The organism is Sphingobium sp. YR768 (genome assembly GCF_900111125.1).
Taxonomy (GTDB): Bacteria; Pseudomonadota; Alphaproteobacteria; order Sphingomonadales; family Sphingomonadaceae; genus Sphingobium.
This window is the reverse complement of sequence record NZ_FOGE01000028.1, coordinates 1-53812: the sequence shown is the minus strand read 5'-3', so window position 1 is coordinate 53812 and position 53812 is coordinate 1. Positions and strand designations below refer to the sequence as shown.

Genomic DNA, 53812 nt, shown 5'->3' with positions numbered 1-53812 from the left:
CCACGCTCGCTTCGCGGCACTCGCCAAGAAATGGGCGCCGCGCCCGCGGAAACCCAAATAACCCTACGTCAACGCCGCCTTCCGTCGGCGCTTACCTTGTTTCAGCATCCATATCGCCATTCGCACCGAAGCCTTCGAAGGCGCGATGGATATCCTATCGCACCACCGCCACGTCCGCGACTGCGGCCCGATGGATGCTGAAACAAGTTCAGCATGACGGATATGCCTATGCGAGCGTCCTCCCCAGAAAAGGAGGATTACTATTCCGGCTTCGCGCTGATCGTCAGGCCGGTGAAGCGGGCGAGGAAGGCGTAGCTGTCGGCATATTCGTCGATCAGCTTGTCGACTGGCTTGCCCGATCCGTGGCCAGCGCGGCTTTCGACCCGCAGCAGGCGGGGCCGGGCGCCCAGATCGGCGGCTTGCAGGGCAGCGGCATATTTGAAGCTGTGGGCGGGAACCACCCGGTCGTCGGTATCGGCGGTGGTGACCAGGATCGCGGGATAATCCTTGCCCGACAAGATGTTGTGATAGGGCGAATAGCCGTAGAGCAGCGGAAAATCCGCCGCCTTTTCCGGCGATCCATAATCGTCGACCCAGTAACGGCCGGCGGTGAAACGGTCGAAGCGGAGCATGTCCATCACCCCCACGGCCGGCAGCGCGGCGGCGAACAGGTCGGGCCGCTGGTTCACCACCGCGCCGACCAGCAGTCCGCCATTGGACCGCCCCTCGATCGCCAGCCCGTCCTTTGGCGTATAGCCATTGGCCTTGAGCCATTCGCCCGCCGCGATGAAATCGTCGAACACATTCTGCTTGTTGGCGCCGCGCCCGGCATCATGCCACGCTTTGCCATATTCGCCGCCGCCCCGCAGATTGGCGATGGCATAGACGCCGCCTTGCTCAAGCCAGGCCATGCGCACCGCCGAATAGCCCGGCGTCAGGCTGATGTTGAAGCCGCCATAGCCATAGAGGATGGTCGGCGCGGCGATCGCCTGATCGGCCAGCCGCTTCTTGCGCAATATGGTGATCGGGATCATCGTCCCGTCCTTCGACGGATAGAGCCGCTGCTCCACGCCGAAATCATCCGGATCGAACGGCAGGTCGGGCTGGACAAAGATCTGGCTTTGCAGGGTCGTCGTGTCGAAGCGATAGATGCTGGACGGGGTGACGAAGCCCGAGAAGCTGAAGAAGGTTTCCGGGTCGCCCGCCCGCCCGCCAAAGCCCGCCGCCGTGCCAAATCCGGGCAGGGGCACATCGCTGACCTTGCGCCCGTCCAGCTCGACTAGTTCGGCCACCGTCTGCGCGTCGCTCATATAGGCCAGAATCATGCGATTGCCGACCAGCGATCCGCCCGCCAGCGTCTCGGATCGTTCCGCGACGATCTCCTGCGCGCGGCGACCAGGGCGGGCGGCGTCGAGCGTCACTACGCGCATATGGGCGGCGCGAGCGTCGGTCAGGAAGAACAGGGTCGATCCCCGGCTGCCGATCAGCCGCCAGTCATGGGCCGGCCCCTTGACCAGCAGACGCGGCCTGACCGGGCTGCCGTCCAGCATGGCGACATGAATCTCGCGGCGCGGGTCGATGCCCTGAAAGCTGTTGATGACCAGCCAGCGCCCGTCCCCCGTCACCTGGGCCTGATGGCTGAGCGTAGGGCGATCGGGCGTGGCATAGATCAACTGGTCCTGCGCCTGATCGGTGCCGACCCGGTGATAGAAGAGCTGCTGATCTTCGTTGGAGGACTGAAAGACCTGCCCCGCCTGTGGCGCGGCGAAGCGGGAATAGAAAAAGCCCTCGCCCCGACCATCCCAGGCAATTTGCGAGAATTTGACCCAGCGGACGGCATCGTCCAGCGCCTTGCCGCTGTCGACATCGATCAGACGGAGCGTGCGCCAGTCGCTGCCGGCATCCTGCACCGCATAGGCCAAATATTTGCCGTCGGGCGATGGCGCCCATTCGGCGAGCGCGCTGGCGCCATCCTTCGCCCAGTCGTTGGGATCGAGCAGCAGCCGTTGCTTCCCCGCCAGCCCTTCACGGACATAGAGCGGCGTCTGGTTTTCCAGCCCCTTGTTATAGCCATAGAAATACCGGCCACCGGCCTTGCGCGGGATGGTGTAGCGGCCATGCGAGAAAAGCGCCTGCATCCGCTTCTTGAGCGCGTCGCGCCCCGGCAGATCGTCGATATAGCGGCGCGTAAGACTGTTTTCCTGCGCCACCCAGTCGCTGACCGCCGGATCGGCGCGCAGGTCATTTTCCAGCCAGCGATAGGGATCGGCGACCTTCACGCCGAAATGATCCTCCACCAGATCCAGCCGCCTGGCGAGGGGATAGTGCAAGGCGTCCGGGTTGCCCGCCTCGATCGCCGCGCCATCGGGTGTGGCGGGCGCGGGCGCCGCCGCCAGCAATAGCAGCGGCAGGATCAGGGCAACGAGGCGCATCCTCTCTTTTTTCACTCTTTTCCAAACAGAACAGGCCGCGTTTCCCTAAGGAAGCGCGGCCTGTCCGTAAAGCATCCAGTCCGGAAGTCGACTTTACGCCTTTTCCAAGTCGGCAGGTGTTTCAACCGGCCTAGAAAAGGCTTGGGTCAGACCGGTCAGATCAAGCTTCTTCCAGCTCGTCCGCGTCGGCGCCCTGGACCGGACCGGAGTCCTGACCCTTGGCAGAAACGTCGCGGTCAACCAGTTCGATGATCGCCATCGGCGCGGCGTCCGAAGCACGGAAGCCAGCCTTGATCACGCGGGTATAGCCGCCGTCGCGATCCTTGTAACGCTCGGCCAGAATGTCGAACAGCTTGATGAGTTGCGCGTCGTCCTGAAGGCGGGCGTGGGCCAGACGACGGTTGGACAGGCCACCCTTCTTGGCGAGGGTGATCAGCTTTTCGACGTAAGGACGCAGTTCCTTGGCCTTGGCAGTGCCGGTCAGGATCTGCTCATGCTTGATGAGCGACGCTGCGAGGTTACGCAGCAGCGAGTTGCGGTGACCGGCGCTGCGCTGCAGCTTACGATGACCAACCTTATGACGCATGATATCTTCCTTCGTTCGTTAAGGGGCCGTTTCAGGTACCCCAGACCAGGCAGTGTTAAGGGCCACCGCCTTTCGCCCATTTCCTCCCCGGTACGGGGAGGGGAACTGCCGCCGCAGGCGGTGGTGGAGGGGGACCGCCTCGTGACGCAACCTGGCGTCATGCGGCTCACCCCCTCCGTCAGCCCTTCGGGCTGCCACCTCCCCGCAGGCGGGGAGGATTAACCAAGCAGCTCCTGTTCGAGCTTCTTGGCCATTTCCTCGATATTTTCCGGCGGCCAGCCGGGAATGTCCATGCCCAGACGCAGGCCCATGGACGACAGCACTTCCTTGATTTCGTTCAGCGACTTGCGGCCGAAATTGGGGGTGCGCAGCATCTCGGCTTCGGTCTTCTGGACCAGATCGCCGATATAGATGATGTTGTCGTTCTTGAGGCAGTTGGCCGAGCGGACCGACAGTTCCAGTTCGTCCACCTTCTTGAGAAGATAGCGGTTGATCTGGTTGGTGTCGCTCTCGCCTTCCGAAGTGGCGGCAGCAGCATGACCGGCGGCGGGCGCCGCGGCAGGCAGTGCGTCTTCGAAGTGGACGAACAGCTGCAACTGATCCTGAAGGATGCGGGCGGCATAGGCCACTGCATCTTCCGGCGTCACGGTGCCGTCGGTTTCCAGCGTCAGCGACAGCTTGTCATAGTCCAGTTCCTGGCCGACGCGGGTGTTATCCACCTTGTAGGCGACCTGGCGAACCGGCGAGTAGAGCGCATCGACCGGAATCAGACCGATCGGAGCGTCTGCGGGACGGTTGGCGACGGCCGGAACATAGCCCTTGCCGATGTCGGCAGTCAGTTCCATGTTCAGCGTTGCGCCCTGGTCCAGGTGACAGATCACCAGATCGGGGTTCATCACTTCGATGTCGCCGACGACGCTGATGTCGCCAGCCTTCACCACGGCCGGGCCGGTGGCGGACAGCTGAAGCCGCTTGGGGCCTTCGCCTTCCATGCGCAGTGCGACCTGCTTGATGTTCAGGACGATGTCGGTGACGTCTTCACGCACGCCGGCCAGCGACGAGAATTCGTGCAGGACGTTCTCGATCTTGATCGAGGTGACCGCCGCGCCCTGAAGCGAGGACAGAAGAACCCGACGCAGCGCGTTGCCGAGCGTCAGGCCGAAACCGCGCTCCAGCGGCTCGGCGACGAACGTCGCCTTGCGCTTGCCGTCACCCGAAACCTTGATTTCAAGGCTGTTGGGCTTCTTCAATTCCTGCCAGTTCTTCATGTTGACAGTCATGTATTTCCCCTGGGGATGGGCCGGAACGCTTATGAAATCCTGAACCCGACAGGACGTTCCGGCGATGCAAACGGGAAAACGGGCGACGCGTCCGCCGCCCGCATGTCATGCAGCGCTGCGTTTAGACGCGGCGACGCTTGGACGGACGCACGCCATTGTGCGGGATCGGCGTGACGTCACGGATCGAGGTGATGTGGAAGCCGACGGCCTGCAGGGCGCGCAGAGCCGATTCACGGCCCGAACCGGGGCCCTTCACTTCGACTTCGAGGGTGCGGACGCCATGTTCGGCGGCCTTGCGGCCGGCGTCTTCGGCGCACACCTGAGCGGCGTACGGGGTCGACTTGCGGCTGCCCTTGAAGCCCATCATGCCGGCCGAGGACCACGAAATCGCGTTGCCCTGGGCGTCGGTGATGGTCACCATGGTGTTGTTGAAGCTGGCGTTGACGTGCGCGACGCCGGCCGAGATGTTCTTGCGTTCGCGGCGCTTAATGCGCTGGGGTTCGCGTGCCATTTTGCTCTAATCCTACAAAAATCATTCAAAAGCAGAAGTTGTCGGAGGGTCTGTCCAGAGGACCAACCCTCAACGATTACTTCTTCTTACCGGCGATCGCCTTAGCCTTGCCCTTGCGGGTGCGGGCATTGGTGTGCGTGCGCTGACCGCGGACCGGCAGGCCCTTGCGATGACGCAGGCCGCGATAGCAGGCCAGATCCATCAGGCGCTTGATGTTCATCGCGGTTTCGCGACGCAGATCGCCTTCGACGGTCAGGTCGGCGTCGATCGCTTCACGGATCTGGAGGACTTCAGCGTCCGACAGGTCCTGAACGCGACGGGCATGGTCGATGCCCAGCTTGTCGGCGATGTCGACGGCGGTCTTGCGACCGATGCCGTGGATGTAGGTGAGCGCGATGATTACGCGCTTGTTGGTCGGGATGTTAACACCCGCAATACGTGCCATGGTATTAGTTTCTCCTGCTCCACAGGGTCAGCTTGCGCCGTCCCTATCTCAAAGCGTCAAGCCGGATTTCCCTGGCGAGGAAAAGCGGCCAATTACAAGGCCCCAGGACGCACAAAAGACGGCCAGTGCCAAAAGCACCGCCGCTCGCCGCGTTTAGGGGAAGGGGGCCTGTAGCGATTCGCCCCGAAATAGTCAATTGCCCTGCGGCCGGACGCATCGGGTCGGCGGCTCGACCCTTTTCGGGTTGAGCGGCGCGGGCCGCTCCGGCATGGAGGGGCATGCGCCTCATCCCGTCCTTCGCCGCCTTTGCGCCCTCGCTGGTCCTGCTGGCTTCCTGCGTCGGACCTGCGCCGCAACGGCCCGCACCCACGCCGCCGCCTGCAACGCGCCCCGTCGCACAGCCCCGCCCGGCGGCCGTTGCCCCGGCTCAGCCCGCACCTGTAGCGACGGAATGGCAGTATCGACCGGCCAGTCCGGGCAACTGGAGCTACCGCCCCGAAGCGGCGGGCAGTGTCGCTGTCTTCGGCCTGTCCGCCAGCGACGCGCGGCTGACCCTGCGCTGCGACCGGGCGAGTCGGCGCATCAGTCTGGCTCGCGCCGGTGTCGGCCAAGGCGCGATGATCGTGCGCACCAGCTATGGCGCGACCAGCTGGCCAGCCACGTCATCTGGCGGCGCGACGCCCCAACTCGTCGCCTTTCGTGCGGCCTCCGACACGGTGCTGGATCAGCTCGCCTATAGTCGGGGCAAGTTCGCGATCGAGGTGGCGGGGCAGGACACGCTGATCGTCCCGGCCTGGGCCGAAATGTCGCGGGTGATCGAGGATTGCCGGGGGTAGAGTCTTTTTTGGAAATGCGCCTCTGGCGCATCCGCCCCGCACCCCCCCACCCGACCAGACATGGCACCGTGATGGCTCGTCTGGGGAGGGTGCGGGGCGACGGCGCATCGAAAATGCCCCTTCTCGCGCATTTTCCGAAAAACCTTAGCGGAACGACGCGGTTCGGGCTGGCCCCGAGGACGCGGAATTATGATTCCAAAAAAGAAAATTACAAGTCTTGATCATAGCCTGCGTCTGATTCACATTTCCTCTCGTGGACCGGCCAAGGGTAGATCGAAGTCGGCCACTACGGGCTTCAACATAGCGAAAGGAGGTGATCCGATGTCTCATGGTTCAGCAATGGGGTCGGTTCAGTCCATTCGGGAAACGCGCCGCTGAGCGACGCCTTTAGCGTCGATCCGTCATCCGTCAGATATATCTGAGCGCCGACACACAGGCCGTGTCTGCGGGTGATCGATAGCGCGACCAACCGTTTCCTTCTGGCGGTGCTTCCGGCCGCTGACCATGTCAATGATGGGCCGTCGGGCACTGACCCGGCGGCCCCTCTCATTTTCGTGACTCGCCCCGTTGCAGTCGATTCGATCTGCCGTCGGTGGCGATCCACAGCATGCCTTGATGGACGCCCCGCCCCAACGCGCTATACCGGCCTGTATGACAGCCGCCACGTCCCTTGGCCATCCCGTCTACCGGGACATGCCCACCACCATTTTCGAACATATGTCCGCCCGCGCGCGGGAAAGCGGCGCGATCAATCTGGGGCAGGGCTTTCCCGAAGGACCGGGACCGCAAGAGGTGTTGCAGGCCGCCGCCGACGCGCTGCTGACGAAATCCAGCCAATATCCGCCGATGCCCGGCCTGCTGGAATTGCGGACAGCAATCGCGGCCCATTATGCCCGCAGCCAGCAGATCGACCTGATGCCGCAGGAGATCATCGTCACCTCCGGCGCGACCGAGGCGATCGCCGCCAGTCTGCTGGCGCTGGTGCAGCCGGGCGACGAGGTGCTGATGCTCGCCCCCCTTTATGACGCCTATCTGCCGCTGGTGGAGCGGGTCGGCGGCGTGGCGAAGCTGGTGAAGCTGACCCCGCCCGACTGGCGCGTCAGCCGCGAGGCGCTTGAGGCGGCGATCGGCCCACGCACCCGCATCCTGCTGATGAACAATCCGGTGAACCCGACCGGCATCGTGCTGCGTGACGAGGAACTGGCGCTGCTGGCCGACCTGTGCGTCGCCCATGACCTGATCGCCATCTGCGACGAGGTATGGGAGGAAACCGTCTATGACGGCCTGCCCCACCGACCGCTGATCGGCTTTCCCGGCATGCGCGACCGTACGGTCAAGATCGGGTCGGCGGGCAAGATCTTCTCCGTCACCGGCTGGAAGGTCGGCTGGATGTGCGCCGCCCCGCCGATCGCCAACCTGCTCGCCCGCGCGCATCAGTTCCTGACCTTCACCACCCCGCCCAATCTGCAATGGGCGGTGGCGGAGGGGCTGGGCTGGCCCGACGCCTGGCTGAACGACCAGCGCGCCGCCTATCAGGCGTCGCGCGACCGGCTGGCGGCGGGGCTGGAGAAAGCCGGCTATGTCGTGCAGCCCAGCGGCGCGACCTGGTTCCTGTCGATCGACCTGCCCGCCTCGGGCATCGCGATGGACGACGTGACCTTCTGCAACCGCATCATCGAGGAAGCCGGCGTGGCGGCTATCCCGATCAGCGCCTTCTATCCGCAAGACCCGGTGACGCATCTCGTCCGCCTGTGCTTTTCCAAGACGGACGAGACGCTGGATCAGGCGATCGGGAGGCTGGCCGCCTTCCGCGCAGCGCTGGGCTGACGAAGAAAGAAGGATCATTGTCGAACGACAAGTATCCATGATGGCCCGCTTATGATCGCTTCCATGCGGGCCGCACTTGCAATCTGATGGAATGGCGGACCTGCATATGTGCTCGCAGGCCCGCCGGGCATGATGCGGGATGGGCTGGCGGAGGGGCCACCAGCCCTGTCTCCTACCCCCGCATCGTGCCTGTCTCCATGTAGCGCTGGTGCCAGGCGAGCGCTTCGCCCGGCAGCATCGGCGATTGCAGGCCGAAACTGCCCTTTTGCGCGCGCGCATAATAGTCCGCCAGCATCGGCCGGTAATCGGGATGGGCGCATCGGGCGATGATCAGTTCCGCGCGCTGGCGCGGGGCGAGGCCGCGCAGGTCGGCCAGACCCTGCTCGGTCACGATCACCTGCACGTCCTGATTGATATGGTCGACATGGCTGCAATGCGGCACGATCGCGGAAATCGCGCCGCCCTTGGCCGTGGAGGGCGTCATGAACACCGACAGATAGGCATTGCGCGCAAAATCGCCCGACCCGCCAATGCCATTCTGGATGCGCGATCCCATCAGATGGGTCGAATTGACATTGCCGTAAATGTCCGCCTCAATCAGGCCGTTCATCGCGATGCAGCCCAGCCGCCGGATCAGTTCGGGATGGTTGCTGATCTCCTGCGGGCGCAGCAGCATCTTGTCGCGGAAACGGTGCATGTCGTTGTTGAGCCGCGCGGCGGCTTCCGGCGAGAGCGAGAAGGCGGTGGCGCTCGCCATGCGGAGCTTGCCCGATTCCAGCAGGTCCAGCATCCCGTCCTGAATCACCTCGGTATAGGCGACCATATTGTCGAACGGCGCGTCGATCAGGCCGCTGAGCACGGCGTTGGCGATATTGCCCACGCCCGATTGCAGCGGCAGCAGCGAGGCGGGCAGGCGGCCCTGCCGCACTTCATGGCTCAGGAAATCGAGCAGATGGCCTGCAATCGCATGGGCGGCGGCGTCCGGCGGGGAGAAGGGGGCGTTACGGTCTGGCGCTTCGGTTTCGACTACCGCGATCACCTTGTCGGGATCGCAGCGGAAGGTCGGCTGGCCGATGCGCTGGTCGGCGCGGACCAGCGGGATGGGGATGCGGTGCGGCGGCAGGGCGGTGCCATAATAAATGTCGTGCATCCCCTCCAGCGCGGGGTTCTGCCAGCGATTGACCTCCAGGATGACGCCCTTGGCGCGATCGATCCAGGTCTTGTTATTGCCGACCGAGGCGGACGGGATCAGGTCGCCATCGGCGGTGATGCCGGTCACTTCGACCACGGCGACGTCCAGGTCGCCCAGGAAGCCCTGCCAGGCCATCGGCGCGACCTGGCTCAGATGCATGTCGAAATAATGCATCTCGCCGCGATTGATGCGTTCGCGGGCGATGGGGTCGCTATTATAGGGCAGGCGGAATTCGACGCCGTCGGCCTTGGCCAGTGCGCCGTCCAGTTCCGGGCCGGTCGATGCGCCGGTCCAGATTTTCACGCGGAAGCGCTCGCCCGCCTGATGCGCAGTAGTCATCCGCTCGGCCAGCGCCAGCGGCACCGCCTTGGGATAGCCCGATCCGGTGAAGCCGCTCATGCCCACGGTCATGCCGTCATGGATCAGCGCGGCAGCCTCCTGCGCGGAACGGCTTTTCGACGCCAGTCCCGCATGGGCGATACGATTGGTCATCATCCTCTACCTCCTGCGGTCAATCGGGCCGCTTTCAGATGTTCCGTTCTGGCTTTTCCGGCGGGAAGACAATAAGGATTCGCCGCACAAACATTGTGCGGATTACGTTCATATGTCTGATCTGTTGGTCGCTTTGCGGACATTCGTCCGGCTGCATGAACTGCCCAGCTTCTCCCGCGTCGCGCAGGAGATGCACGCCAGCCATACCACGGTCGCCCGGCGACTGGATCAGGTGGAGGCGCATTTCGGCGTGCCGCTGTTCCACCGCACGACACGGCGGCTGGTGCCCACGGCGGAGGCCGACCGGCTGCTGGTCCATGCGCGCATGATGCTGGACGCGCTGGACAATGCGGAGGCGGATTTCGGCCCGGCGCGCGATCAACCGCGCGGGCTGGTGCGGATCGGGCTGACGACGGCGCTGGGGCTGCATTATGTCGAGCGGCTGGGCGAACTGACGGCGCGGCATCCCGGCTTGCAGATCGATTGCGCCATGACCGACTGGCAGCGCGACGTGGTGGAGGACAGGCTGGACCTGGCGCTGCGGGTAGGGCCGATCGGCGACGAAAGTCTGGTGGTGCATCATCTGGGGGTGCTGGCCCGGCGGCTGGTGGCGCATCCCGACTATCTGGCGCGCCATGGCGTGCCGGCGCGGGTCGACGATCTGGCCGATCACCAGTGCATCGCCTATGCCTATGGCGACCGGCGCGCGCGCTGGACGATCGACGGGCGCGAACGGGTGGTGACCGGCGTCTTCCGGTCGGACAATAGCGAAGCCGTGCATCGCGCGGCGCGCAGCGGCCTGGGCATCGCGCTGTTGCCCGCGATTCGCGTGGCGGGGGACATGGCGGCGGGGCGACTGGCGCCGGTGCTGCCCGACAGCGCCATCGCCCCGCTCGACATTTTCGCGGTCCATCCCTCCCACCGCCGCCTGCCCCCGCGCGTGCGGCTGGTGCTGGACTTCATGAAGGCGCATTTTCCGGCGGAGGCATGAGTCCGCATTGGCGATTGCCGTCATGCGCCGGTCGCGCTTTGATGCCATAATTGTTGAACCATGCCCTCTTGTCCCGGAGTCGGATATGCGTTTGTCGGTCGGAGTCTCTCTCGCCTTACCCCTGTTTTTTGCCGGAGCCGCCATGGCGCAGGCGCCATCGGATGTCGCCGATCTGGTCGGCGCAAAGGGCGCGGGCGGCGAAACCCAGTTGCAGGCGCGCGGCTATCGCTTCGTGCGGGTGGAAACGGGTGACGATCGCAAATGGAGCTATTGGTGGCATCCGCAGCGGCGCCAATGTCTGAGCGTCGCCACTTATGATGGCCGCTATCAGGCGATCACCGCTACCCCCGCGCCCGATTGTGGTGAGCGGGCGCATCAGGCCGATGGCCGTGACGATGCGGGGCATGATGCGCGCGGATCGGGCCATCATCCCGATATCGGCTATGCCCGGCCACAGCCGACGCGCGAAACGCCCAGCTATGCCGCGCCGGATGGCGGGGCGGTGATGGTGGACGGCCAGCCGGTGGATCTGGGTCTGGTCTGCTTTGGCGACGGGCAGCGGCCCGGCGTCGCCAACAGCTATGGCTGGGCCTGGGATCATGATCGCAAACGCTATGTCTATGGCAACCGCATCGACATGACGGCGCAGCAGTTCGATGCGTCGGTCATGCTGCAATTCTGGGCAGGCGGCGGCCGGATCAAGCTGCCCAGGAAGCTCGTCCCGCCGATCCATTCGCGCGGCACAGACGATGGCTGGTGGGACGTCTATAATGTCTCGATGCAGCCCGACCGGATCAGTGGCGAATATCGGCTGAACGGCCTCAACAAGCCGCGCATCCTGGTCAACCGGGTCAGCGGGCAGATCAGCATCATCGGAACGGCAGACTATGCGTTTCGCGGGACATGCGACACGGTGGAGGCGGCGGCGCATCGGCGGTTCTGACAGGCAAATCCGGGCGGGACGACCGGCGCCCCGCCCGCAGGATCAGCGCTCCACCCCCTTCGCTTTTCCCCATGCGCGGGCGGCGGTGTAGCCCAGATAGCCGGTGCCAAAGAGCGCATAGAGCGGTTCGGGCAGCGCGTTGAGATAGGCGCGCATGCCGGTGATGATCGCCGCCGCGACCTGTGGCTGGACGCCCGCGATCAGGCCCATCGGCACGGACCAGAGCAGCAGGGCATACATGACATAGAGGAAGGCGGGCCGGGCGCGCGCGATCCACGGATCGACGCTGTCGTCCGAGGAGGTGGGCGCGCCGCTGTTGGGGATAGGCTCCATCCTAGCCGATCCGGTTCGCGAGCCAGCCATAGAGGAAGGCTTCGTTGGCGGGGCGGCTTTCGGCCAGTTCGATATAGCGTTCGCCCTGCAACGCCTGAAGCGCCTGCAACAGCACGAATCCGCCGGGCGAACCGCGCAGCGCCTGATAGGCGCGCAGCGCGGCGATCGTGCGCGCGCCGATGACGCGATCGACCTTCAGGTCCGGATAATCCTTCTGGTTGCGGTTGAGCGCATTGAGCGCGCGCTGGAGAAAGCCGGTCGCGGTGCCGACGCCCATATTGACCGCCGTGTCGAACAATTCCGCGGCGATGATCCAGTTGATTGTCGCGACGAAATTATAGCCCGGCTGTTCCCAGTAGAGCCGGCGATAGATCGTCTCCGCCAGACTGCGCGGCAGCGCGCGCATATCGCCGAAATAGCCATTGGCGCGCGCCACGGCCGCGGTGATGCCCATATTGGTCTGGCCGCCGCGATCGGACGGATGATCGCTGAAGCCGCCTTCGCGGGCGATGACGCCCTCGATCAGGTCGTCAATATCCATGATTCGCCTCCTGTGGTTAAAGGAAGCGGATCATTTATCCCATATGGTTATCTGTAGGACAGCGCGAATGGTGCGCTGTCAGGCGATCGCGCGAGCGGCCACAAGGCGGTTCGCCAGATAATCGCGCGGTAGAGCGCCTAGTTACGCTGCCGCCGCCTGCGCCGCCGGACTGTCACAAAGCCGATCAGGATCGCCGCCATCGCCGCCAGATGCATGAAAAAGTCGAACAGAATCTGAGTCATATCCGGTCCCCACCGTGATCCGTCCGCTATGCGGTCCAATGATTGACAATTGGTAAGGGGAGCGGAGAGATGCCTCCGTCCATGTCTCTGCGGCATCATGTTAAGCGGATTGAGGAAGCGGAGAAGCCGAAGCCATCCCCATTCACGACCTTGTTCGGCTCGTTCGACGCTTGGGTCGAGAGCGAGGTGCTGCCTAGCATTGAGGGCGGGGCGCTGGACCGGCGGGACATGGAGCGGGGCATATGCAAGCTGACGGTGATCCCGCATGACTGGCAGCGTGGCGGGAGCGCGACCGTCAGTGCGGCACACAGGGTTCGCGCAGCTTTGGTCGATTGCTTATTAGTGCTGCGGTGTTCAAGGTGAATCCATTTCCCTGATCCGGCCTCAGCACCACAAGAAAATCTCTGTCACCCCTTATCTGCGCGTGTGCAATGCTAATGGCTGGAACGATAGACCGGCGCTCAATGCCTCGGACGACACGCTTGATGTGAACTTGAAGGCTAAACTCGCTTAGCCAGCCGGGAAGTCGGTCTTGAGGGTCTGCGCTGGCGTGTTCAGCAATACTCGTCGTGGCTATTCGACCGACGATGACCAAATCATTGCAAGAATATTTTAATTCGTGATCCTCCTCCCGGCCTCGCGTGGTTACGCATCCGGCTAGAAGGAATAGGAGAAGGGGTACCAAACGACAGAGCATTCCACACCGTAGTTCGAACTGGAACTGCTTGCCAGCGTCCTGCTCGCCTGACGCTAACAGCGCCCTGCACCTAGGCGACATGGGGCACTGCTTGAGCGGTGGCGATTCAGTGGGGCGTTACGGTCTGCTTATCACTGTCGCATATACGAAAACGGGCAGCTTTCGCTGCCCGATAGATCGCCAATCTGGCTGATATTATTTTGGTCGGGACGAGAGGATTCGAACCTCCGACCCCCACACCCCCAGTGTGATGCGCTACCAGGCTGCGCTACGTCCCGACCGGAGGGCGCCCTTTAGAAGGGCAAACCGGAAAGCGCAAGCGTTCAATCGTCACTCTTTTGACGACCGGCCCGAATTCCTAATCATATTGCCTCTGCGCCCTTATCTGTGTTAGCCGCGCGCCCTTGATGCGTGGGTGCCTTCGGGTGTCCCGCGACCGACAGAAAATAAGGCAGTCCCACCCATGTTCATTACTCCAGCCCTTGCCCAGACCGCTGGCGGGCAAGCGTCCGGCGCCGGCATCGTGATGCAGATGGCGCCGCTGGTCCTGATCTTCGTCGTTTTCTATTTCCTGCTGATCCGTCCGCAGCAAAAGAAGATGAAGGAGCATAAGGCCAAGATCGACGCCGTGAAGAAGGGCGATCAGGTCGTCACCGGTGGCGGTCTGGTCGGCAAGGTCGTGCGTGTCGACGAAATTTATGCCGATATCGAACTGGCCCCGAACATGAAGGTCAAGGCGGTCAAGTCCACCCTGACCGAGGTGATCGACCCCACCACCGCCAAGCCTGCGAACGACTGAGCGCACCGATGCTGAACTTTTCGCGCTGGGCGGTCGCCGCGATCCTCCTGCCGCTGGTCCTTGGCGCCCTGTGCGCCGTGCCGACCTTCCTGCCCGAAGCGACCGTGGCAAAGCTGCCCCGCGTCATGCAGACGCGCGTCAATCTGGGCCTCGACCTTGCGGGCGGCAGCCATCTGCTGCTCGAAGCGTCGACCCAGGATGTCGCCAAGCAGCGGCTCGCCAATATGGAGGAGCAGGTCCGCACGGAACTGCGCCGGGGTGAGCCCAAGATCGCGATCGGCGACATTAGCAGCCGCGACGGCAAGCTCAGCTTCATGGTCCGCGAACCCAGTCAGGTCGATGCCGCCGTCGAGCGCATCCGCCCGCTGACGCAGGGTGCGGGCCTGACCGGCCAGCGCGATTTCAATGTGGAGGTGGTGAACAGCTCCACCATCACGATCACGCCGACCGATGCGGGCATCAAGAATGCGATCAAGAGCGCGATGGAGGTTTCGACCGAAGTCATCCGCCGCCGCATCGACGAAATGGGCACGCGCGAACCCACGATCCAGCAGCAGGGCGACAATCGTATCGTCGTGCAGGTGCCGGGCCTTCAGGATCCCAAGGCGCTGAAGGCGCTGCTGGGCCAGACCGCAAAGCTTGAATTCAAGCTGGTCGACGTCAACGCCAACCCGTCCGAAGTGGCGCAGGGCCGCGCCCCGGTGGGCAGCGAAGTCCTGCCCTATCCGACCAATCCGGCCGGCGTCCCCTATATTGCGGTGAAGCGGCAGGTGATGGTGTCGGGTGAAGACCTGAGCGACGCCACGCAGGGCTATGACCAGAGCAATCAGGCGATCGTCAACATCCGCTTCAACGGGTCGGGCGGGCGCAAGTTCGGCCAGGTGACGTCGCAGAATGTCAACCGCCCCTTCGCCATCATCCTGGATGGCAAGGTGCTGTCGGCGCCGAACATCAACGAACCGATTCTGGGCGGCAGCGCACAGGTCAGCGGCAGCTTCACCGTCGAAAGCGCCAACCAGCTCGCCATCGCCCTGCGGTCGGGCAAGCTGCCCGTGAACTTTGCGGTGGTGGAAGAACGCACGGTCGGGCCGGGCCTTGGCGCCGACTCGATCCGCGCGGGCCTGATCGCGTCGATCGTCGCGGTGGTCGCTGTCGCCGCCTTCATGTTCTTCAGCTATGGCCGTTTCGGCCTCTATGCGAACATCGCCGTCGCCATCAACGTGCTGGTAATCCTGGGCGTGATGGGCATCCTTGGCGCCACGCTGACCCTGCCGGGGATCGCCGGTTTCGTGCTGACCATCGGTACGGCGGTCGACGCCAACGTGCTGATCTATGAGCGTATCCGCGAAGAGCGGCGGCGCGGGCGCGGCGTGGTGCAGGCGATCGAATTCGGCTATAAGGAAGCCAGCCGCACCATCTTCGAAGCGAATGTGACGCACGCCATCGCCGGCGGCATCATGCTGGCGCTGGGCTCCGGCCCGGTGAAGGGCTTCGCGATCGTGCTGCTCATTGGTATCGCGACCAGCGTGTTTACCGCCGTCACCTTCACGCGCGTTCTGGCGGCCCATTGGGTCCGCACCAAGCGCCCGACCGATATCAACATCTGATGCGGGCGCTTTCTTTCTCGCCGTTCGCCCTGAGCTTGTCGAAGGGCCAGGCTGAGCCGCAGGCGAAGCCACTTCGCTTCGCTCAGTGCTGGGCTTCGACTTCGCTCAGCCCGAACGGGTAAGGGTAATGCTATGAAATTGCTTAAGCTTGTCCCCGACAATACCAACATCGCCTTCGTCGCGGTGCGCAAATGGGCCTTTGCCCTGACCGCGCTGCTGACGGTGCTGGCGGTCGGTGCGACCCTCCACAAGGGCCTCAATCTGGGTGTCGATTTTGTCGGCGGCCTGATGATCGAGGCGAAATTCCCGCAGGCGGTGGAAACCGACAAGGTGCGCGCCACCATCGGCAGGCTGGGCGTGGGCGAAAGCTCGCTCCAGCAGTTCGGTGATCCCAAGACGGTGCAGATCCGCCTGCCGCTGCCCGAACAGGGTGGCGCCGGCGCGGCCAATGCCGTGGTGGAAAAGACGAGAGTGGCGATGACGGCGGAATTCCCCGGCGTCACCTTCTCCCGTTACGACACCGTGTCGGGCAAGGTGTCGGGCGAACTGATCCAGAATGGCGTGCTGGCGGTGGTGCTGGCGATCGTGGGCATCGCGGTGTTCAGCTGGTTCCGCTATGAATGGCAGTTCGGCGTGTCGACCTTCGTCGCGATCGTGCACGACGTGCTGATGACGCTGGGCTTCTTCGCGATCACCCAGCTGGAATTCGACCTCAACATCATCGCCGCCGTGCTGACGATTGTGGGCTATTCCATCAACGACAAGATGGTGATCGACGATCGTATCCGCGAAAATATGCGCAAATATCGCAAGATGGACATGAAGTCGCTGATCGACCTGTCCGTCAACGAAACCCTGCCGCGCACGGTGATGACATCCGTCACCATCCTGCTGGCGCTGGGCGCGTTGCTGCTGCTGGGCGGCCATGTGCTGCGCGGCTTCACCGCCGCCATGATGCTGGGCATTATCGTCGGCACCTATTCGTCGGTCTATGTGTCCTCTTCGCTGCTGATCTCGCTGGGCCTCAGCCCGCAGACGGCGGAGAAGAAGAGCACCAAGAAGAGCGGCTATACCGGTACGGCCGAACGCGTCGGCCCCAGAGAGTCAAACCGTGACGACGGGGCGCGGCCCTGACCGACGCCGGGATCAAGCTGCGCCGCGATGACAGCGGCCAGGGGCCGGTCGTCACCGGCTTCCAGGGGCGCGGCTTTCGCGTGCGCGACGATGTGTTCCCCGATGGCCTGCTGCTCAGCCCGGTGCGGGCGCTGGCTTGGGCCAATGCGCCGGCGGCGGTGGAGGCGCTGACGCTGGATGCGCTGGGCGACCTGTTCGACTTCGATCCACGTCCCGAATTCCTGCTGCTGGGCACCGGCGCCGGCCTGCGCCAGCCGCCACGCCCCTTCGTCCGCGCGGTCGAGGCGCTGGGGATCGGCGTGGAGGCGATGGACAGCCGCGCCGCGGCCCGCGCCTGGGGCGTGCTGCGCGCCGAGGAACGGCAGATCGTGGCGGCGCTGCTGCCGCTGTAAGGTTGCGGTGCTCCTGCGAAAGCAGGAGCCCAGTTGAGACGGCAAAACTAGGCTCCTGCTTTCGCAGGAGCACGCCGCACCATAAGTCTTGCCCTCATCCTACCGCTTCGCCAATGTCGCCCCCTCATTGAATCGAGGGGGCTTTTTCATGTCATTCCGCCGTCCCGCCGCTGCCTTTCTGGCGGCGCTGCTCGTCTCCACCAGCGCCCATGCCGCGACCCCCGATGCGCAGGCGCGGGGCGATGAGCCTGCCTTCCGCGCCCTCTACAAGGAACTGGTCGAAACCGATTCAAGCTGGCCGGACGGCAGTTGCACGGTCGCGGCCGAACGGATGGGCGCGCGTCTCAAGGCGGCGGGCTATGCCGACAGCGATGTGTCGGTCATCGTCGATCCGGCGCATCCCAAGGAAGGCAATCTGTCGGCCATCCTGCGTGGCAGCGACGCGAAGCTGCCCGCGATCCTGCTGCTCGCCCATATCGACGTGGTCGCGGCCAGGCGCGCCGACTGGGAGCGCGATCCCTTCACCCTGATCGAGGAAGGCGGCTATTTCTACGGCCGCGGCACCTCCGATGACAAGGCGATGGCGGCGGCCTTCACCGACCAGATGGTCCGCTACAAGGCGGAGGGCTATAGGCCCAAGCGCACGATCAAGCTGGCGCTGACCTGCGGCGAGGAAACGGAAAAGGCGCTGAACGGCGTCGAATATCTGCTGAAGAACCATCCCGATGCGCTGAAGGCGGGCTGGGCGCTCAATGAAGGCGGCGGCGGGTCGCTGGACGAAGCGGGCAAGCCGGTCAGCCAGGGCGTGCAGGCGGGCGAGAAAGTCTATCAGGACTTCACCTTCACCGCGACCGCGCCGGGCGGACACAGTTCGCGCCAGACGCCGCGCTTCAATGCGATCGGCTGGATGGCGGCGGCGCTGGCACGGGTGAATGATTATGATTTCCCGGTCGATCTGACCCCGGCGGCCAAGGCCTATTTCGGCGCGTCGGCCCCACTCTATCCGGGCAAGGTGTCGGCCGCGATGGCGGCGATCGGCGCGGGCAAGGCGAGTGATGCGGACTATGCCGCCGTGTCGGCCGAAAGCGGAAGCTGGAACGCGACGCTGCGCACCACCTGCATCCCGACGCTGATCTCCGGCGGCCATGCTCCCAATGCGCAGCCGCAATCGGTGACCGCCAACGTCAATTGCCGGATCATTCCGGGCGAAAGCGTCGAATCGATCCTGGCCCGGCTTCAGGAGGTGGCGGGCGATAGCAAGGTGAAGGTAACGCTGGCCGATCCGCCCCAGCCCAAATCCTCCGCGCCGGACCTGACGCCGCAGATCATGGGGCCGATCACCGCGCTGACGAAGGAGATGTGGCCGGGCGTACCGGTGATCCCGCGTCTGGCGACCGGCGCGACCGACGGGCGCTTCACCAATGCGGCTGGCATCCCGACCTATGGCGTGTCCGGCATGTTCGCCGATCCGGACGGGCAGGGCGTCCATGGCCTGAATGAGCGCATCCGCGTCAAATCACTGATGGATGGCCGGGCCTTCCTCTATCGTCTGGTGAAGCTCTACACGCAGTAAGTGTTTGTCCTGAAATGCGCGAAAGGGCGCATTTCAGGAACCGCACCGGCCCACACCCCCACCCGGCCACCCATATGATACTGCCGTTGGGCGGCCGGGTGGGGTTCGGTCGAGTCCCGCGCCTCGGCCGAAGGCCGGTGCGGCCATGCGGCGTAGCCGCACCCAAAAACGGCAGGCAGGGAGGCATGCGCGGTGCATGCCTCCCGCCGCCTTGCGCATCGGCCAATATCTGCCTAAGCATGAGGGCAAGTTCCGGCCCCGTATTTGGGACTGGCGATAAGCAGAAGTGAGTTACGGCATGGTGCAGCAAAGCCGCCCATCGCCGCAGAGTTCCGGCCCGACCGGCCGTTATGCGGGCAAGCGCGCCCGTTCCGGTTCGGGCGATGGGAGCCAGGCTGCGGCCATTCCTCCGCCCTCCACACAGCGGGGCTTCGCCCCTTATGGCGCGCGGGATCGCCGATCCTATGCCGCGATCGACCTGGGCACTAATAATTGCCGGCTGCTGATCGCCAAGCCGTCCGCCGATGGCTTCATCGTCGTGGACGCTTTTTCGCGAATCGTGCGGCTGGGCGAAGGTCTGGCCGCGACCGGCCGGATCAGCGACGCCGCGATCGACCGCGCCATTGCCGCCCTGTCCGTTTGCGCCGACAAGCTGCGCCGCCGCCATGTGACGCTGGCGCGATCGGTCGCGACCGAAGCCTGCCGCCGTGCGTCCAATGGCGAGGAATTCATTCGCCGCGTCTATAAGGAAACCGGCATCGCCCTCGACATCATCAGCGCGCAGGAAGAGGCGCGGCTGGCGGTGCTGGGCTGTCATGCACTGCTGGAGCCGGGCGATGGCCCGGCGTTGATCTTCGACATTGGCGGGGGATCGACCGAACTGGTTCTGGTCGACGCCCATGGCGACGGCACGCCGCATATCGTCGACTGGGTGAGCGCGCCCTGGGGCGTGGTGTCGCTGACGGAGAGCGAAGCCTTCGACCATGGCGATCCGGCCGAGCGGGCCGCCGCCTATGGCCGGATGCGCGCGCGCGTGTCCGAAGCCTTCTCGCCGCTTGCCCGCCGTTTGCCCAAGGATGCGCAGGATATTCGCCTGCTCGGCACGTCCGGCACGGTGACGACGCTGGCCAGCCTGCATCTGGGCCTGCCGCGTTACGACCGGCAGGCGATCGACGGGCTGATCGTGCCCTGCGAATCGATGCGCGCCATTTCCGACCGATTGTCCGGCATGGCGCTGGCGGAGCGGCAGAAGCTGCCCTGCATCGGCACGGAGCGGGCCGATCTGGTGGTGGCGGGTTGCGCTATTTTGGAATCGATCCTCGACATCTGGCCTGCGGAGCGACTGGGCGTCGCCGACCGCGGCATCAGGGAGGGGATATTGCGCGGGCTGATGGACCGCGGCGGGAGAGTGATGTGAGAGGCTCTGGTGTTGGCAAGGTGCGGGTCAAAACCGCCAAAGGGCGCACGGCGCAGTCGGTGCGCTGGCTGGAGCGCCATCTGAACGACCCCTATGTCCGCAAGGCGAAGGCGGAAGGCTGGCGTAGCCGCGCCGCCTTCAAGCTCATCGAACTGGACGAGAAATTCCATTTCGTGAAGGGATCGAAGGCGGTCGTCGACCTGGGCGTCGCGCCGGGCGGCTGGGCGCAGGTGGTGCGCAAGATGGCGCCTAAGGCCGCCGTTGTCGGCATCGACCTGCTGCCGGTCGATCCGATTCAGGGCGTCACCCTGTTCGAGATGGATTTCATGGATGACAAGGCGCCGGGCCTGCTGCGCGAGGCGCTGGGGCAGGAGCCGGACCTCATCATTTCCGATATGGCGGCCAATACGGTCGGCCATGCCGCGACCGATCACCTGCGCACCATGGGGCTGGTCGAAGCGGCGGCCTGGTTCGCGGTGGAAAATCTGCGCAAGGGCGGCACCTTCGTCGCCAAGGTGTTCGCGGGCGGCACGGACGGCGAATTGCTGGTGCTGCTGAAGAAGAATTTCACGACGATCAAGCACGCCAAGCCACCGGCCAGCCGGAAGGGCAGCGTCGAATGGTATGTCGTGGCGCAGGGGTTCAAGGGGCGGCCGGACGAAGGGACCGAACCGACCGAGTAGGATAGATTTGGGGGGCATTTGGTCGCAACGGTTTCGACGGTCGCCTATCTGGGGCTGGAGGCGCGCGCCGTGGAGGTGCAGTGCCAGCTGGTCCCCGGCCTTCCCAACTTCATCCTGGTCGGCCTGCCGGACAAGGCCGTGGCGGAAAGCCGCGAGCGGGTGCGCAACGCCATCGCCGCGATCGGCCTGTCGTTGCCACCCAAGCGGATCACGGTGAACCTGTCACCGGCCGACCTGCCCAAGGAAGGATCGCATTTCGACCTGCCCATCGCCATTGCCCTGCTGGGCGCGATGGGCGTGATCGATGCCGAGACGCTGGCGGGCTATGTCGTGGTCGGCGAACTGGGGCTGGACGGGCGCACCGCGCCGTCGCCCGGCGTGCTGCTGGCGGCGCTCCATGCGGGTAGCCAGGACAAGGGGCTGGTCTGCCCGGCGGCGCAGGGCGCGGAAGCCGCCTGGGCGGGCGAGGTGGAAGTGATCGCCGCGCCGGATCTGCTCAGTCTGCTCAACCATTTCAAGGGCACCGCCGCCCTCTCGCCGCCGCAACCGGGCATTGTCGATGCGCCGGTGCGCGGCGCGGACCTCAAACAGGTGAAGGGGCAGGAAGTCGCCAAGCGCGCGCTGGAGATTGCGGCAGCGGGCGGCCATAATCTGCTGATGGTCGGGCCGCCGGGCGCGGGCAAATCGCTGATGGCCAGTTGCCTGCCCGGCATCCTGCCCGACATGACCCCGTCCGAAGCGCTGGAAAGCTCCATGGTGGCCAGCGTCGCCGGCACGCTGGAGGGCGGGCGGATCAGCCGGGCGCGCCCCTTCCGCAATCCGCATCACAGCGCGTCGATGGCGGCGCTGGTCGGCGGGGGCCTGAAGGCGCGACCGGGCGAGGTCAGCATGGCCCATCTGGGCGTGCTGTTCCTGGACGAATTGCCGGAATTTCAGCGCACGGTGCTGGATTCGCTGCGCCAGCCGCTGGAGACGGGCGAGGTGACGGTGGCGCGGGCCAATGCGCATGTGACCTTTCCCGCGCGGGTGCAATTGATCGCGGCGATGAATCCCTGCCGCTGCGGGCACCTCAGCGATCCGGCGCTCGCCTGTTCGCGCGCGCCCCGCTGCGCGGCGGATTATCAGGCGAAGGTGTCGGGGCCGCTGCTCGATCGCATCGACCTGCATGTGGAGGTGCAGGCGGTGACGGCCGCCGATCTCGTCCTGCCCCCGCCCGCCGAAGGATCGGCCGAGGTCGCGGCACGGGTCGCGGCGGCTCGGGCGGTGCAGACCGCGCGCTATAACGGCAGCGGCGTGCGCACCAATGCGGAGGTGGATGGCGAGCGGCTGGAAGCTGTCGCCGGACCGGACGAAGCGGGCCGGCAATTGCTGGCCCAGGCCGCCGCCGCGATGAAACTGTCCGCGCGCGGCTATACCCGCGTGCTGCGCGTAGCCCGCACCATCGCCGACCTGGCCGGCGCCAATCGTGTCGGCCGGGTGCATGTGGCGGAAGCGCTGAGTTATCGGCGAAGGGCGCCGGTGAATTGAGGGGGCATTTTGTCATAGCACCGTATGAGGTAAGATGACGATCGCGGTCAGGCTGAATGTTGGTGAAACGCTGAGCGACCGGGTGATGAAGGTCGATCATGCCGGCGAACATGGGGCCATCTGCATCTATACGGCACAGAAATGGTTCGCGCGCTGGCGTGCCCCAACGTTGCTGGAGGATCTCGATCATTTCTTGGCCCATGAACGTGGGCATCGCGACCTGTTCGGTCGGGAGCTGGCCCGGCGGGGAAGGCGGCGCTGCCGCAGCTATTTATTCTGTGGTCTGGGCGGTCTGGTGCTGGGTGCCATCACCGGACTGGCGGGGCGAAACGCCATTATCGCGACCACGGTCGCGGTGGAGCGCGTCGTGCTGAAGCATATGTATGCGCAGATCGAGGCGCTGGTGGGCAAGGATGAAGCGGCGGTTGCCCTGTTGCGCCACATCATCGTGGAAGAGCAGGAGCATCATGATGTGTCGGCCGCCAGTCTGGAAATGTCCGGCTTCTGGCAGAAGATCATCGATCCGACCGTCGCATTATCCACGCGGGTCGTGATCTGGCTGGGAATGCACCTTTAGGGCATGGAGCCTTAAGTAAGGCCCGTTCGGGCTGAGCCTGTCGAAGCCCCGCTGTCGAAGCCCCGCTCTGTTCTTCAAGAAGTGCGGCCCTTCGACAGGCTCAGGGCGAACGGATACAAAATTGATCCAGACTTTGCGCAAGATGCCTTTAGCCGGCGCGCCCTCAAGGCACCGGTCGAACGCTGATCAGCGTGTAGATGCCGATGGCAATGCCGCTGCCGGTGAAGCCGAGCAGAAACCGGCGAATGTCGGGCCAGAAGTCGGGACGTTCCATGGCGCACCTCTTCCCCTTGGGATGATGGCGCGGGGATTAGGAGCGCGGCGGCCGCCTTTCCAGTGACAAATATGGTTAGGCGCGGGCGCGCCGTGCTCCTGCGAAAGCAGGAGCCCAGCCCGGCCCTATCCTGTGACCGTGACGGTGGAACTGGGTTCCTGCCTTCGCAGGAACACGCGCGGTCATGGGAATAAGCGGCCGTTCAACCCGCGCTGTCGTTGGTGATCAGCTTGAGTTCGGCGGCCGGGGTGGCGCCGTCCTTGTGGGTGAAGCGGCCGGCGATCCGGCTGCCCGGCTCGATCGTGATGGTGGCATAGGTCACGTCGCCGGTGATCCGGGCGCTGCTTTCCACCACCAGTTCGTCGGCGCTGATCGATCCGTCGACCAGCCCCGCCAGACGGGCGCTCTGCGCGGTGACATGGCCGGTGATGCGGCTGTCCGGCCCCTGCACCAGCGACGCGCAGCTGATATCGCCCTCGATCGCGCCGTCGATATGCAGGTCGACCGATGCGGCGACATTGCCGGTGATGGTGACGTCGCCACCGATCAGCGAGAAGGGAATGGATTTACCCCCGGTTGCGGACATCGGCGAAACGGGCCGTGGCGACTTGCTGGACTTGGAGAACATCTTTGCGGGCCTCCAGGAAGGGGCGGGGGTTGACGGCCTGGCCGTTCAGCCGGACCTCGAAATGCAGATGCGTGCCGGTCGATCGGCCGGTCGAGCCCATGCGGCCGATCGTGTCGCCGCGCGCGACCTTCTGCCCCACGCGGGCGGCAAAGCCGGACAGATGGGCGTAGCGGGTCATGATGCCATTGCCATGTTCGACCTCGACCACATTGCCATAGCCCTGCCGCTGGCCGACATAGCTGACCTTGCCATTGGCGGCGGCGTTGATCGACTGGCCGTAGCGGCCGGGGAAATCGAGCCCGGCATGGAAGGCGGCATGGCCGTTGAAGGGATCGCGGCGATATCCGTAGCTGCTGGTCAGCATCGGCGCGGCGGTCGGCTGGCCGGACGGGATGGCGAGCAGGCTGCGTTCCAGAAATTCCATCCGCGACATCGCGTCGGCCAGATGTTCCAGCTCGTCGGTCATCGCGCCCTTCTCGCCCTTCCATGGCACGAAGGGACCACCTTGTGCACGGGCGGCGTTGCGGGCGAGGGCGTCGGGATTGAGGCCGAAGCTGCGGATCGCGCTGGCGGCCTTGTCGGCGCGGCGTTCGATCGCGTGGGTCAGAAGCAAAGCGAAGCGGCGCTGGCGCTGTTCCAGACGGACCAGCGGGGCGGCCTCGGGCGCGCTGCTGATCTTGGTGGACAGGCTGTCCTTCTTGTCGCCCTTCTCCGGCCCGACCAGATCGGCGCCGGCGGCATTGCCGTCCTCGGCTCCGAAATGCGTCTTGTAGAGATCGTCCATGAAGTCCTGCCGGGCTTCCAGATCCTGGGCGAGATCCTCGACGGACTTGCGATAATTGGCGACCTTGCTCGCGGCGCTGGCGACGGAGCGGCCCTGCTGGTCGAGGGCGGCCTGTTGCTGGGCGACGGCGGCGCTGCCGGCCATCATCGACACGGTAATGCCGGCCCAGCCGATGAGTGCAGCGGACAGCAGGCCAGCCGCGCCGATCTGAAGACGGCGGGAGATGCGGATGAATTTCACCTGGCCGCCGGATCGCAGGAAAATCTCCCGCTCAGGGCACAGGGCGTTCAGCCGGTCCCGGAGGCCGGCTACCCCCTTTTTCTTCTGATGCGACAATGCGACCCCGCGACTCTTCTTTTGCGAGTCGGGCCGCTATCAAAGCTTCACCGCGCGCGCGAATCCGACGGTACGGACTCGTGACGAGTCGAAGCTTGAACGGGGTGAAATGAGCATCAGGCGAATTGGTTCCGCCCGGATGACAATATTTTTCACTTTGTGGCGGGCGTCCCTAACGCTGGACCAGCATGGTATCGCGCAGCAGCGCTTCCACCGCTGCGCGCGGCATCGCGGCGCCGAAATGGTAGCCCTGGCCATAATGGCATCCGCCCGCGCGCAGATAATCGAGTTGCTGTTGATTCTCCACGCCTTCCGCCACGGTGCGGATGCCCAGGCTGTAGGCCAGGTTGAGCACGGTGCGCACGATCGCCGCATCGTCCGGGTCCGTTTCCAGATCGCGCACGAACCGCTGGTCGATCTTGATGATGTCGATCGGAAACTGTTTGAGATGCGACAGGGAAGCATAGCCGGTGCCGAAATCGTCGAGCGCGATGGCGATACCGGCGTCGCTCAACTGCTGGAGCGAACGACCGACCCGGTCGGCGTTGCGGCCCAGAAACACCGATTCGGTGACTTCCAGTTCGATCTCCGACGACGGCAGGCCGGCGCGCTCCAGACTTTGGAGCAGCCGATCGCCAAAAGCGTCATCGTCCAGATCGGCGCCCGATATATTGACGGCGACATGGCCGAAGGGGAGGCCGGCCGCGCGCCAGCGGACGCAATCGGTAACGATGCCGTCGATCATCTGCGCGGTGATGGCCGGGCCGAGTTCGGGATGTTCGAAGGCGGCGGCGATATCGCCGGGCATGATTATCGCGCCGCTGGCCGTCGGGCAGCGGAACAGCGCCTCGAACCCGATCAGTTCGCCCGTGTCGAGCGCGATCTTGGGCTGATACCAGGGGGCGGGCCGTTCCTGCGCCAGCAGATGCCGCGCCCGATCCAGCATCGCGGCCTCCCGCTCCCAGTCTTCGAGCAGGCCGGGGCAGAAGAGGGTGGCCCGCCCGCGCCCGTTATTCTTGGCGTGGTATAGCGCAATGTCTGCATGTTTGATCAGTGCGGCGCCGTCATCGCCATGGTCGGGGAACAGCGCGACGCCGATACTGGCCCGGCTTTCGATCGGCCGGCCGCGATAATTCAACGGGGCATGCACATGCTCGGCGATGCGGCCAAGTATATGGTGCAGCGCGTCCGTGTCGGGCAGGTCGGTCAGCAATACGGCAAATTCGTCACCGCCCATGCGCGCGACCAGATCGCCGGGCCGCAGAGCGTGGTGCAGCCGTTCGGCGACGGCGCAGAGCAGGGCGTCCCCGGCGTCATGCCCCGCGGTGTCATTGACCCGCTTGAATTCGTCCAGGTCGACCAGCAGCACGGCCGACTGGGCAGCGACGCCCACTTCGTTCGCGGTTGCCCGCGCGACGGCGGCCATGAAATGGGCGCGATTGGCAAGGCCGGTGAGCCCATCGGACATGGCGAGTCGCTCCAGCCGCTGTTCGGCCTCCTTGCGTTCGGTGATGTCCACGACGCTGGTCACGAAACAGGGCTGTCCCTCGATCACGATCGGTCGGGACGACAGCAATGTGTCGCGAATCTCGCCATCGCCGCGCAACAGCCGGCATTCGAAATTATCGATTGTCTCGCCGCGCTGGAGCAGGTCGAACAGCCTGTCGCGCGTGGCCGGGTCGACATAGCTCTGATTGACGTTGGTCAGTGTCACGTCCCGGCCCATGGCATAGCCTTCGGCCGCCGCGCGGTTCTGACGCAGGACATTGCCGTCACGACAGGTGACGAGCAGGGGCAGGGGCACCGCCATGAACATGCGTTCCAGCGTGTCGCGGCTGTCGGCCAGCGCCGCCTGCGCCTCCCGCGCCATGCGGCCTGCCGTCCATTCCTGCCGCTGAAGCCGGTTGCGCCGCGCGATCGCCAGCCACATGCCGCAATGCAGGATCAGCATGGCCAGAACCATGCCCAGCATGGTGGAGGACGCCGGCGCCGGGGCCAGATAGCCGATCAGCAGGGCGATGCCACAGCCCAGACCGCCACCCACATTGCCGCGAAAACTGGTCGGCACGACGAGGTAGAAGACCAGCGGGAGCATCACCAGCACGAAGATGGCGATGTCGCTGCGCGAGCTGACGAGCAGGGCGACGCCGATCGCGGTGACGACCTGCCAGGCGAAGCAGATGCGTTCGACAGCCTTGAAGCTGGTCATCCGGCCGCAGAGCGACAGGCAATAAAGCGACCACAGCACGACCACGACCCGCGCGGGCACGGCGACCCAGAAATGCGGGGTGCCGGCAAAGCGCCAGTCGCTGATCAGGAACAGGCCGTTGAGCAGCGCGGATAGCAGAAAAAGCAGGCGGGCGTTGCGCCGGGATTCGGGGAGTCGCTCCGCCTGAAACGCCGATTCCCGCGACGGACTGAAGAATTCGCCGGTAAATGTGGATAATGTCGTCACGTTTGGCCCACTCTGCGCGAGGCAGAAGGATAGGCTTGCGTGGTTACCAATTGCCTAACCCTATGAAATGCAGTCGCTGCCCGGATGGCCGGGGGCTTTGCTTGACCCTTTGCCTCCACATCGCTATAGGCCCGCCCTGCCCAGAGGTCTGCCGTGCGAAGACTCGTCTCCTCGCGATATATGGCTGGGCGCCAACAGAGCTGAACATTACCGGGTGCTCTTGCGGCTCCAGGGGGTTTTCGCCCCCGGGGCCTTTGCTGTTTGGAGGCTATCGCTTTCAGGCGGCAGGACACTGGAATGCCGGTAAAGTAACTGAAAAGGTGAAGGGCTTCATGCCAACAATCAACCAGCTGGTCCGCAAGGGCCGCGAACTGCAGAAGACCAAGTCCAAGGTCCCTGCGATGGATGCGAACCCGCAGAAGCGCGGCGTTTGCACCCGCGTCTACACGACGACCCCGAAGAAGCCGAACTCGGCGCTTCGCAAGGTGGCGAAGGTGCGTCTGGTCAACCAGCGCGAAGTCATCACCTATATTCCGGGTGAAGGCCATAACCTCCAGGAACACAGCGTCGTGCTGATCCGTGGCGGCCGTGTGCGAGATCTTCCGGGCGTGCGTTACCACGTTCTTCGCGGCGTTCTGGATACCCAGGGCGTCAAGGATCGCAAGCAGAGCCGTTCGAAGTACGGCGCGAAGCGTCCGAAGTAAGGGGAGAACAGGAATATGTCACGTCGTCGTCGCCCCGAAAAGCGCGTTATCCTGCCGGATCCCAAATTCGGTGATATCGTGCTGTCGAAGTTCATGAACAGCATCATGCAGGACGGTAAGAAGGCCGTTGCCGAATCGATCGTCTATGGCGCTCTCGACACCGTCGAGACCCGCGCCAAGAAGGACCCGATCGGTCTGTTCCATGACGCCCTCAACAATGTGAAGCCCGGTATCGAAGTTCGCAGCCGCCGTGTCGGTGGTGCGACCTATCAGGTTCCTGTCGAAGTTCGTCCCGAACGTTCGCAGGCCCTGGCGATCCGCTGGCTGATCACCGCCGCGCGCAACCGCAGCGAAACCACCATGGCGGCCCGTCTGTCGGGTGAGCTGCTGGACGCCGCCAACAACCGCGGCAATGCCGTGAAGAAGCGCGAAGACACGCACCGCATGGCGGAAGCGAACCGCGCCTTCTCGCACTACCGCTGGTAAAAAGAGGCAGGCGGGCGCCGCAAGGCGCCTGTTTTGTCATCTGGTTTCCAAAATCGGTCCGTTCGTCATGGGTGGCTACCCATGGCGAACGGATTGGTTTAGGGGCCACGCGCAGATTTAACGAATCCCCAACCGCCGGCGCGCCGGCAACGGAGAAGCATCATGGCCCGCAGCCATCCGCTCGAACATTATCGTAACTTCGGTATCATGGCGCATATCGACGCCGGCAAGACCACCACGACCGAGCGTATCCTTTATTACACCGGCAAGTCCTACAAGATCGGCGAAGTCCATGACGGCGCCGCGACCATGGACTGGATGGAGCAGGAGCAGGAGCGTGGTATCACCATCACCTCGGCTGCGACGACATGCGTGTGGAAGGCGGCTGAGGGCAAGGGCCCCGAGCATCGCCTGAACATCATCGACACCCCCGGCCACGTCGACTTCACCATCGAAGTCGAACGCTCGCTGCGCGTGCTCGACGGTGCGGTTGCCGCGTTCGACGGCGTTGCCGGCGTTGAGCCGCAGTCGGAAACCGTGTGGCGCCAGGCGGACAAGTACAAGGTTCCGCGGATGTGCTTCATCAACAAGCTCGACCGCACCGGCGCCAACTTCTATTATTGCGTGCAGACGATCATCGATCGCCTGGGCGCGACCCCGGCTGTCCTCTATCTGCCCATCGGCGCGGAAGCGGATTTCAAGGGTCTGGTCGATCTGGTCGAGAACCGCGCCATCATCTGGAAGGATGAGAATCTGGGCGCCGAATTCTCGTACGAAGCGATCCCGGACGATTTGGCCGACAAGGCTGCCGACTATCGCGAAAAGCTGATCGAGCTTGCCGTCGAGCAGGACGACGAGGCGATGGAAGCTTATCTGGAAGGCAATCTGCCCGACACCGCGACGCTGAAGGCGCTGATCCGCAAGGGTACGCTGAACCAGTCGTTCGTGCCGGTGCTGTGCGGCTCCGCGTTCAAGAACAAGGGCGTTCAGCCCCTGCTCGACGCGGTTGTCGACTATCTGCCTTCGCCGCTGGACATCGAAGACGTGCAGGGCATCAACCCCGACACCGAACAGCCCGATAGCCGTGCGACCGCCGACGATGCGCCCTTCTCGGGCCTGGCGTTCAAGATCATGAACGATCCCTTCGTGGGCTCGCTGACCTTCCTGCGCGTCTATTCGGGCACCCTGACCAAGGGCACCTATCTGAACTCGGTCAAGGACAAGAAGGAAAAGATCGGCCGCATGCTGCTGATGCATGCGAACAGCCGTGAAGATATCGATGCGGCTTATGCTGGCGACATCGTCGCGCTGGCCGGCATGAAGGAAACCACCACCGGTGATACGCTGTGCGCCGAGCGCCAGCCGATCATTCTGGAGCGGATGGAATTCCCCGAGCCGGTCATCGAACTGTCGGTGGAGCCCAAGACCAAGGCCGACCAGGAAAAGATGGGCGTCGCGCTCAACCGCCTGGCCGCCGAAGATCCCTCGTTCCGCGTCTCGACCGATCACGAATCGGGCCAGACCATCATCAAGGGCATGGGCGAACTTCACCTCGAAATTCTGGTCGACCGCATGAAGCGCGAGTTCAAGGTCGAGGCGAATGTCGGTGCGCCGCAGGTGGCCTATCGCGAATATCTCAAGAAGGCCGTCGACGTCGACTACACGCACAAGAAGCAGTCGGGCGGCACCGGCCAGTTCGGCCGCATCAAGGTGAAGCTGACGCCGGGCGAACGCGGCGCCGGCATCATCTTCAAGGATGAAATCAAGGGCGGTAATATTCCCAAGGAATATATCCCCGCCATTGAAAAGGGTATGCGCGAAACGGCGGCCACCGGCTCGCTGATCGGCTTCCCGATCATCGATTTCGAAATCAACCTCTATGACGGCGCCTATCATGACGTCGACTCGTCGGCGCTGGCTTTCGAAATCACCGGTCGCGCAGCGATGCGTGAAGCGGCGCAGAAGGCGGGCATCACCCTGCTGGAGCCGGTCATGAAGGTCGAAGTCGTCACCCCGGAAGAATATCTGGGCGACGTCATCGGCGACATGAACAGCCGTCGCGGTCAGATTCAGGGCACCGACACGCGCGGCAACGCGCAGATCGTCGAGGCCATGGTGCCGCTGGCCAACATGTTCGGTTATGTGAACTCGCTGCGTTCCTTCACCCAGGGCCGCGCGAACTACTCGATGACCTTCTCGCATTATGACGAAGTGCCGCAGAATGTGGCGGATGAAGTCAAGGCGAAGATGGCCTGATGACTTTCCCGGGCCGAGCCGTGCAAACGGCTCGGTTAGGGGCTGGTAATCTGTAAATTTGCTGCTATGGACGCGCCTTCGCGAGGCGCGGCCGAGCGGTCAGACCCAAGCTGATTTTGATTAGAAGGTAGGATAAAATGGCTAAGGCTAAGTTTGAGCGGAACAAGCCGCACTGCAACATCGGCACCATCGGTCACGTCGACCATGGCAAGACCTCGCTGACCGCAGCGATCACCAAGGTGCTGGCCGAAACCGGCGGCGCGACCTTCACCTCGTACGACAACATCGACAAGGCTCCCGAAGAGCGCGAGCGCGGCATCACCATTTCGACCGCCCACGTCGAATATGAAACCGAAGCCCGTCACTATGCGCACGTCGACTGCCCGGGTCACGCTGACTATGTGAAGAACATGATCACCGGTGCGGCCCAGATGGACGGCGCGATCCTCGTCGTTTCGGCCACCGACGGTCCGATGCCCCAGACCCGTGAGCACATCCTGCTCGCCCGTCAGGTCGGCGTTCCGCAGCTTGTCGTGTTCATGAACAAGGTCGACCTGGTCGACGACGCCGAAATCCTCGAGCTGGTCGAGCTGGAAATCCGTGAACTGCTCAGCAGCTACGATTTCGACGGCGACAACATCCCTGTCATCCCGGGTTCGGCTGTTGCCGCTCTCCAGGACAAGACCCCGGAAATCGGCCACGACGCCGTTCTGAAGCTGATGGCCGCTGTCGACAGCTGGATCCCGCAGCCCGAGCGTCCGATCGACAAGCCCTTCCTGATGCCGATCGAAGACGTGTTCTCGATCTCGGGTCGTGGTACGGTTGTGACCGGCCGCGTCGAAACCGGCATCATCAAGGTTGGTGAAGAAGTCGAAATCGTCGGCCTGAAGAACACCGCCAAGACCACCGTGACCGGCGTGGAAATGTTCCGCAAGCTGCTCGACGAAGGTCGTGCAGGCGACAACATCGGCGCCCTGGTGCGTGGCACGAAGCGTGAAGAAGTTGAGCGTGGTCAGGTTCTGGCGAAGCCCGGCACCATCACCCCGCACACCGAATTCGACGCGGAAGTGTATGTCCTGTCGAAGGAAGAAGGCGGCCGTCACACCCCGTTCTTCGCGAACTATCGTCCGCAGTTCTACTTCCGTACCACGGACGTCACCGGCGAAGTCATCCTGCCGGAAGGCACCGAGATGGTTATGCCTGGCGACAATGTGAAGCTCGGCGTGAAGCTGATCGCTCCGATCGCTATGGACGCTGGTCTGCGCTTCGCAATCCGTGAAGGCGGTCGTACCGTCGGCGCAGGGGTTGTCGGCACGATCTCGAAGTAATATAGGACCGCAGCGGCGCGAATCGCCTGATTCGCGCCGCTGAAGTTTTTAACCGCCCCGGATCGCCTTTCTCCGGCTCGAATGAGCTAGAAGGGCAGTTTGCGGGGCGGATATTTTTTGTGGCGCATTTTCACAAGTCATTGGCTGCTCCGGCTGATTTCTGAAAATGCTCCGGTTTTTGGCTCTTTCGCATCGGTACAGGAACTATGGACAGCAACATCCGCATTCGCCTCAAGGCGTTCGATCATCGCGTGCTCGATCAGGCGACCGGCGACATCGCCGACACCGCCCGCCGCACTGGCGCCCTCATTCGCGGTCCGATTCCTCTTCCGACGCGCATCGAAAAATTCACGGTCAACCGTGGTCCGCACATCGACAAGAAGTCGCGCGAGCAGTTCGAAGTCCGCACCTACAAGCGTATGCTTGACATTGTGCAGCCGACGCCGCAGACGGTCGACGCGCTGATGAAGCTGGACCTGGCTGCCGGCGTGAACGTCGAGATCAAGCTGGCCTAAGCCGGCAAGTCCCTGCTCTCCAAAAGGTGGGCAGGGTATCGGGCATTCTGGGGAACTGGAAGCTCAAACGACACAAGGGATACCGCACGGCCATCCGGTGAACCGGACAAGGCGCGTGGTCCTGGTCCCCCGTCGCCTTTCCCGAGAGGGATCGGCATCTAACCCGGACGGGGTGATCTGTAATTTGGGTTGGGCCGCGAAGCAGAGATGCTGAGCGGTTTTTTCGTTGGATACGCCCGCTGCTAAGGCGGGCCTCTATGGGAGTAACAAGTGATGCGCACAGGCGTGATCGCTAAGAAAGTCGGGATGACCCGTCTGTTCCAAGAGGACGGACGTCATATTCCTGTTACGGTTCTTGCCCTCGAGGGCAATCAGGTCGTGGCTCGCAAGGAAGTTGATCGTGACGGCTACGTCGCGGTTCAGCTCGGTGCGGGCGTCGCGAAGGTCAAGAATGTCGCCAAGCCGCAGCGCGGTCACTTCGCCAAGGCGGAAGTGGAGCCGAAGGCGCGTCTGGTCGAATTCCGTGTCGCCGAGGACGCGCTCCTCGATGTCGGCGCCGAAATCGCGGCCGATCACTTCATCGCCGGTCAGCTGGTCGATGTCGCTGGTCACACCCAGGGTAAGGGCTTTGCCGGCGCTATGAAGCGTTGGGGCTTCGGCGGTATGCGCGCCACCCACGGTGTGTCGATCAGCCATCGTGCCCATGGTTCGACGGGTAACCGTCAGGATCCGGGTCGCGTCTTCAAGAACAAGAAGATGGCCGGCCACATGGGTGACCGTGAGCGGACTCAGCAGAACCTCGAAATCGTCCGCACGGACGTCGAGCGTGGCCTGCTGTTCGTCAAGGGCTCGGTTCCGGGCGCCAAGGGCACCTGGCTGACCGTCAGCGACGCCGTCAAGGTGAAGCGTCCTGCCGACGTGCCGTATCCCGCCAGCCTCAAGGCTGCCGCTAACAGCAACACCGCTGCGGAGACGCCTGCTGAAGCAGCCGCTCCCGAAGCGACCGAAGGCCAGGAGGGCTAAACCATGAAGGTCAATGTACAGACCCTCGACGCGCAGGCCGCCGGCGAACTGGAGCTGAATGACGACGTATTCGGTCTTGAACCGCGCGCCGACATTCTGCACCGCGTCGTCACCTGGCAGCTCGAGAAGCGTCGCGGCACCGCCCGCGGCACCCGTGAGCGTAGCGATGTCGCTCGCACCGGCAAGAAGTTCGGTCGCCAGAAGGGCGGCGGTACCGCCCGTCACGGCGATCGCCGTGCGCCGGTGTTCATCGGTGGTGGTAAGGCCCACGGTGCCCGCGTTCGTGACTTCAACCCCTCGCTGAACAAGAAGGTTCGCGCGCTGGGTCTGAAGATGGCGCTGTCGTCGAAGGTCAAGGCGGGAACGCTGACGATCATCGACAGCCTGGATGTTGCCGAAGGCAAGACCAAGGCGCTGGTCGCCAACCTGGCCAAGCTGAACCTGACCAAGGTGCTGTTCATCGACGGCGACGCCGTGAACATCAGCTTCGCAAAGGCTTCGGCGAACATCATCGGTGTGGACCTGCTCCCTGCCGTTGGCGCCAATGTCTATGACATCCTGAAGGCCGACTCGCTGGTGCTCACCCGCGCCGCGGTCGAAAAGCTGGAGGCCCGTTTCAATGGCTAAGAAAGAAGCCGCGGCTGTCGCCAACCGTCATTATGACGTCGTTGTCGCCCCGCACATCACCGAGAAGTCGACCCTTCTCTCCGAGAACAACGCCGTGGTCTTCAAGGTCGCTGGCGATGCCACGAAGCCGGAGATCAAGGCCGCTGTCGAGGCGATCTGGGGCGTCGAAGTCAAGAGCGTGAACACGCTGGTGACCAAGGGCAAGACGAAGCGCTGGAAGGGCAAGCCCTACACGCGTTCGGACGTGAAGAAGGCGATCGTCCGCCTGGCCGAAGGCCAGTCGATCGATATCACCGAGGGAGTCCGTTAAGATGGCTCTTAAGCATTATAACCCGACCAGCCCGGCCCGTCGTGGCCTGATCCTGGTCGACAAGTCGAGCCTGCACAAGGGTAAGCCCGTCAAGGCGCTGACCGAAGGCAAGCACAAGACTGGCGGCCGTAACAACAAGGGTCATGTGACCTCGCGTGGTATCGGTGGCGGTCATAAGCAGCGCTATCGTATCATCGACTTCAAGCGTCGCTTGTGGGATGTCGAAGGTACGGTCGAGCGTCTGGAATATGACCCCAACCGCACCGCCTTCATTGCGCTGGTCAACTATCCCGACGGCACGCAGACCTATGTTCTGGCGCCGCAGCGTCTGGCTCCCGGTGACAAGATCATCGCGGGCAAGAAGACCGACGTGAAGCCGGGCAACGCGATGGAACTGGGTCAGATGCCGGTCGGCACGATCATCCACAACATCGAAATGAAGCCGGGCAAGGGCGGTCAGCTCTGCCGTTCGGCGGGCACCTATGCCCAGCTGGTCGGTCGTGATCGCGGCATGGTGATGGTGCGTCTGTCTTCGGGCGAACAGCGCTATATCCGTTCGGACTGCATGGGCACCATCGGCGCCGTCAGCAACCCGGACAATGGCAACACCAACCTTGCCAAGGCAGGCCGCAACCGTTGGAACGGCATTCGCCCTCTGACCCGCGGTGTTGCCAAGAACCCGGTCGATCACCCGCATGGCGGTGGTGAAGGCCGGACCTCGGGCGGCCGTCATCCGGTCACGCCCTGGGGCAAGCCGACCAAGGGTGCACGCACCCGCCACAACAAGGCGACGGACAAGTTCATCATCCGTAGCCGCCACGCGAAGAAGAAGAGGTAAGCGAGATGGCTCGTTCCGTCTGGAAAGGTCCTTTCGTGGACCTCAGCCTTCTGAAGAAGGCGGAAACGGCGCAGGACGCCAATGGCCGTACCGGTCCGATCAAGACCTGGTCGCGCCGTTCGACGATCCTGCCGCAGTTCGTTGGCCTGACGTTCAACGTCTATAATGGCCGCAAGCATGTTCCGGTTGTCGTGAACGAGGAAATGGTGGGTCACAAGCTGGGCGAATTCGCTCCGACCCGCTACTTCCCCGGTCACGCTGCCGACAAGAAGGGCAAGCGCTAATGAGCAAGGAAAAGGCTCCCCGTCGCGTCGCCGACAATGAGGCGCTGGCCGTTGGCACGCAGATCCGTGGTTCGGCCCAGAAGCTGAACCTGGTCGCCACGCTCATCCGCGGCCGCAAGGTCGAGGACGCGCTGAACATCCTCGCCTTCTCGAAGAAGGCGATGGCCGTCGACGTGCGCAAGGTGCTGGCTTCGGCCATCGCCAATGCGGAAAACAACCACAATCTGGACGTCGACGCTCTGGTCGTCGCGGAAGCATCGGTGGGCAAGAGCTTCACCCTGAAGCGCTTCCACGCTCGCGGCCGCGGCAAGTCGACCCGGATCCTGAAGCCCTTCAGCCGCGTGCGCATTGTCGTGCGTGAAGCTGGCGAAGAGGCGGAGGCGTAAGCACATGGGTCACAAGAGCAATCCGATCGGTCTGCGTCTGCAGATCAACCGCACCTGGGACAGCCGCTGGTTTGCGGAAGGCCAGGATTATGGTCGTCTTCTGCTGGAAGATCTCAAGATCCGCCAGTTCATCATGAAGAACCTGCCGCAGGCCGCGATCTCCAAGGTCGTGATCGAGCGTCCGGCCAAGCTGTGCCGCGTGTCGATCTACGCTGCCCGTCCCGGTGTCATCATCGGCAAGAAGGGTGCGGACATTGAAAAGCTGCGCAAGAAGCTGGGCAGCCTGACCTCGTCCGACGTGTCGCTGAACATCGTCGAAATCCGCAAGCCGGAAATCGACTCGAAGCTCGTCGCACAGGGCATCGCCGATCAGCTGGAACGCCGCGTGGCTTTCCGTCGCGCCATGAAGCGTGCGGTGCAGTCGGCTCTCCGTCTGGGTGCCGAAGGCATCAAGATCACCTGTGGCGGCCGTTTGGGCGGCGCAGAGATCGCGCGCGTCGAATGGTATCGCGAAGGCCGCGTTCCGCTGCACACGCTGCGTGCGAACGTCGACTATGCCGAAGCCACGGCGCACACCGCCTATGGCGTTTGCGGCATCAAGGTCTGGATCTTCAAGGGCGAGATTCTCGGCCATGATCCGTTCGCCACCGACCGGCTGATGCTGGAGGCTCAGACCTCCGGCGTGCGCCCGGCGCGCTGAGAATAAGAAGGTAATAGCGTCATGCTGCAACCGAAGAAAATGAAGTTCCGCAAGGCCTTCAAGGGCCGGATCAAGGGCGACGCCAAGGGCGGTTCGGCTTTGAATTTCGGCGCCTACGGCCTCAAGGCCATGGAACCCGAGCGCGTCACCGCACGTCAGATCGAAGCGGCTCGCCGCGCGATCCAGCGTCACCTTCGCCGTCAGGGTCGTCTGTGGATCCGCGTATTCCCCGACGTGCCGGTTTCCAAGAAGCCTGCCGAAGTCCGTCAGGGTAAGGGTAAGGGTTCGGTCGAATATTGGGCTGCTCGCGTCAAGCCGGGCCGCATCCTGTTCGAACTGGACGGCGTGCCCGGTCCGCTCGCAGCAGAGGCCTTCTCGCGCGCCGCGATGAAGCTGCCCATCAAGACGAAGGTCGTTGCCCGCCTCGGCGACACCTCGCACCTGGAGGGTTAAGCTGTGGCCAACGTTGCAGACCTCAAGACCAAGACGGACGACGAACTGTCGACCGAACTCAACAACCTGAAGCGTGAGCAGTTCAATCTGCGCTTCCAGGCGGCCACCAACCAGCTGGAAAAGCCCAGCCGCGTGAAGGAAGTCCGTCGGTCGATCGCTCAGATCAAGACCCTGCAGACGGAGCGTAACAGCTCCGCTGCCAAGTAAAGGAACCACACGATGCCCAAGCGCGTGCTGACGGGAACTGTGGTTTCCGACAAGACCGACAAGACGGTGGTCGTTCGCGTGGAGCGCAAGGTAAAGCATGCGCTCTACGGCAAGATCATCCGTATGTCGAAGAAGTACCATGCCCATGACGAGGGCAACATCTACAAGGAAGGCGAAACGGTCCGCATCGAAGAGACCGCTCCGATTTCCAAGCTCAAGACCTGGAAGGTCATCGAGCGCGTAGACACCCACAAGTCGCCGGAGACGGCCGCTTAAGGGTAGCTCGTTCGGGCCTTTGAAGAAAAACGCGGCGCGGGGCTGGCCTTTTCCTTTCGGAAAGGGTACAGGCCCGCGCTTCGCGTAGAGTCAAAGGCTCTAGGCACGAAATTCGGAACCGCCGGGAATTGCCCCGGTAGGCCAAATAAGAAGGAACCGGATCTATGATCCAGATGCAATCCAATCTTGACGTCGCTGACAACAGCGGCGCCAAGCGCGTCCAGTGCATCAAGGTGCTGGGCGGCTCGAAGCGTCGCTTCGCTGGCGTGGGCGACATCATCGTCGTCTCGATCAAGGAAGCTGCGCCTCGTGGTAAGGTGAAGAAGGGTGACGTGCATCGCGCCGTCATCGTGCGCACCGCCAAGGACGTGCGTCGCGCTGATGGCAGCGTGATTCGCTTCGACGGCAATGCCGCTGTGCTGATCAACAAGAACGAGGAGCCGATCGGCACCCGTATCTTTGGCCCCGTGGTTCGTGAACTGCGCGCCAAGAAGCACATGAAGATCATCTCGCTCGCTCCCGAGGTGCTGTAATGAGCGCTGCCAAGATCAAGAAGGGCGACAAGATCGTCGTCCTGGCCGGCAAGGACAAGGGCCGTACCGGCGCCGTCCTCCAGGTCATGCCCAAGGAGGACAAGGTCCTCGTCGAAGGCATCAACGTGCATGCGCGTCATCGCAAGCCCGATCAGGCCAACCCGCAGGGTGGCATCGATCGCAAGCCTGCGCCGCTGCACATTTCGAACGTCGCTGTCGCCGACAAGGATGGCAAGCCGACCCGCGTCCGTTTCGAGGACCGCGACGGCAAGAAGGTCCGTGTCGCCGTCAAGTCCGGTGAGGTGCTGTAATGAGCGACAAGTATATCCCGCGCTCGAAGGCTGTCTACGACGCCGAAATCGCCAAGGCGATGACCGAGAAGTTCGGTTATCAGAACGTCATGCAGATCCCCAAGATCGAAAAGATCGTGCTCAATATGGGCGTGGGCGAAGCGACGCAGGACAAGAAGAAGGTCACGCAGGCCGCCGAGGAAATGGAGCTGATCGCCGGTCAGAAGCCGGTCATCACCAAGGCTCGCAAGTCGATCGCGCAGTTCAAGCTGCGTGAAGGCATGCCGATCGGCGCCAAGGTCACGCTGCGCCGCGAGCGCATGTATGAATTCCTGGACCGCCTGATCAACGTTGCTCTGCCGCGCGTTCGCGACTTTCGTGGTCTGAACCCCAAGAGCTTCGATGGTCGTGGCAACTACGCCTTTGGCATCAAGGAACAGCTGATTTTCCCGGAAATCAGCTATGACAAGATCGACAAGGTGCGTGGCATGGACATCATCGTGACCACCACGGCGAAGACGGACGATGAAGCGCGCGAACTGCTGCGCCTCTTCGGCTTCCCCTTCCCGATCGAAGAGAAGCAGGCGGCCTGATTGGGCCCCGCTTCTCTCCCAAACGCTTAAGCTAAGGAAGAGAACTTAAGTCATGGCGAAACTGAGTTCGATCAACAAGAACGAGCGCCGCAAGAAGCTGGTGAAGAAATATGCCGGCCGCTATGCGAAGCTCAAGGCGATCGCGAATGATACCGCGGCCGACGACAGCGATCGTCTGATCGCGCGTCTGAAGATGGCGGAGATCCCCCGCAACGGCAACCCGACCCGCGTTCGGAACCGCTGCGAACTGACGGGGCGTCCCCGCGCTTATTACCGCAAATTCCGTCTCTGCCGCGTGCAGTTGCGTGATCTGGCCAACAAGGGCCTGATCCCCGGCGTCACCAAGTCGAGCTGGTAAGGATCATTTGAGATGGCATTGACCGATCCCCTGGGTGATATGCTCACCCGCATCCGCAACGGGCAGCAGGCGAAGAAGGACAGCGTTATGTCCCCCGCTTCCAAGCTGCGCGCCCGCGTGCTCGACGTGCTCCAGCGTGAAGGCTACATCCGTGGCTATTCCGAAGAGCTGCTTGGCCAGCATCCTGGCCTGCGCATCGAGCTGAAATATTTCGAAGGCGCACCGGCGATCAAGCATGTCGCTCGCGTTTCGAAGCCTGGCCGCCGCGTCTATTCGGGTTCCAAGGAACTGCCGGTAGTGCGCAACGGTCTGGGCATCACCATTGTCTCGACGCCTCGTGGCGTTCTGTCCGACGCCGAAGCGCGTGAGCAGAATGTCGGTGGCGAAGTGCTGGCGGAGGTGTTCTGATGAGCCGTACTGGCAAAAAGCCGGTCACCGTGCCTTCGGGCGTGACCGCGTCCATCGCTGACGGTCAGCTGTCGGTGAAGGGCCCCAAGGGCACCCTTTCGCTGCCGATGGCCGACGAAGTCACCTACAGCATCGAAGACGGTGTGATCGCGGTGAAGCCTGCCAATGACGGCAAGCGCGCTCGCGCTTTCTGGGGCATGCAGCGCACCCTGGTCGCCAACCTGATCACGGGCGTGACCGAAGGCTACACAAAGAAGCTGCTGATCACCGGCGTTGGCTATCGTGCGGATGCCAAGGGCAAGGTTCTGAACCTGAAGCTCGGCTATTCGCATGATGTCGACTTCGAGATCCCCGAAGGCATCGAGATCAAGACCCCGGATAACACCACGGTCGAGATCACCGGCATCGACAAGCAGCAGGTCGGTCAGGTCGCTGCTGAGATCCGCCGCTGGCGCAAGCCCGAACCCTATAAGGGCAAGGGCATCAAGTACGCCGGCGAATTCATCTTCCGCAAGGAAGGGAAGAAGAAGTAAGATGGCAAAGCTTTCCCTCTTCGCGCGGCGTCGTCGCCGCGTTCGCACCGCGCTCAAGGCTGTTTCGGGCACCCGTCCGCGCCTCAGCATCCATCGTTCGGGCCGTCACATCTACGCCCAGGTCATTGATGACGCCGCCGGCAAGACCGTCGCTGCTGCATCGACCCTGGACAAGGAAATCGGTTCGAAGGCTCTGGGCAAGACCGGCGCTTCTGCCGAAGCTGCTGCCGATGTCGGCAAGCGCGTCGCCGCTGCGGCGACCGCCGCTGGCGTCACCAAGGTCGTGTTCGACCGTGGTGGCTTCCTGTTCCATGGCCGCGTCAAGGCGCTGGCCGATGCGGCCCGTGAAGCCGGGCTGGAGTTCTGATCATGGCTGACGAAAACACCAACGAAGTCGTCGCACCCGTCGAGGGCGCCGAAGCGACTGCACCGACCGAAGGTCGTGGTCCCGGCCGTGGCCGTGGCAACCGTGGCGGTGGCGATCGCAACCGTGGCGAGCGTGGCGGCCGTGGCCGTCGCGATGACCGCCGTGGCGGCAACCGCGACGAGGAGCAGGGCGAAGAGCTGATCGAGAAGCTGGTTCACATCAACCGCGTCTCGAAGACCGTCAAGGGCGGTAAGCGCTTCGGTTTCGCTGCTCTCGTCGTCGTCGGCGACGGCAAGGGCCGTGCAGGCTTCGGCCATGGCAAGGCGCGCGAAGTGCCTGAAGCCATCAGCAAGGCGACTGCCGCTGCCAAGAAGGCAATGGTTCGCGTTCCGCTGAAGGAAGGCCGCACCCTGCATCATGACGGTCTCGGCCACTTCGGCGCCGGCAAGGTGACTGTCCGTTCGGCCCCGGCCGGTACGGGTATCATCGCCGGTGGTCCGATGCGCGCCGTGTTCGAAAGCCTCGGCGTCGCTGACGTCGTGACCAAGTCGAACGGCACGTCGAACCCCTATAACATGATCCGTGCGACCTTCGCGGCTCTGGTCGAACAGACCAGCCCGAAGTCGGTGGCCCAGCGTCGTGGCAAGAAGGTCGCTGACCTTCTGCGTCGCGGTGGTGCCTCCGCCGACGTCGCGCAGGCTGATGCCGAAGCGATTGCGGAGTAACTGATATGGCGAAGATCAAGATCAAGCAGATCGGTTCGCCGATCCGCCGCCCCGAAGCTCAGAAGAAGATTCTGATCGGTCTGGGCCTTGGCAAGATGAACCGCGTGGTGGAACTGGAAGATACGGCGGAAGTCCGCGGTGCGATCCAGAAGCTGCCCCACATGGTGGCCGTGGTCGAAGGCTAAGCCTTCCGATCACCGGAAAATAGAAAGGGCCGATTCGCGCAGGCGAATCGGCCCTTTCTGCGTTTGCGGCACCTTTCACGTCATTTTCCCGGAATGAGCCGACTTTGCGCTGATTCACCCCGTCATTGCGAGCGAAGCGAAGCAATCCACGGCGCGCCATTGGATTGCTTCGCTTCGCTCGCAATGACGATTCGGATTGGCATCATCTCGCCCGACGGCCATTTTCCTATGCCTGACTGCCATGCCATTCTGGCAGCGTGTGCCTTCGGGGCCGGATGGTGCAGCGGGCAAGGCAGGGGGCGGGATGGCCGATCATGACCAACATCATGCGATTGAAAGATAATTTCCAACATCTGGCATGAAATGTCGAAATCCGCGGGAAATATGCGAAGTTAAGGCCGGGCTTTCCAACAGCGCTTGCCGCCCTACCCTCGGTCAGCGGCCGCATTCCGGCGCATTAGGGGGTGACAATGGAGCCGCATCCCGCTATGGGCGCCGCTTCCATTTCAGCGCGAACCAAGCGAAAGCGAGTGCAAATTATGAAGCTCAACGAAATCAATGACAATGCCGGCGCCCGCAAGGGCCGGATGCGTGTCGGCCGTGGTATTGGCTCGGGCAAGGGCAAGACCGCCGGTCGCGGCCAGAAGGGTGCGAAGGCGCGTTCGGGCGTCAGCATCAACGGCTTCGAGGGTGGCCAGATGCCGCTCCACATGCGCATCCCGAAGCGCGGCTTCAACAACATCTTCGCCAAGGATTACGCGATCGTAAACCTGGGCGCCGTGCAGAAGGCGATCGACGAAGGCAAGCTGGACGCCAGCGCCACCATCGATCAGGCTGCCCTGAACGCAGCCAACCTGACCCGCGGTGGCAAGGATGGCGTGCGCCTGCTGGCCAAGGGTGAACTGACCGCCAAGGTCAGCTTCCTGGTCGCCGGTGCCTCGCAGAGCGCCATCGACGCCGTCGAAAAGACCGGTGGCAAGGTCGACGTGATCGTCGTCGTTCCGGCCGCTGAAAAGGCGAAGGCCAAGAAGGGCACGACCCTGGCTGCCAAGAAGGCTGCCAAGCAGGGCTGATTTTTCGCCTGAGACTTGCATGCATGACCCCGCTGCCCGATATGGGTTGGCGGGGTCATGTGCATCGGGGGACGCTATTTTGTCGCATAAGTGACAAATCCCGGTTCGACAGCGCCCCACAGCCCCGTTAAGGGGATTCCCGATTCCGGCCCATATTGTATCCGGGCACGAGTGATTTGAAGGGCAGCCACCATGGCATCGAGAGCCGACCAGCTCGCATCCAATCTCAGCCTCGCAAAGTTCAGCCAGGCGACCGACCTCAAGAAGCGCCTGTGGTTCACGCTGGGGGCGCTGATCGTCTTCCGCTTTTTGAGCTTCGTGCCGCTGCCCGGCGTCGATCCGACTGCCCTGTCGCAGCTTTACAGCCAGACCAATGGCGGCATCCTCGACATCTTCAACACCTTCTCGGGTGGGTCGCTGTCGCGCATGAGCCTGATCGCGCTGGGCGTCATGCCTTATATCACCGCGTCGATCGTGGTGCAGCTTGGCGCCTCCCTCTCGCCCCAACTCGCGGCGATCAAGAAGGAAGGCGAAAGCGGCCGCAAGAAGCTGAACCAATATACCCGCTATGGCACCGTCGGCCTGACCGCCGTGCAGGGCTATTTCATCGCTGTCGGCCTGGAGGGCTTTGGCGCCCAGTCGGGCGTGCAGGCGGTGATCGAGCCGGGCCTGCTGTTCCGCCTCACCGCGGTCGTCTCGCTGATCGGCGGCACGATGTTCCTGATGTGGCTGGGTGAACAGATCACCTCGCGCGGCATCGGCAACGGCACCTCGCTCATCATCATGGCGGGCATCGTCGCCCAGCTTCCCGTGACGCTCAGCAACCTGTTCAAGTCGGGCAGCGAAGGGTCGATTTCCGGCCTGCTGATCTTCGTGATCGTGGTTGCCCTGATGGGGCTGGTGCTGCTGATCTGCTACATGGAGCGGGCGCAGCGCCGGGTGCTGATCCAATATCCCAAGCGCCAGACGCGTCAGGGCCTGATGCAGGCTGATCGCAGCCATCTGCCGCTGAAGGTCAACACTGCCGGCGTCATCCCGCCGATCTTCGCCTCGTCGCTGCTGCTGATGCCGCTGACCATTTCGCAGTTCGCGGGCCAGACCGTTGCCGGGGAAAGCAAGTGGGGCGATTTCGTCCTTTCGCTCAACCAGTATCTGGCCCACGGCACGCCGCTCTATATGGCGCTCTATGGCCTGGGCATCGTCTTCTTCTGCTTCTTCTACACCGCAGTCGTGTTCAATCCGGAAGAGACGGCCGACAATCTGAAGCGCAATGGCGGCTTCATTCCGGGCATCCGTCCGGGCAAGAACACCGAAAATTATCTGGACTATGTGCTGACCCGCATCACCGTCATCGGCGCGGCCTATCTGGCCTTCATCTGTCTGGTGCCGGAATTCGCGATCGCACGGGCGGGCATTCCCTTCTACCTTGGTGGGACTAGCCTGTTGATCGTGGTCAATGTTACGGTGGACACCGTGACCCAGATTCAGAGCCATCTGCTCGCCCATCAATATGGCGATCTGATCAAGAAGGCGAAGCTCAAGGGTCGCATGCGCTGAGGGGCGTTTCGGCACTTTAATCAGCGCACGAACAGGGGAGAATGCGCGCAATGAATATCATTCTGCTTGGCCCTCCGGGGGCCGGCAAGGGCACCCAGGCGACTCGGCTGGTTGACGATCGTGGCATGGTGCAGCTGTCGACAGGGGACATGCTGCGCGCGGCGGTGAAGGCGGGAACGCCGGTAGGACTTCAGGCCAAGGCGCTGATGGAATCGGGAGCGCTGGTTCCGGACGAAGTCGTGTCGGGCATCATCGGCGAAGCGCTTGATGCGCTGTCGGCCGATACCGGCGTGATCTTCGACGGCTATCCGCGGACGGAGGCACAGGCCCATTCGCTCGACACCATCCTGAGCGATCGCAACCGCACGCTCGACCATGTGATCGAGCTGGAAGTGGACGAAGACGCGCTGGTCGAGCGCATCACTGGCCGCTTCACCTGCGCCAACTGTGGCGCGGGTTATCATGACAGCTTCAAGCAGCCCAAGGTCGAGGGCGAGTGCGACAAGTGCCATGGGCATGAGTTCAAGCGCCGTCCGGACGATAATGAGGAAACCGTGCGCACCCGCATGGCCGAATATCGCGCCAAGACCGCGCCGATCCTGCCGATCTACGAAGCGCGCGGCATCGTGTCGCGGGTGGACGGCATGGCCGACATGAATGACGTGACCGTCGCGATCGCTGCGATCTTGGACGGCGGCGCGTCCTGAGCTTTCTTCTTCCCCTGCATGGCAGGGGAGGCGGATATGCGGATTTTTGGGGTACTGGCATGGGCTGGTGCGGCGATGGCCGCGCCGGCCCATGCTGCTGTTACGGGCAGCAGCGCGATCGGCTTCGCGACCGAAAGCAGCGTGGAGATCGCGGCCGATGCGGCGCACGTATATGCTTTGCTGATAACGCCGGGCCGCTGGTGGAGCGACGGGCACAGCTATAGCGGCGATTCGGCCAATATGACGATCGATCCGCGCGCAGGCGGATGCTTTTGCGAGACGATCCCGTCGAAGGACGACCCCTCCGGCACGATCGAACATGCCTGCATCATCTATGCCATGCCGGGCCAGAGGCTGTGCTTGTCCGGCGGCTTCGGCCCGTTGCAGAGCGAAGGCGTGGCCGGAACGCTGGATATCGCCATCACCCCGGCGGGGAAGCGCGTCAAAGTGACGATGACCTATGTGGTAGGTGGCTATCTGCGCACCGGCCCGGACAAGATCGCGCCGCTGGTAGATCAGCTTCTGGGCGAGCAACTGGCCGGCCTCAAGCGCGCGGTCGAGTCGGCGCAATAAGGCAAACAGGGCGGTCTGGCTGACGGAAAAGCGGCGCTGACGGCGTTTCGGTACCGAAACCGGCAAAGAAACCGGTGAATCGCGCTTAGGTTAACTACGATCTTAACGGATTCGTTGCTGCGCTGTTGCTATAAGGCTGCATGACTGGAACGCCGCTTCATCATGGCCGCTTGACGGAACTGGACGCGCTGCGGGGTGTCGGGGCGCTGTGCGTGCTGCTGTTCCATTATTCCACGCGCTTTCACGAACTCTTCCCGCAGGCCGCGCATGTGCCGTTCAGCTTCATCGGCGGCAATTATCGCGTCCTGCTCTTCTTCACCATTTCCGGCTTCGCGATCTTCTTCACGCTGGATCGCATCCGCACCGTGGCCGATTTCGTGGTGAACCGCTTCGCCCGTCTCTATCCGGCCTATCTGGTTGCGATGCTGCTGACATTGTCGATCGAATATCTGGCCCAGGCGACGCAATTGCTGATCGGGCCGGTCGCGATTCTGGCCAATTTCACCATGTTGCAGGGCTTCGCCTTCCTGCCGGAGGTGGACGGCGCCTATTGGACGCTGACGGTCGAGATCGCCTTCTATTTCTGCATGATCGCGATCTGGAAATTCATCGGCCTCCGCCGACTGGAACCGGTGCTGGCGGTCTGGTTGCTGCTACGCTGGCTCTACTGGTTCTGGCCCGACATGCCCGAACGATTGATCATGCTGCTGGTGCTGCGCTACACGCCCTTCTTCGTGATCGGCATGCTGGCCTATCGGGTGTGGAAGGGGCAGCGCAGCCTTAAACAGCAGGCGCCCTATGCGCTGCTGGCGCTGGCGTCGATCGCGACCATGGAGACATGGGACGTGACGGTAATGGGCTGCGTGCTGGTCGCCCTCTATGTCGCGCTGATCCATGGCTATCTGCGCTTCATCAGCATCCGGCCGCTCGTCTGGCTCGGCGGGATCAGCTACAGCTTCTACCTGATTCACCAGCATGTCGGCTTCGTCATCATGCTGGAATGCGCCAGAGCGGGCCTCAGCCCGTGGATCGGCTTTGCCACCGCCTTCACCGTGGCGCTGACGTTGGGCACGACCATCCACTATCTGGTCGAACGGCCCGTGGGGGAAGCGATCCTGGGCTGGTGGAAGCGACGTCGCGAAGGCCGCGCCCCTCTCGACAAGGCCGCCGCCAGCCGGACATGAAAAAGGCGCGCCCGCAATGGCCGGCGCGCCTCTTCCTCAAATCACGATGCGCTTATTGCGCGACGGGCGCTGCCGCTGCCGCATTGGTGGGCAGGCCGCCCAACTGGGTCACTAGCTTGGTATAGGCGTCCAGATAGGCCAGCACGATCACCTGGCCGATTTCGGTATTCTGGTAGCCGCCGCCACCGGCCGCCGCAAAGCCGCCCCACCAGCCGGCCCCGCCGCCACCGCCAAAGCCGATGTCGGTCTTGCGGGCATAGCCTTCGGTCAGCGCCTCTTCCTCGGTCGTGCGGGCGTTAACGATCGACAGAGTGACGTTGGCTTCCTTCTTCTTGATGTTCAGGCCGCCCGCGATCGCGCCGAAGGTGCCGCCCAGCATGCCGCCCAGCGCGCCGCCAATGCCGCCGCCGCCGCTGTTGCGGTTGGACGAAACGATATCGGGCTCCAGATAATAGTCGGCCGTCTTGACCTGACCCTTGCCCAGATTCGATCCCGCCTGAAGCTCGCCCGAGTCCGCCATGGCGCGTTCCATCGCGCGGCTCTGCATGGCGCGGCCACGATTGACGATAGTGAAACAGCCCGACTGCTGGATGAAGACCTTCAAAATGGCTTCCGGGCTGCCCAGATTCAGTTCGCGCCACCATTGATTATCGGGCTCGACGATCGCAACCGTGCCGATGCGGCGGGTGCAGTGGGGGATTTCCTGTGTTGCGCGCTCCTGCGAGCGGCGGCCGGAGGAGGCGCCTTTGGTGGTGCCATCCTTATGCGTCTGGCCGGATGAACTCATGTTCGTCTGTGCGCTTGCGGCCAGCGGCGTTGCGATCAGCGCCACCGACGCGGCGAGCGCGGGAACCGTCTTCAACATGCCCCAATTCCTCTGATGTGGTTGATATGATAGCATTTTATTTATGATGCGACCCACAAAGGACGCGATGGCATAGCATAGCGTCCTGACCTTGCCTACATGGCGTGCGGTGACTTGCTGACAGGGAGAAGAATCGCTGCTATCGGGCGCCGATGACCGATCTCAGCCATATCCGTAATTTTTCCATCATCGCGCATATCGACCATGGCAAGTCCACGCTGGCCGACCGGCTGATTCAGCGGACCGGCGGCCTGACCGACCGTGAGATGAGCGCGCAGGTGCTCGATAATATGGATATCGAGAAGGAGCGCGGCATCACCATCAAGGCGCAGACCGTGCGCCTCGACTATACCGCCAAAGACGGCCAGACCTATGAGCTGAACCTCATGGACACGCCGGGCCATGTCGACTTCGCCTATGAAGTGTCGCGTTCGCTCGCAGCCTGTGAAGGCGCGTTGCTGGTGGTGGACGCGGCGCAGGGCGTGGAAGCGCAGACGCTCGCCAACGTCTATCAGTCGATCGAACATGATCATGAGATCGTGCCGGTCCTGAACAAAATCGACCTGCCCGCAGCAGAACCGGAAAAGGTGCGCAAGGAAATCGAGGATGTGATCGGCCTCGATGCGTCGGAAGCGGTGCTGGCCAGCGCCAAGTCCGGCATCGGCATCGACGATATTCTAGAAGCCGTGGTCAAGAAGATCCCGCCGCCCAAGGGCGACCGCAACGCCCCGCTGGAAGCGATGCTGGTGGATAGCTGGTACGACCCCTATCTGGGCGTCGTCATTCTGGTGCGCGTCGTCAACGGCGTCATCAAGAAGGGGCAGGCGATCAGGTTCATGATCGGCGGCACCGAACATCTGATCGACCGTGTCGGCTGCATGCGGCCCAAGATCGAACAACTGCCCGAACTGGCGGCCGGCGAGATCGGCTTCATCACCGCGCAGATCAAGGAAATTGCCCAGACCCGCGTCGGCGACACCATCACCACGGTCAAGAATGGTGCGACGACGCCGCTGCCGGGCTTCAAGGAAGTGCAGCCGGTGGTCTTCTGCGGCCTTTTCCCGGTCGATGCCAATGATTTCGACAAGCTGCGAGATTCGATCAGCAAGCTGCGCCTGAACGACGCCAGCTTCAGCTTCGAAATGGAAAGCAGCGCCGCGTTGGGCTTCGGCTTCCGCTGTGGCTTCCTGGGCCTCCTGCATCTGGAGATCATTCAGGAGCGTCTGACCCGCGAATATGATCTGGATCTGATCACCACCGCGCCGTCGGTGGTGTACAAGATTCAGCTCACCTATGGCGCGGGTGAAATCGAACTGCACAACCCGGCCGACATGCCCGACCCCACCAAGATCGACGAGATCGAGGAGCCGTGGATCGAGGCGATCATCTACTGCCCCGACGAATATCTGGGTTCGATCCTGAAACTCTGTCAGGATCGGCGCGGCATCCAGAAGAACCTGACCTATGTCGGCGGCCGCGCGCAGGTGACCTACGAACTGCCGCTCAACGAAGTGGTGTTCGACTTCTACGATCGGTTGAAGTCGATCAGCCGGGGCTATGCCAGCTTCGACTATCACCAGATCGGCTATCGCGAGGGCGATCTGGTCAAGATGAGCATCATGGTCAATTCCGAGCCGGTCGACGCGCTGAGCATGATCGTCCATCGCGGCACCGCCGAATCGCGCGGGCGCGGCATGTGCGAGCGGTTGAAGGATCTAATCCCCCGCCATCTTTTCAAGATCCCGATTCAGGCGGCGATCGGCGGCAAGGTGATCGCGCGCGAAACCATCGCCGCGATGCGCAAGGACGTGACCGCCAAATGCTATGGCGGCGACATCAGCCGCAAGAAGAAGCTGCTGGACAAGCAGAAGGAAGGCAAGAAGCGGATGCGCGAATATGGCAGCGTCCAGATTCCGCAAGAGGCCTTCATCGCCGCGCTGCGGATGGGCGACGAGAACTGATCCGATGAGCGGCCGCTGCGCACCGATTGCGGGGCAGGTCGCACGGATAGAGCGGGCCGCCGCCTTTCTGGCCAATGGCATGTCGCTTTGCCCCTGCCCGGATGCGGCGGGGCGGCGACGCAGCGCCATGCCCGCCAAGCTGATCGGCAACGGGCTGCGCGAACTGGACCTGTTCCTGACCGACCTGATCGTGGAGGCGGGGCGCATCGACCGGCTTGGCATGGCGGCGGGGCGCGATCCGGGCATCCATCCCGGCCGCCGCATCTATTGCGCGGCGGAGGCATGGCGGCGCACCGGACCAAGACTGGGGCTGGCCATCGAAGCGCGCGGGCGCCTGCGCCAGATGCGCGCCGGACAGAATCGGCAATGTTTTGGACAAGTGCGGGGCGATGACGCCGAGATTTTGATGCAACAGGCCTGCGCCGATTATGCGCGGCTCGCAGGCGATGTTCTGGAGGCCTTGAGGTTGCGCATAGCAACCAATGCGGTGCCCGCAAACGACGGGCGGTTGCGATAGCGCGACGAATGATCGCCAATGGCTTTTCTGCGCAGCTAAGGTTCAGGAAAGCGAAAAATGGCTGTTTTCCGTGGGTTGTCGATAGCCGAATCAGTGCGAAAATCGCCTGGTCGGTTCACCTGACAGGATGCACAGCCGGACAGAATCGCATTGTCGAATGCATCCGTCGTGGGCTTCACGCGTTACGCTTTTGTAACGGTAAGGAGATTTTGATGCCCCCCATGAGCAAGATTGTCCCGCTGGCTGCCATCCTCGTCGGATCGCTGGGCTTGCAGGGCTGCGCCACCAAAGGTTTTGTGCGCGAACAGGTCGCGACCGTGAACCAGCGCGTCGACGCGCTCGATTCCCGGTTGCAGGCGACGGACGGCACCGCGAAGCAGGCGCTGGCGGAAGCACAGTCGGCATCCGGTCAGGCCCAGAATAATGGCCAGCGCATCGACCAGCTCAACGGCCGCGTCGATGGCGTCGAACAGCGGTTGCAGGAAGCCCAGAAGAAGCGCGCACGCAATTGATCCTGCCGGGCGGCGTGAGCTGACCGAACACACGGCCTTTCGGGCCGGCGCTTCCCCCCTTGGCGCCGGCCCGATTTTTTGCCCTCTCTTTCGAGTGTCGCTGTAGATGATCCCCATTTTGCTGGCGCTGGCCAGCGTCACCCCGCATGTCGCCGTCGCCGCGTCCCACGGCGCCAACAAGCCGGTTGCCGCGACCGCTAAAAAAAAGGCCCAGAAACAGGCGAAGAGCGCGCCCAAGAAACCGGCGCAGAAAATTCCTGATCCACAGGCTTCAGTCGATGCCACCCGGATGATCGACTGGATCGCCTCATCCCACAACAATGCCGGCTATCCCTATGCCATCATCGACAAGAAGGCGGCGGCCATCTTCCTGTTCGATGCGAAGGGCAAGGCGCTGGGATCGGCGCCTGTGCTGATCGGCATCGCGACCGGGGATGACGCAACGCCGGGCATCGGAGCCAAGAATCTGGCGGAAATCGGCCCGGCGGAAAAGACGACGCCGGCCGGGCGCTTCCTCGCCAAATTCGGCTGGGCGGCGGGCAAGCAAAGAATATTGTGGGTCGATTATGCGACCTCGGTCGCCCTGCATACGATCCCGCCCGGCAACCCCAAGGAACGCAGGGTCGAACGGATGCTCTCTCCCACCAGCGAGGATAATCGCATCACCTTTGGCTGCATCAACCTGCCCAAGGCCTTTTACGGGGCGAAGGTGCGCCCGATCTTCCAGAAGAGGGGCGGCTATGTCTATGTGATGCCCGACACCAAATCGCTGGAAGAGGTCTTCCCGCCCATTCGCGTGCAGCCTTTCCTCAACGCCTCGGCCTCTTGAGCCGGCGGCGGCGCGTCAGGCGGCGCACCAGTCTATGAGCTGAGCCGATGCCTCCCTGGCCTGTCCTTTTAGGATCATCAGCGTCCCCAGCGACACGCCATCGCGCATCAGCAGACGCGCATCGGGGTCTCTGTCGGCAGGGTCTGGTCGGGCATCGAAGTTGCCGCCATTCATCATCGCGGCGAGCGTGATGCGGGATCGGCGGGCCAGGTCGGCCTCTTGCGCGCAGCGGGCACCGGTCAGGCTGGGCACGCTGATCCCGGTCAGATGATAAAGATGCCCGCGCCAGGCATAGCTGTCTGCGGCCAGGACACAGGCCTGTCCCTTCGGATCGTCGCACAGCGCGAACTGGTCCGCGATCATCGTCGGCGCATCCTGTGCGCTGGCACTGGCCGGAGAGGGCAGAACCGTCTTGACCAGCATCACCCCCAAAGCGGCTATGATCAGCGCGCCCAGCACCAGGCCGGCGGGCACGACACGGGCGGGCTTCTCCTGCCTGTCATTGAGCCAGCGATTGTCCCGGTCGGGGTTGCGATCCCCCACATCATATAGGCTGCGTGCCATTATTTGCCCCCGAAAGTCGCGCCTTTCATGGCAGAGTATCGCGAATTTTCCGTTAACCTGGATCAGTTATGGCCGCCTTGACGCTGGCCGGGCAGCATGATCAAAGACCGGTGAAGGAGGCCGCATGAGCGAAACCTGGCTGTATGACGAGCATCCCGCGATGTTCCGCGCACATCCCCTGTTGTTCATCCTGCTGCTGGTGTCGGTCGTCGGCATCCTCGCGATCGGGATATGGTGGGTGATGCACAAGGGCGAGCGGCTGGCGCTGAGTGAGCGTGAGGTGCTGCTGGAGCGGGGGCTGCTGTCAAAGCAGCGGACCGAGATCGCGCTCACCTCCATCCGGTCGGTGCGGATAACCCAGAGTCTGGGGCAGCGGATGTTCGGCGTGGGCCATGTCGAACTGTTCAGCGCCGGCGATATCGCCGAAATCGCAATCAAGAATATGCCGCGTCCGGACCGTATCCGGGCGATCGCGGCGGCCCGCAATCTTGACCTGCTGCCCCAGCGATAGGGTGGGCATCCGTGCGAAGGGCCACCGTCTTTCGCTATCCGTTTTAAAAAACAACGGCCTCAGCCGGTGTTTTTCCTGCATTTTTTCGCCGTCACTGTAAGACAATTACGCCAGCCCCTTGACTTGGGCCGATTTATTTCAACGATAGGGTAACCAAGGGGGCCGGCCGAGCAACCATCGCTAGAGGACGCCATGTCAGGAACGACCGTCCACAAAGGTGTGGGCGGCGCGCGAAGGGGTGTCGCCATGGTTGGCTTGCGAGTGATGCCGTCTCTGCCGGATCTGACGGCTGAGAAGCGGGCGGAAATCCGGCAGGCCTGTGGCTTTGCCTGTGTGCGCTGCGGCGTCACGATTTACCGCTATCTGGGGCTGCCCGACGGGCCGGGGGCGACGCTGCTGTGCCCGACCTGCCATGGACTGGTCGAGGAAGGGCGGTTGACCGCGACCCAGGTGCATAGTTTCCACGCCAATCCGGTGGTGCGCCAGCGGCATTTCGCCCGCGACCGCCTGCCCTTTTCGGCCGAGCTGCCGCAACTGATCGTCGGCGGATCGCGACTGCTGCGTGATACGCCGATCCCGATCACGCTGGAAGGCGAACCGATCCTGATGTTCGCGCCGCCCCGGCGGACCAATGGCGCGACCCGCATCAGCGTGCGGCTGGGCGCGCCGGATGGTGATGCGATGCAGGTGATCGACGGCAATGAATGGAAGCCCACCGATGGCGGCTGGCACTTCCTGCTGCGTGGCGATCGCTATTCGATGATGGCCGCGCGTGGCGATGGCCTGTGCGTCTTGCGGATCGTGGCGCGCAACCGCATCGCGGTCGAACATCTGCGCACCACGATCAAAGGGCGTCGGCTGGAAATCACACCCGACTGGCTGGAAATTGACGGCAAACGCTATGTCGACCGCATCGGCAGCGGCACGCTGATCGGGCTGGAACTTTAGAGTCGGATGACATCAGATTGATCCGTATCCGGAATTGATGAGATATTTGCGGCATTCTGCGGGACTGAAAGCATCGAGCAGCGATCCGATGC

At 63.4% G+C, this 53812-nt stretch carries 61 protein-coding genes and 1 tRNA gene; 48 read left to right on the top strand and 14 right to left on the bottom strand.

Annotated features, from left to right (window positions below):
- Positions 1-260 precede the first annotated feature (260 nt).
- The 5 genes from BMX92_RS21825 to rpsM form a co-directional block, all read right to left on the bottom strand.
- On the bottom strand, positions 261-2432 hold the full coding sequence (locus BMX92_RS21825) for a prolyl oligopeptidase family serine peptidase (RefSeq protein WP_093020485.1): 2172 nt from the start codon (positions 2430-2432) through the stop codon (positions 261-263).
- Between the two features lie 160 nt (positions 2433-2592).
- Positions 2593-3018, bottom strand: a complete 426-nt coding sequence (rplQ, locus tag BMX92_RS21820; RefSeq protein ID WP_093020483.1) for a 50S ribosomal protein L17 — start codon at positions 3016-3018, stop codon at positions 2593-2595.
- A gap of 218 nt (positions 3019-3236) precedes the next feature.
- Entirely contained in the window at positions 3237-4298 is a 1062-nt protein-coding gene (locus BMX92_RS21815) for a DNA-directed RNA polymerase subunit alpha (protein ID WP_093020481.1), read from the bottom strand.
- 121 nt (positions 4299-4419) lie between these two features.
- A complete protein-coding gene (gene rpsK / locus BMX92_RS21810; RefSeq protein ID WP_004208752.1) occupies positions 4420-4809 on the bottom strand; it encodes a 30S ribosomal protein S11 in 390 nt (129 codons plus the stop codon).
- Positions 4810-4885: 76 nt separating this feature from the next.
- The gene (gene rpsM, locus BMX92_RS21805; protein ID WP_093020479.1) at positions 4886-5254 is read right to left on the bottom strand and encodes a 30S ribosomal protein S13; all 369 of its coding nucleotides are present in this window, start codon (positions 5252-5254) and stop codon (positions 4886-4888) included.
- A 278-nt stretch (positions 5255-5532) separates the two neighbouring features.
- Between rpsM and BMX92_RS21800 the strand changes: the two genes are divergently transcribed.
- A complete protein-coding gene (locus BMX92_RS21800) occupies positions 5533-6090 on the top strand; it encodes a hypothetical protein (protein WP_093020477.1) in 558 nt (185 codons plus the stop codon).
- Between the two features lie 651 nt (positions 6091-6741).
- Positions 6742-7917, top strand: coding sequence for an aminotransferase (locus tag BMX92_RS21795; protein WP_093020475.1), 1176 nt, complete (start codon positions 6742-6744; stop codon positions 7915-7917).
- A 172-nt stretch (positions 7918-8089) separates the two neighbouring features.
- On the opposite strand, the gene BMX92_RS21790 is transcribed toward BMX92_RS21795, so the two are convergent.
- Positions 8090-9604 carry an acetyl-CoA hydrolase/transferase family protein gene (locus BMX92_RS21790; protein WP_177185196.1) on the bottom strand — a complete coding sequence of 505 codons (1515 nt, stop codon included), beginning with the start codon at positions 9602-9604 and terminating at the stop codon, positions 8090-8092.
- Between the two features lie 109 nt (positions 9605-9713).
- Between BMX92_RS21790 and BMX92_RS21785 the strand changes: the two genes are divergently transcribed.
- Together BMX92_RS21785 and BMX92_RS21780 are read left to right on the top strand one after the other, a co-directional pair.
- On the top strand, positions 9714-10592 hold the full coding sequence (locus BMX92_RS21785; RefSeq protein ID WP_093020493.1) for a LysR family transcriptional regulator: 879 nt from the start codon (positions 9714-9716) through the stop codon (positions 10590-10592).
- A gap of 85 nt (positions 10593-10677) precedes the next feature.
- Positions 10678-11535 carry a hypothetical protein gene (locus tag BMX92_RS21780; protein ID WP_093020473.1) on the top strand — a complete coding sequence of 286 codons (858 nt, stop codon included), beginning with the start codon at positions 10678-10680 and terminating at the stop codon, positions 11533-11535.
- 42 nt (positions 11536-11577) lie between these two features.
- On the opposite strand, the gene BMX92_RS21775 is transcribed toward BMX92_RS21780, so the two are convergent.
- The 3 genes from BMX92_RS21775 to BMX92_RS21760 all read right to left on the bottom strand — a co-directional run bounded on the left by BMX92_RS21775 (position 11578) and on the right by BMX92_RS21760 (position 13626).
- Positions 11578-11868, bottom strand: coding sequence for a 3TM-type holin (locus tag BMX92_RS21775; RefSeq protein ID WP_093020471.1), 291 nt, complete (start codon positions 11866-11868; stop codon positions 11578-11580).
- A 1-nt stretch (position 11869) separates the two neighbouring features.
- Positions 11870-12409 (bottom strand): glycoside hydrolase family 108 protein, encoded by a 540-nt coding sequence (locus BMX92_RS21770; RefSeq protein WP_093020469.1) that lies wholly within the window; start codon positions 12407-12409, stop codon positions 11870-11872.
- A 1140-nt stretch (positions 12410-13549) separates the two neighbouring features.
- Positions 13550-13626 (bottom strand) — tRNA-Pro (locus BMX92_RS21760).
- Positions 13627-13811: 185 nt separating this feature from the next.
- Here BMX92_RS21760 and yajC point away from each other — a divergent pair.
- The 9 genes from yajC to BMX92_RS21715 all read left to right on the top strand — a co-directional run bounded on the left by yajC (position 13812) and on the right by BMX92_RS21715 (position 23057).
- A complete protein-coding gene (gene yajC, locus BMX92_RS21755) occupies positions 13812-14147 on the top strand; it encodes a preprotein translocase subunit YajC (RefSeq protein WP_093020465.1) in 336 nt (111 codons plus the stop codon).
- An 8-nt stretch (positions 14148-14155) separates the two neighbouring features.
- On the top strand, positions 14156-15754 hold the full coding sequence (gene secD, locus BMX92_RS21750) for a protein translocase subunit SecD (RefSeq protein ID WP_093020463.1): 1599 nt from the start codon (positions 14156-14158) through the stop codon (positions 15752-15754).
- A 132-nt stretch (positions 15755-15886) separates the two neighbouring features.
- Positions 15887-16888: a protein translocase subunit SecF gene (gene secF / locus BMX92_RS21745; protein WP_093020461.1), complete on the top strand. Its 1002-nt coding sequence runs from the start codon at positions 15887-15889 to the stop codon at positions 16886-16888.
- Positions 16885-17280, top strand: coding sequence for an MTH938/NDUFAF3 family protein (locus BMX92_RS21740; protein WP_371262501.1), 396 nt, complete (start codon positions 16885-16887; stop codon positions 17278-17280). The genes secF and BMX92_RS21740 overlap by 4 nt, the downstream gene beginning before the upstream one ends.
- Positions 17281-17428: 148 nt before the next feature.
- Complete coding sequence (locus BMX92_RS21735; protein WP_093020457.1) at positions 17429-18853, top strand: M20/M25/M40 family metallo-hydrolase; 1425 nt, start codon at positions 17429-17431, stop codon at positions 18851-18853.
- 298 nt (positions 18854-19151) lie between these two features.
- A complete protein-coding gene (locus tag BMX92_RS21730) occupies positions 19152-20270 on the top strand; it encodes a Ppx/GppA phosphatase family protein (protein ID WP_093020454.1) in 1119 nt (372 codons plus the stop codon).
- Positions 20267-20953: an RlmE family RNA methyltransferase gene (locus BMX92_RS21725; RefSeq protein ID WP_093020452.1), complete on the top strand. Its 687-nt coding sequence runs from the start codon at positions 20267-20269 to the stop codon at positions 20951-20953. The genes BMX92_RS21730 and BMX92_RS21725 overlap by 4 nt, the downstream gene beginning before the upstream one ends.
- Positions 20954-20971: 18 nt before the next feature.
- A complete protein-coding gene (locus BMX92_RS21720; RefSeq protein ID WP_093020450.1) occupies positions 20972-22480 on the top strand; it encodes a YifB family Mg chelatase-like AAA ATPase in 1509 nt (502 codons plus the stop codon).
- 34 nt (positions 22481-22514) lie between these two features.
- Positions 22515-23057, top strand: coding sequence for a demethoxyubiquinone hydroxylase family protein (locus BMX92_RS21715; RefSeq protein WP_093020448.1), 543 nt, complete (start codon positions 22515-22517; stop codon positions 23055-23057).
- Positions 23058-23533: 476 nt separating this feature from the next.
- On the opposite strand, the gene BMX92_RS21710 is transcribed toward BMX92_RS21715, so the two are convergent.
- From BMX92_RS21710 to BMX92_RS21700, 3 genes are all read right to left on the bottom strand, one after another.
- Positions 23534-23917, bottom strand: a complete 384-nt coding sequence (locus BMX92_RS21710; RefSeq protein WP_177185195.1) for a bactofilin family protein — start codon at positions 23915-23917, stop codon at positions 23534-23536.
- Positions 23898-25079, bottom strand: a complete 1182-nt coding sequence (locus tag BMX92_RS21705; protein WP_093020444.1) for a M23 family metallopeptidase — start codon at positions 25077-25079, stop codon at positions 23898-23900. Before BMX92_RS21705 ends, BMX92_RS21710 begins: the two co-directional genes overlap by 20 nt.
- A gap of 172 nt (positions 25080-25251) precedes the next feature.
- Positions 25252-27534: a putative bifunctional diguanylate cyclase/phosphodiesterase gene (locus tag BMX92_RS21700; protein WP_093020442.1), complete on the bottom strand. Its 2283-nt coding sequence runs from the start codon at positions 27532-27534 to the stop codon at positions 25252-25254.
- Positions 27535-27866: 332 nt separating this feature from the next.
- Between BMX92_RS21700 and rpsL the strand changes: the two genes are divergently transcribed.
- From rpsL to BMX92_RS21555, 29 genes are all read left to right on the top strand, one after another.
- Positions 27867-28238, top strand: coding sequence for a 30S ribosomal protein S12 (rpsL, locus tag BMX92_RS21695; RefSeq protein WP_004208728.1), 372 nt, complete (start codon positions 27867-27869; stop codon positions 28236-28238).
- Positions 28239-28253: 15 nt separating this feature from the next.
- Complete coding sequence (gene rpsG, locus BMX92_RS21690) at positions 28254-28724, top strand: 30S ribosomal protein S7 (RefSeq protein ID WP_093020440.1); 471 nt, start codon at positions 28254-28256, stop codon at positions 28722-28724.
- A 162-nt stretch (positions 28725-28886) separates the two neighbouring features.
- Positions 28887-30980: an elongation factor G gene (gene fusA / locus BMX92_RS21685; protein ID WP_093020438.1), complete on the top strand. Its 2094-nt coding sequence runs from the start codon at positions 28887-28889 to the stop codon at positions 30978-30980.
- A gap of 137 nt (positions 30981-31117) precedes the next feature.
- The gene (tuf, locus tag BMX92_RS21680) at positions 31118-32308 is read left to right on the top strand and encodes an elongation factor Tu (protein WP_093020435.1); all 1191 of its coding nucleotides are present in this window, start codon (positions 31118-31120) and stop codon (positions 32306-32308) included.
- A gap of 206 nt (positions 32309-32514) precedes the next feature.
- Positions 32515-32823, top strand: coding sequence for a 30S ribosomal protein S10 (gene rpsJ, locus BMX92_RS21675; RefSeq protein WP_007686587.1), 309 nt, complete (start codon positions 32515-32517; stop codon positions 32821-32823).
- Between the two features lie 273 nt (positions 32824-33096).
- A complete protein-coding gene (gene rplC / locus BMX92_RS21670; protein ID WP_093020433.1) occupies positions 33097-33846 on the top strand; it encodes a 50S ribosomal protein L3 in 750 nt (249 codons plus the stop codon).
- 3 nt (positions 33847-33849) lie between these two features.
- Positions 33850-34473: a 50S ribosomal protein L4 gene (rplD, locus tag BMX92_RS21665; protein WP_093020431.1), complete on the top strand. Its 624-nt coding sequence runs from the start codon at positions 33850-33852 to the stop codon at positions 34471-34473.
- Positions 34466-34783 carry a 50S ribosomal protein L23 gene (locus BMX92_RS21660; protein ID WP_093020429.1) on the top strand — a complete coding sequence of 106 codons (318 nt, stop codon included), beginning with the start codon at positions 34466-34468 and terminating at the stop codon, positions 34781-34783. The genes rplD and BMX92_RS21660 overlap by 8 nt, the downstream gene beginning before the upstream one ends.
- Position 34784: 1 nt before the next feature.
- On the top strand, positions 34785-35621 hold the full coding sequence (rplB, locus tag BMX92_RS21655; RefSeq protein WP_093020427.1) for a 50S ribosomal protein L2: 837 nt from the start codon (positions 34785-34787) through the stop codon (positions 35619-35621).
- Between the two features lie 5 nt (positions 35622-35626).
- Positions 35627-35905: a 30S ribosomal protein S19 gene (gene rpsS, locus BMX92_RS21650; protein WP_093020425.1), complete on the top strand. Its 279-nt coding sequence runs from the start codon at positions 35627-35629 to the stop codon at positions 35903-35905.
- Positions 35905-36291, top strand: coding sequence for a 50S ribosomal protein L22 (gene rplV / locus BMX92_RS21645; protein ID WP_004208717.1), 387 nt, complete (start codon positions 35905-35907; stop codon positions 36289-36291). Before rpsS ends, rplV begins: the two co-directional genes overlap by 1 nt.
- 4 nt (positions 36292-36295) lie before the next feature.
- On the top strand, positions 36296-36991 hold the full coding sequence (gene rpsC, locus BMX92_RS21640; RefSeq protein ID WP_093020423.1) for a 30S ribosomal protein S3: 696 nt from the start codon (positions 36296-36298) through the stop codon (positions 36989-36991).
- Positions 36992-37012: 21 nt separating this feature from the next.
- Positions 37013-37444, top strand: a complete 432-nt coding sequence (gene rplP / locus BMX92_RS21635) for a 50S ribosomal protein L16 (RefSeq protein ID WP_093020421.1) — start codon at positions 37013-37015, stop codon at positions 37442-37444.
- Between the two features lie 3 nt (positions 37445-37447).
- Complete coding sequence (gene rpmC, locus BMX92_RS21630; RefSeq protein ID WP_056691689.1) at positions 37448-37651, top strand: 50S ribosomal protein L29; 204 nt, start codon at positions 37448-37450, stop codon at positions 37649-37651.
- A 12-nt stretch (positions 37652-37663) separates the two neighbouring features.
- Positions 37664-37927, top strand: a complete 264-nt coding sequence (gene rpsQ / locus BMX92_RS21625; protein ID WP_093020419.1) for a 30S ribosomal protein S17 — start codon at positions 37664-37666, stop codon at positions 37925-37927.
- A gap of 164 nt (positions 37928-38091) precedes the next feature.
- Positions 38092-38460, top strand: a complete 369-nt coding sequence (gene rplN, locus BMX92_RS21620) for a 50S ribosomal protein L14 (RefSeq protein ID WP_093020417.1) — start codon at positions 38092-38094, stop codon at positions 38458-38460.
- Positions 38460-38771, top strand: a complete 312-nt coding sequence (rplX, locus tag BMX92_RS21615; protein ID WP_093020415.1) for a 50S ribosomal protein L24 — start codon at positions 38460-38462, stop codon at positions 38769-38771. Before rplN ends, rplX begins: the two co-directional genes overlap by 1 nt.
- Positions 38771-39343: a 50S ribosomal protein L5 gene (rplE, locus tag BMX92_RS21610; protein ID WP_093020413.1), complete on the top strand. Its 573-nt coding sequence runs from the start codon at positions 38771-38773 to the stop codon at positions 39341-39343. Before rplX ends, rplE begins: the two co-directional genes overlap by 1 nt.
- A gap of 52 nt (positions 39344-39395) precedes the next feature.
- A complete protein-coding gene (gene rpsN, locus BMX92_RS21605; protein WP_007707881.1) occupies positions 39396-39701 on the top strand; it encodes a 30S ribosomal protein S14 in 306 nt (101 codons plus the stop codon).
- Positions 39702-39713: 12 nt separating this feature from the next.
- Positions 39714-40109 (top strand): 30S ribosomal protein S8, encoded by a 396-nt coding sequence (gene rpsH, locus BMX92_RS21600; protein WP_093020411.1) that lies wholly within the window; start codon positions 39714-39716, stop codon positions 40107-40109.
- Complete coding sequence (rplF, locus tag BMX92_RS21595) at positions 40109-40642, top strand: 50S ribosomal protein L6 (RefSeq protein WP_093020409.1); 534 nt, start codon at positions 40109-40111, stop codon at positions 40640-40642. Before rpsH ends, rplF begins: the two co-directional genes overlap by 1 nt.
- A gap of 1 nt (position 40643) precedes the next feature.
- Positions 40644-41009, top strand: a complete 366-nt coding sequence (rplR, locus tag BMX92_RS21590; protein ID WP_093020407.1) for a 50S ribosomal protein L18 — start codon at positions 40644-40646, stop codon at positions 41007-41009.
- Positions 41010-41011: 2 nt separating this feature from the next.
- Entirely contained in the window at positions 41012-41734 is a 723-nt protein-coding gene (gene rpsE / locus BMX92_RS21585) for a 30S ribosomal protein S5 (protein WP_093020405.1), read from the top strand.
- A gap of 5 nt (positions 41735-41739) precedes the next feature.
- Complete coding sequence (rpmD, locus tag BMX92_RS21580; protein WP_093020403.1) at positions 41740-41919, top strand: 50S ribosomal protein L30; 180 nt, start codon at positions 41740-41742, stop codon at positions 41917-41919.
- 539 nt (positions 41920-42458) lie between these two features.
- Positions 42459-42992: a 50S ribosomal protein L15 gene (rplO, locus tag BMX92_RS21575; protein WP_093020401.1), complete on the top strand. Its 534-nt coding sequence runs from the start codon at positions 42459-42461 to the stop codon at positions 42990-42992.
- A 192-nt stretch (positions 42993-43184) separates the two neighbouring features.
- A complete protein-coding gene (gene secY, locus BMX92_RS21570) occupies positions 43185-44549 on the top strand; it encodes a preprotein translocase subunit SecY (protein WP_093020399.1) in 1365 nt (454 codons plus the stop codon).
- Between the two features lie 50 nt (positions 44550-44599).
- Positions 44600-45256: an adenylate kinase gene (locus BMX92_RS21565; protein ID WP_093020397.1), complete on the top strand. Its 657-nt coding sequence runs from the start codon at positions 44600-44602 to the stop codon at positions 45254-45256.
- Positions 45257-45292: 36 nt separating this feature from the next.
- The gene (locus tag BMX92_RS21560; protein WP_093020491.1) at positions 45293-45829 is read left to right on the top strand and encodes an SRPBCC family protein; all 537 of its coding nucleotides are present in this window, start codon (positions 45293-45295) and stop codon (positions 45827-45829) included.
- A gap of 140 nt (positions 45830-45969) precedes the next feature.
- Positions 45970-47013, top strand: coding sequence for an acyltransferase family protein (locus tag BMX92_RS21555; protein ID WP_093020395.1), 1044 nt, complete (start codon positions 45970-45972; stop codon positions 47011-47013).
- A 52-nt stretch (positions 47014-47065) separates the two neighbouring features.
- On the opposite strand, the gene BMX92_RS21550 is transcribed toward BMX92_RS21555, so the two are convergent.
- On the bottom strand, positions 47066-47878 hold the full coding sequence (locus BMX92_RS21550; protein ID WP_093020393.1) for a CsgG/HfaB family protein: 813 nt from the start codon (positions 47876-47878) through the stop codon (positions 47066-47068).
- 152 nt (positions 47879-48030) lie between these two features.
- On the opposite strand from BMX92_RS21550, the gene lepA reads away from it, so the two are divergent.
- The 4 genes from lepA to BMX92_RS21530 all read left to right on the top strand — a co-directional run bounded on the left by lepA (position 48031) and on the right by BMX92_RS21530 (position 51697).
- Positions 48031-49839: a translation elongation factor 4 gene (gene lepA, locus BMX92_RS21545; protein WP_093020391.1), complete on the top strand. Its 1809-nt coding sequence runs from the start codon at positions 48031-48033 to the stop codon at positions 49837-49839.
- A 4-nt stretch (positions 49840-49843) separates the two neighbouring features.
- On the top strand, positions 49844-50356 hold the full coding sequence (locus BMX92_RS21540) for a hypothetical protein (protein WP_256213544.1): 513 nt from the start codon (positions 49844-49846) through the stop codon (positions 50354-50356).
- A 212-nt stretch (positions 50357-50568) separates the two neighbouring features.
- Positions 50569-50868 (top strand): hypothetical protein, encoded by a 300-nt coding sequence (locus tag BMX92_RS21535; RefSeq protein ID WP_177185194.1) that lies wholly within the window; start codon positions 50569-50571, stop codon positions 50866-50868.
- A gap of 106 nt (positions 50869-50974) precedes the next feature.
- Positions 50975-51697 (top strand): hypothetical protein, encoded by a 723-nt coding sequence (locus tag BMX92_RS21530; protein ID WP_093020387.1) that lies wholly within the window; start codon positions 50975-50977, stop codon positions 51695-51697.
- 15 nt (positions 51698-51712) lie between these two features.
- On the opposite strand, the gene BMX92_RS21525 is transcribed toward BMX92_RS21530, so the two are convergent.
- Positions 51713-52261 (bottom strand): nuclease, encoded by a 549-nt coding sequence (locus BMX92_RS21525; protein WP_093020385.1) that lies wholly within the window; start codon positions 52259-52261, stop codon positions 51713-51715.
- A 124-nt stretch (positions 52262-52385) separates the two neighbouring features.
- Between BMX92_RS21525 and BMX92_RS21520 the strand changes: the two genes are divergently transcribed.
- Both BMX92_RS21520 and BMX92_RS21515 read left to right on the top strand, forming a co-directional pair.
- Complete coding sequence (locus BMX92_RS21520; RefSeq protein ID WP_093020383.1) at positions 52386-52772, top strand: PH domain-containing protein; 387 nt, start codon at positions 52386-52388, stop codon at positions 52770-52772.
- A 246-nt stretch (positions 52773-53018) separates the two neighbouring features.
- Positions 53019-53720, top strand: a complete 702-nt coding sequence (locus BMX92_RS21515; RefSeq protein WP_093020487.1) for a hypothetical protein — start codon at positions 53019-53021, stop codon at positions 53718-53720.
- The last annotated feature ends 92 nt before the right edge of the window (positions 53721-53812 follow it).

Bases quoted from the DNA above. Each gene is read 5' to 3' on its own strand.
- BMX92_RS21825 (WP_093020485.1), bottom strand. From the start codon at position 2,432: ATGCGCCTCGTTGCCCTGATCCTGCCGCTGCTATTGCTGGCGGCGGCG.
- rplQ (WP_093020483.1), bottom strand. From the start codon at position 3,018: ATGCGTCATAAGGTTGGTCATCGTAAGCTGCAGCGCAGCGCCGGTCAC.
- BMX92_RS21815 (WP_093020481.1), bottom strand. From the start codon at position 4,298: ATGACTGTCAACATGAAGAACTGGCAGGAATTGAAGAAGCCCAACAGC.
- rpsK (WP_004208752.1), bottom strand. From the start codon at position 4,809: ATGGCACGCGAACCCCAGCGCATTAAGCGCCGCGAACGCAAGAACATC.
- rpsM (WP_093020479.1), bottom strand. From the start codon at position 5,254: ATGGCACGTATTGCGGGTGTTAACATCCCGACCAACAAGCGCGTAATC.
- BMX92_RS21800 (WP_093020477.1), top strand. From the start codon at position 5,533: ATGCGCCTCATCCCGTCCTTCGCCGCCTTTGCGCCCTCGCTGGTCCTG.
- BMX92_RS21795 (WP_093020475.1), top strand. From the start codon at position 6,742: ATGACAGCCGCCACGTCCCTTGGCCATCCCGTCTACCGGGACATGCCC.
- BMX92_RS21790 (WP_177185196.1), bottom strand. From the start codon at position 9,604: ATGATGACCAATCGTATCGCCCATGCGGGACTGGCGTCGAAAAGCCGT.
- BMX92_RS21785 (WP_093020493.1), top strand. From the start codon at position 9,714: ATGTCTGATCTGTTGGTCGCTTTGCGGACATTCGTCCGGCTGCATGAA.
- BMX92_RS21780 (WP_093020473.1), top strand. From the start codon at position 10,678: ATGCGTTTGTCGGTCGGAGTCTCTCTCGCCTTACCCCTGTTTTTTGCC.
- BMX92_RS21775 (WP_093020471.1), bottom strand. From the start codon at position 11,868: ATGGAGCCTATCCCCAACAGCGGCGCGCCCACCTCCTCGGACGACAGC.
- BMX92_RS21770 (WP_093020469.1), bottom strand. From the start codon at position 12,409: ATGGATATTGACGACCTGATCGAGGGCGTCATCGCCCGCGAAGGCGGC.
- yajC (WP_093020465.1), top strand. From the start codon at position 13,812: ATGTTCATTACTCCAGCCCTTGCCCAGACCGCTGGCGGGCAAGCGTCC.
- secD (WP_093020463.1), top strand. From the start codon at position 14,156: ATGCTGAACTTTTCGCGCTGGGCGGTCGCCGCGATCCTCCTGCCGCTG.
- secF (WP_093020461.1), top strand. From the start codon at position 15,887: ATGAAATTGCTTAAGCTTGTCCCCGACAATACCAACATCGCCTTCGTC.
- BMX92_RS21735 (WP_093020457.1), top strand. From the start codon at position 17,429: ATGTCATTCCGCCGTCCCGCCGCTGCCTTTCTGGCGGCGCTGCTCGTC.
- BMX92_RS21730 (WP_093020454.1), top strand. From the start codon at position 19,152: ATGGTGCAGCAAAGCCGCCCATCGCCGCAGAGTTCCGGCCCGACCGGC.
- BMX92_RS21715 (WP_093020448.1), top strand. From the start codon at position 22,515: ATGACGATCGCGGTCAGGCTGAATGTTGGTGAAACGCTGAGCGACCGG.
- BMX92_RS21710 (WP_177185195.1), bottom strand. From the start codon at position 23,917: ATGTCCGCAACCGGGGGTAAATCCATTCCCTTCTCGCTGATCGGTGGC.
- rpsL (WP_004208728.1), top strand. From the start codon at position 27,867: ATGCCAACAATCAACCAGCTGGTCCGCAAGGGCCGCGAACTGCAGAAG.
- rpsG (WP_093020440.1), top strand. From the start codon at position 28,254: ATGTCACGTCGTCGTCGCCCCGAAAAGCGCGTTATCCTGCCGGATCCC.
- fusA (WP_093020438.1), top strand. From the start codon at position 28,887: ATGGCCCGCAGCCATCCGCTCGAACATTATCGTAACTTCGGTATCATG.
- tuf (WP_093020435.1), top strand. From the start codon at position 31,118: ATGGCTAAGGCTAAGTTTGAGCGGAACAAGCCGCACTGCAACATCGGC.
- rpsJ (WP_007686587.1), top strand. From the start codon at position 32,515: ATGGACAGCAACATCCGCATTCGCCTCAAGGCGTTCGATCATCGCGTG.
- rplC (WP_093020433.1), top strand. From the start codon at position 33,097: ATGCGCACAGGCGTGATCGCTAAGAAAGTCGGGATGACCCGTCTGTTC.
- rplD (WP_093020431.1), top strand. From the start codon at position 33,850: ATGAAGGTCAATGTACAGACCCTCGACGCGCAGGCCGCCGGCGAACTG.
- BMX92_RS21660 (WP_093020429.1), top strand. From the start codon at position 34,466: ATGGCTAAGAAAGAAGCCGCGGCTGTCGCCAACCGTCATTATGACGTC.
- rplB (WP_093020427.1), top strand. From the start codon at position 34,785: ATGGCTCTTAAGCATTATAACCCGACCAGCCCGGCCCGTCGTGGCCTG.
- rpsS (WP_093020425.1), top strand. From the start codon at position 35,627: ATGGCTCGTTCCGTCTGGAAAGGTCCTTTCGTGGACCTCAGCCTTCTG.
- rplV (WP_004208717.1), top strand. From the start codon at position 35,905: ATGAGCAAGGAAAAGGCTCCCCGTCGCGTCGCCGACAATGAGGCGCTG.
- rpsC (WP_093020423.1), top strand. From the start codon at position 36,296: ATGGGTCACAAGAGCAATCCGATCGGTCTGCGTCTGCAGATCAACCGC.
- rplP (WP_093020421.1), top strand. From the start codon at position 37,013: ATGCTGCAACCGAAGAAAATGAAGTTCCGCAAGGCCTTCAAGGGCCGG.
- rpsQ (WP_093020419.1), top strand. From the start codon at position 37,664: ATGCCCAAGCGCGTGCTGACGGGAACTGTGGTTTCCGACAAGACCGAC.
- rplN (WP_093020417.1), top strand. From the start codon at position 38,092: ATGATCCAGATGCAATCCAATCTTGACGTCGCTGACAACAGCGGCGCC.
- rplX (WP_093020415.1), top strand. From the start codon at position 38,460: ATGAGCGCTGCCAAGATCAAGAAGGGCGACAAGATCGTCGTCCTGGCC.
- rplE (WP_093020413.1), top strand. From the start codon at position 38,771: ATGAGCGACAAGTATATCCCGCGCTCGAAGGCTGTCTACGACGCCGAA.
- rpsN (WP_007707881.1), top strand. From the start codon at position 39,396: ATGGCGAAACTGAGTTCGATCAACAAGAACGAGCGCCGCAAGAAGCTG.
- rpsH (WP_093020411.1), top strand. From the start codon at position 39,714: ATGGCATTGACCGATCCCCTGGGTGATATGCTCACCCGCATCCGCAAC.
- rplF (WP_093020409.1), top strand. From the start codon at position 40,109: ATGAGCCGTACTGGCAAAAAGCCGGTCACCGTGCCTTCGGGCGTGACC.
- rplR (WP_093020407.1), top strand. From the start codon at position 40,644: ATGGCAAAGCTTTCCCTCTTCGCGCGGCGTCGTCGCCGCGTTCGCACC.
- rpsE (WP_093020405.1), top strand. From the start codon at position 41,012: ATGGCTGACGAAAACACCAACGAAGTCGTCGCACCCGTCGAGGGCGCC.
- rpmD (WP_093020403.1), top strand. From the start codon at position 41,740: ATGGCGAAGATCAAGATCAAGCAGATCGGTTCGCCGATCCGCCGCCCC.
- rplO (WP_093020401.1), top strand. From the start codon at position 42,459: ATGAAGCTCAACGAAATCAATGACAATGCCGGCGCCCGCAAGGGCCGG.
- secY (WP_093020399.1), top strand. From the start codon at position 43,185: ATGGCATCGAGAGCCGACCAGCTCGCATCCAATCTCAGCCTCGCAAAG.
- BMX92_RS21565 (WP_093020397.1), top strand. From the start codon at position 44,600: ATGAATATCATTCTGCTTGGCCCTCCGGGGGCCGGCAAGGGCACCCAG.
- BMX92_RS21560 (WP_093020491.1), top strand. From the start codon at position 45,293: ATGCGGATTTTTGGGGTACTGGCATGGGCTGGTGCGGCGATGGCCGCG.
- BMX92_RS21555 (WP_093020395.1), top strand. From the start codon at position 45,970: ATGACTGGAACGCCGCTTCATCATGGCCGCTTGACGGAACTGGACGCG.
- BMX92_RS21550 (WP_093020393.1), bottom strand. From the start codon at position 47,878: ATGTTGAAGACGGTTCCCGCGCTCGCCGCGTCGGTGGCGCTGATCGCA.
- lepA (WP_093020391.1), top strand. From the start codon at position 48,031: ATGACCGATCTCAGCCATATCCGTAATTTTTCCATCATCGCGCATATC.
- BMX92_RS21540 (WP_256213544.1), top strand. From the start codon at position 49,844: ATGAGCGGCCGCTGCGCACCGATTGCGGGGCAGGTCGCACGGATAGAG.
- BMX92_RS21535 (WP_177185194.1), top strand. From the start codon at position 50,569: ATGCCCCCCATGAGCAAGATTGTCCCGCTGGCTGCCATCCTCGTCGGA.
- BMX92_RS21530 (WP_093020387.1), top strand. From the start codon at position 50,975: ATGATCCCCATTTTGCTGGCGCTGGCCAGCGTCACCCCGCATGTCGCC.
- BMX92_RS21525 (WP_093020385.1), bottom strand. From the start codon at position 52,261: ATGGCACGCAGCCTATATGATGTGGGGGATCGCAACCCCGACCGGGAC.
- BMX92_RS21520 (WP_093020383.1), top strand. From the start codon at position 52,386: ATGAGCGAAACCTGGCTGTATGACGAGCATCCCGCGATGTTCCGCGCA.
- BMX92_RS21515 (WP_093020487.1), top strand. From the start codon at position 53,019: ATGGTTGGCTTGCGAGTGATGCCGTCTCTGCCGGATCTGACGGCTGAG.